At 47.6% G+C, this 57,671-nt stretch carries 52 protein-coding genes, 1 pseudogene and 1 riboswitch (2 of these 54 cut by a window edge); of the genes and pseudogenes, 14 read left to right on the top strand and 39 right to left on the bottom strand.

Going from position 1 to position 57,671, the window contains the following annotated elements:
* From ETP43_RS03350 to ETP43_RS18280, 4 genes are all read right to left on the bottom strand, one after another.
* A protein-coding gene (locus tag ETP43_RS03350; RefSeq protein WP_129257037.1) for an AAA family ATPase crosses the window boundary here: on the bottom strand, positions 1 to 1,584 show its 5' portion. The gene continues 3 nt to the left of window position 1, outside the view; the window shows 1,584 of its 1,587 coding nt (coding positions 1-1,584); its start codon is at positions 1,582 to 1,584; its stop codon lies off the left edge, out of view.
* A 44-nt stretch (positions 1,585 to 1,628) separates the two neighbouring features.
* Positions 1,629 to 3,221, bottom strand: coding sequence for an AAA family ATPase (locus ETP43_RS03345; protein ID WP_129257036.1), 1,593 nt, complete (start codon positions 3,219 to 3,221; stop codon positions 1,629 to 1,631).
* A gap of 376 nt (positions 3,222 to 3,597) precedes the next feature.
* Positions 3,598 to 3,891 (bottom strand): hypothetical protein, encoded by a 294-nt coding sequence (locus ETP43_RS03340; protein ID WP_207668910.1) that lies wholly within the window; start codon positions 3,889 to 3,891, stop codon positions 3,598 to 3,600.
* Positions 3,800 to 4,003, bottom strand: coding sequence for a DUF6783 domain-containing protein (locus ETP43_RS18280; RefSeq protein WP_334295504.1), 204 nt, complete (start codon positions 4,001 to 4,003; stop codon positions 3,800 to 3,802). The genes ETP43_RS03340 and ETP43_RS18280 overlap by 92 nt, the downstream gene beginning before the upstream one ends.
* On the opposite strand from ETP43_RS18280, the gene ETP43_RS18275 reads away from it, so the two are divergent.
* Entirely contained in the window at positions 3,923 to 4,195 is a 273-nt protein-coding gene (locus ETP43_RS18275; RefSeq protein WP_334295503.1) for a DUF6783 domain-containing protein, read from the top strand. The two genes, ETP43_RS18280 and ETP43_RS18275, sit on opposite strands and share 81 nt — an antisense overlap.
* On the opposite strand, the gene ETP43_RS03330 is transcribed toward ETP43_RS18275, so the two are convergent.
* A complete protein-coding gene (locus tag ETP43_RS03330) occupies positions 4,176 to 4,619 on the bottom strand; it encodes an N-acetyltransferase (protein WP_129257034.1) in 444 nt (147 codons plus the stop codon). The genes ETP43_RS18275 and ETP43_RS03330 overlap by 20 nt on opposite strands.
* A 65-nt stretch (positions 4,620 to 4,684) precedes the next feature.
* Positions 4,685 to 5,641, bottom strand: a complete 957-nt coding sequence (locus ETP43_RS03325) for a ketopantoate reductase family protein (RefSeq protein WP_129257033.1) — start codon at positions 5,639 to 5,641, stop codon at positions 4,685 to 4,687.
* Between the two features lie 367 nt (positions 5,642 to 6,008).
* On the opposite strand from ETP43_RS03325, the gene ETP43_RS03320 reads away from it, so the two are divergent.
* Positions 6,009 to 7,145 (top strand): ROK family transcriptional regulator, encoded by a 1,137-nt coding sequence (locus ETP43_RS03320; RefSeq protein WP_129257032.1) that lies wholly within the window; start codon positions 6,009 to 6,011, stop codon positions 7,143 to 7,145.
* Between the two features lie 206 nt (positions 7,146 to 7,351).
* A riboswitch (THF riboswitch) is annotated at positions 7,352 to 7,464 on the top strand.
* On the opposite strand, the gene ETP43_RS17885 is transcribed toward ETP43_RS03320, so the two are convergent.
* Complete coding sequence (locus tag ETP43_RS17885) at positions 7,437 to 7,562, bottom strand: hypothetical protein (protein ID WP_279222147.1); 126 nt, start codon at positions 7,560 to 7,562, stop codon at positions 7,437 to 7,439. (Overlaps the previous riboswitch by 28 nt.)
* 124 nt (positions 7,563 to 7,686) lie before the next feature.
* Between ETP43_RS17885 and folE the strand changes: the two genes are divergently transcribed.
* The 4 genes from folE to folK are packed head-to-tail and all read left to right on the top strand — an operon-like array spanning position 7,687 to position 10,435.
* Positions 7,687 to 8,244, top strand: coding sequence for a GTP cyclohydrolase I FolE (folE, locus tag ETP43_RS03315; RefSeq protein WP_022171856.1), 558 nt, complete (start codon positions 7,687 to 7,689; stop codon positions 8,242 to 8,244).
* 7 nt (positions 8,245 to 8,251) lie between these two features.
* Complete coding sequence (locus ETP43_RS03310; RefSeq protein WP_243114175.1) at positions 8,252 to 8,752, top strand: HD domain-containing protein; 501 nt, start codon at positions 8,252 to 8,254, stop codon at positions 8,750 to 8,752.
* Between the two features lie 38 nt (positions 8,753 to 8,790).
* Positions 8,791 to 9,597 (top strand): dihydropteroate synthase, encoded by an 807-nt coding sequence (gene folP / locus ETP43_RS03305; RefSeq protein WP_129257031.1) that lies wholly within the window; start codon positions 8,791 to 8,793, stop codon positions 9,595 to 9,597.
* A gap of 10 nt (positions 9,598 to 9,607) precedes the next feature.
* A complete protein-coding gene (gene folK, locus ETP43_RS03300) occupies positions 9,608 to 10,435 on the top strand; it encodes a 2-amino-4-hydroxy-6-hydroxymethyldihydropteridine diphosphokinase (RefSeq protein WP_106492856.1) in 828 nt (275 codons plus the stop codon).
* Positions 10,436 to 10,481: 46 nt separating this feature from the next.
* Here the strand turns inward: folK and ETP43_RS03295 are convergent, their stop codons facing one another.
* The 4 genes from ETP43_RS03295 to ETP43_RS18270 form a co-directional block, all read right to left on the bottom strand.
* Entirely contained in the window at positions 10,482 to 12,710 is a 2,229-nt protein-coding gene (locus ETP43_RS03295; RefSeq protein ID WP_129257030.1) for a carbohydrate-binding domain-containing protein, read from the bottom strand.
* A gap of 44 nt (positions 12,711 to 12,754) precedes the next feature.
* On the bottom strand, positions 12,755 to 13,369 hold the full coding sequence (locus ETP43_RS03290) for a DUF4956 domain-containing protein (protein ID WP_330546339.1): 615 nt from the start codon (positions 13,367 to 13,369) through the stop codon (positions 12,755 to 12,757).
* A gap of 174 nt (positions 13,370 to 13,543) precedes the next feature.
* Positions 13,544 to 14,260, bottom strand: coding sequence for a class I SAM-dependent methyltransferase (locus ETP43_RS03285; RefSeq protein WP_243114174.1), 717 nt, complete (start codon positions 14,258 to 14,260; stop codon positions 13,544 to 13,546).
* Positions 14,238 to 14,381 (bottom strand): DUF6783 domain-containing protein, encoded by a 144-nt coding sequence (locus ETP43_RS18270; RefSeq protein ID WP_334295502.1) that lies wholly within the window; start codon positions 14,379 to 14,381, stop codon positions 14,238 to 14,240. Before ETP43_RS18270 ends, ETP43_RS03285 begins: the two co-directional genes overlap by 23 nt.
* Between ETP43_RS18270 and ETP43_RS18265 the strand changes: the two genes are divergently transcribed.
* From ETP43_RS18265 to ETP43_RS03265, 4 genes are all read left to right on the top strand, one after another.
* The gene (locus ETP43_RS18265; protein ID WP_334295501.1) at positions 14,331 to 14,531 is read left to right on the top strand and encodes a DUF6783 domain-containing protein; all 201 of its coding nucleotides are present in this window, start codon (positions 14,331 to 14,333) and stop codon (positions 14,529 to 14,531) included. The two genes, ETP43_RS18270 and ETP43_RS18265, sit on opposite strands and share 51 nt — an antisense overlap.
* A 32-nt stretch (positions 14,532 to 14,563) precedes the next feature.
* A complete protein-coding gene (locus ETP43_RS03275; protein ID WP_129257027.1) occupies positions 14,564 to 17,101 on the top strand; it encodes a hybrid sensor histidine kinase/response regulator in 2,538 nt (845 codons plus the stop codon).
* A 133-nt stretch (positions 17,102 to 17,234) separates the two neighbouring features.
* Positions 17,235 to 18,086 carry an NAD(+) diphosphatase gene (nudC, locus tag ETP43_RS03270; protein WP_129257026.1) on the top strand — a complete coding sequence of 284 codons (852 nt, stop codon included), beginning with the start codon at positions 17,235 to 17,237 and terminating at the stop codon, positions 18,084 to 18,086.
* Positions 18,087 to 18,130: 44 nt separating this feature from the next.
* The gene (locus ETP43_RS03265; RefSeq protein WP_022400221.1) at positions 18,131 to 19,063 is read left to right on the top strand and encodes a 4Fe-4S dicluster domain-containing protein; all 933 of its coding nucleotides are present in this window, start codon (positions 18,131 to 18,133) and stop codon (positions 19,061 to 19,063) included.
* A gap of 176 nt (positions 19,064 to 19,239) precedes the next feature.
* Here the strand turns inward: ETP43_RS03265 and ETP43_RS03260 are convergent, their stop codons facing one another.
* Both ETP43_RS03260 and ilvD read right to left on the bottom strand, forming a co-directional pair.
* Positions 19,240 to 20,577: an MATE family efflux transporter gene (locus tag ETP43_RS03260; RefSeq protein WP_129259422.1), complete on the bottom strand. Its 1,338-nt coding sequence runs from the start codon at positions 20,575 to 20,577 to the stop codon at positions 19,240 to 19,242.
* A 69-nt stretch (positions 20,578 to 20,646) separates the two neighbouring features.
* Positions 20,647 to 22,389, bottom strand: coding sequence for a dihydroxy-acid dehydratase (gene ilvD / locus ETP43_RS03255; RefSeq protein ID WP_129257025.1), 1,743 nt, complete (start codon positions 22,387 to 22,389; stop codon positions 20,647 to 20,649).
* A gap of 221 nt (positions 22,390 to 22,610) precedes the next feature.
* Between ilvD and ETP43_RS03250 the strand changes: the two genes are divergently transcribed.
* Positions 22,611 to 24,194: a glucose-6-phosphate isomerase gene (locus tag ETP43_RS03250; protein ID WP_129257024.1), complete on the top strand. Its 1,584-nt coding sequence runs from the start codon at positions 22,611 to 22,613 to the stop codon at positions 24,192 to 24,194.
* A gap of 142 nt (positions 24,195 to 24,336) precedes the next feature.
* Here ETP43_RS03250 and ETP43_RS03245 read toward each other — a convergent pair whose 3' ends face one another.
* The 11 genes from ETP43_RS03245 to ETP43_RS03195 all read right to left on the bottom strand — a co-directional run bounded on the left by ETP43_RS03245 (position 24,337) and on the right by ETP43_RS03195 (position 36,257).
* Positions 24,337 to 25,689 carry an MATE family efflux transporter gene (locus ETP43_RS03245; protein WP_129257023.1) on the bottom strand — a complete coding sequence of 451 codons (1,353 nt, stop codon included), beginning with the start codon at positions 25,687 to 25,689 and terminating at the stop codon, positions 24,337 to 24,339.
* Complete coding sequence (locus ETP43_RS03240; protein WP_129257022.1) at positions 25,686 to 28,457, bottom strand: ATP-binding protein; 2,772 nt, start codon at positions 28,455 to 28,457, stop codon at positions 25,686 to 25,688. Before ETP43_RS03240 ends, ETP43_RS03245 begins: the two co-directional genes overlap by 4 nt.
* Positions 28,457 to 28,861, bottom strand: a complete 405-nt coding sequence (locus ETP43_RS03235) for a response regulator (protein ID WP_129257021.1) — start codon at positions 28,859 to 28,861, stop codon at positions 28,457 to 28,459. The genes ETP43_RS03240 and ETP43_RS03235 overlap by 1 nt, the downstream gene beginning before the upstream one ends.
* The gene (locus ETP43_RS03230; protein ID WP_129257020.1) at positions 28,809 to 29,108 is read right to left on the bottom strand and encodes a hypothetical protein; all 300 of its coding nucleotides are present in this window, start codon (positions 29,106 to 29,108) and stop codon (positions 28,809 to 28,811) included. Before ETP43_RS03230 ends, ETP43_RS03235 begins: the two co-directional genes overlap by 53 nt.
* Positions 29,109 to 29,197: 89 nt before the next feature.
* On the bottom strand, positions 29,198 to 29,833 hold the full coding sequence (locus ETP43_RS03225) for a Ger(x)C family spore germination protein (RefSeq protein ID WP_129257019.1): 636 nt from the start codon (positions 29,831 to 29,833) through the stop codon (positions 29,198 to 29,200).
* Positions 29,820 to 30,884: a hypothetical protein gene (locus ETP43_RS03220; protein ID WP_129257018.1), complete on the bottom strand. Its 1,065-nt coding sequence runs from the start codon at positions 30,882 to 30,884 to the stop codon at positions 29,820 to 29,822. The genes ETP43_RS03225 and ETP43_RS03220 overlap by 14 nt, the downstream gene beginning before the upstream one ends.
* Positions 30,871 to 32,394, bottom strand: coding sequence for a spore germination protein (locus ETP43_RS03215; protein WP_129257017.1), 1,524 nt, complete (start codon positions 32,392 to 32,394; stop codon positions 30,871 to 30,873). The genes ETP43_RS03220 and ETP43_RS03215 overlap by 14 nt, the downstream gene beginning before the upstream one ends.
* Positions 32,395 to 32,550: 156 nt before the next feature.
* Positions 32,551 to 33,243 (bottom strand): GntR family transcriptional regulator, encoded by a 693-nt coding sequence (locus tag ETP43_RS03210; RefSeq protein ID WP_022400231.1) that lies wholly within the window; start codon positions 33,241 to 33,243, stop codon positions 32,551 to 32,553.
* A complete protein-coding gene (gene ispE / locus ETP43_RS03205; protein ID WP_129257016.1) occupies positions 33,233 to 34,117 on the bottom strand; it encodes a 4-(cytidine 5'-diphospho)-2-C-methyl-D-erythritol kinase in 885 nt (294 codons plus the stop codon). Before ispE ends, ETP43_RS03210 begins: the two co-directional genes overlap by 11 nt.
* 156 nt (positions 34,118 to 34,273) lie before the next feature.
* Complete coding sequence (locus ETP43_RS03200; RefSeq protein ID WP_022400233.1) at positions 34,274 to 35,836, bottom strand: DUF3794 and LysM peptidoglycan-binding domain-containing protein; 1,563 nt, start codon at positions 35,834 to 35,836, stop codon at positions 34,274 to 34,276.
* Positions 35,837 to 35,846: 10 nt separating this feature from the next.
* The gene (locus ETP43_RS03195; RefSeq protein WP_129257015.1) at positions 35,847 to 36,257 is read right to left on the bottom strand and encodes a protease complex subunit PrcB family protein; all 411 of its coding nucleotides are present in this window, start codon (positions 36,255 to 36,257) and stop codon (positions 35,847 to 35,849) included.
* 85 nt (positions 36,258 to 36,342) lie between these two features.
* Here ETP43_RS03195 and ETP43_RS18260 point away from each other — a divergent pair.
* Both ETP43_RS18260 and ETP43_RS03190 read left to right on the top strand, forming a co-directional pair.
* A pseudogene (locus ETP43_RS18260) lies at positions 36,343 to 36,438 on the top strand (DUF6783 domain-containing protein); the annotation flags it as partial.
* A 151-nt stretch (positions 36,439 to 36,589) separates the two neighbouring features.
* Positions 36,590 to 37,330 carry a lysophospholipid acyltransferase family protein gene (locus tag ETP43_RS03190; protein WP_129257014.1) on the top strand — a complete coding sequence of 247 codons (741 nt, stop codon included), beginning with the start codon at positions 36,590 to 36,592 and terminating at the stop codon, positions 37,328 to 37,330.
* Positions 37,331 to 37,376: 46 nt separating this feature from the next.
* On the opposite strand, the gene ETP43_RS03185 is transcribed toward ETP43_RS03190, so the two are convergent.
* The 4 genes from ETP43_RS03185 to ETP43_RS03170 form a co-directional block, all read right to left on the bottom strand.
* Entirely contained in the window at positions 37,377 to 38,756 is a 1,380-nt protein-coding gene (locus ETP43_RS03185) for a UDP-N-acetylmuramoyl-tripeptide--D-alanyl-D-alanine ligase (protein ID WP_129259420.1), read from the bottom strand.
* A 38-nt stretch (positions 38,757 to 38,794) separates the two neighbouring features.
* Complete coding sequence (locus tag ETP43_RS03180) at positions 38,795 to 39,832, bottom strand: D-alanine--D-alanine ligase family protein (protein ID WP_129257013.1); 1,038 nt, start codon at positions 39,830 to 39,832, stop codon at positions 38,795 to 38,797.
* A 75-nt stretch (positions 39,833 to 39,907) separates the two neighbouring features.
* The gene (locus tag ETP43_RS03175) at positions 39,908 to 41,302 is read right to left on the bottom strand and encodes a L,D-transpeptidase family protein (RefSeq protein ID WP_129257012.1); all 1,395 of its coding nucleotides are present in this window, start codon (positions 41,300 to 41,302) and stop codon (positions 39,908 to 39,910) included.
* Positions 41,303 to 41,578: 276 nt separating this feature from the next.
* Entirely contained in the window at positions 41,579 to 42,862 is a 1,284-nt protein-coding gene (locus tag ETP43_RS03170) for a PLP-dependent aminotransferase family protein (RefSeq protein WP_129257011.1), read from the bottom strand.
* Between the two features lie 296 nt (positions 42,863 to 43,158).
* Here ETP43_RS03170 and ETP43_RS03165 point away from each other — a divergent pair, with 296 nt between their 5' ends.
* On the top strand, positions 43,159 to 44,016 hold the full coding sequence (locus tag ETP43_RS03165) for a class I SAM-dependent methyltransferase (protein WP_129257010.1): 858 nt from the start codon (positions 43,159 to 43,161) through the stop codon (positions 44,014 to 44,016).
* A 107-nt stretch (positions 44,017 to 44,123) separates the two neighbouring features.
* On the opposite strand, the gene ETP43_RS03160 is transcribed toward ETP43_RS03165, so the two are convergent.
* The 11 genes from ETP43_RS03160 to ETP43_RS03110 form a co-directional block, all read right to left on the bottom strand.
* Entirely contained in the window at positions 44,124 to 45,866 is a 1,743-nt protein-coding gene (locus ETP43_RS03160; RefSeq protein ID WP_129257009.1) for a gamma-glutamyl-gamma-aminobutyrate hydrolase family protein, read from the bottom strand.
* A 332-nt stretch (positions 45,867 to 46,198) separates the two neighbouring features.
* Positions 46,199 to 48,196, bottom strand: coding sequence for an Ig-like domain-containing protein (locus ETP43_RS03155; protein WP_181951932.1), 1,998 nt, complete (start codon positions 48,194 to 48,196; stop codon positions 46,199 to 46,201).
* Positions 48,197 to 48,578: 382 nt separating this feature from the next.
* Positions 48,579 to 50,390, bottom strand: coding sequence for an Ig-like domain-containing protein (locus ETP43_RS03150; RefSeq protein WP_129257007.1), 1,812 nt, complete (start codon positions 50,388 to 50,390; stop codon positions 48,579 to 48,581).
* 39 nt (positions 50,391 to 50,429) lie between these two features.
* Positions 50,430 to 52,667 carry an Ig-like domain-containing protein gene (locus tag ETP43_RS03145; RefSeq protein WP_129257006.1) on the bottom strand — a complete coding sequence of 746 codons (2,238 nt, stop codon included), beginning with the start codon at positions 52,665 to 52,667 and terminating at the stop codon, positions 50,430 to 50,432.
* A 24-nt stretch (positions 52,668 to 52,691) separates the two neighbouring features.
* On the bottom strand, positions 52,692 to 54,167 hold the full coding sequence (locus tag ETP43_RS03140; RefSeq protein WP_129257005.1) for an RNA polymerase sigma factor: 1,476 nt from the start codon (positions 54,165 to 54,167) through the stop codon (positions 52,692 to 52,694).
* A gap of 124 nt (positions 54,168 to 54,291) precedes the next feature.
* Positions 54,292 to 55,233 carry a DMT family transporter gene (locus ETP43_RS03135; protein ID WP_129257004.1) on the bottom strand — a complete coding sequence of 314 codons (942 nt, stop codon included), beginning with the start codon at positions 55,231 to 55,233 and terminating at the stop codon, positions 54,292 to 54,294.
* A 240-nt stretch (positions 55,234 to 55,473) separates the two neighbouring features.
* Positions 55,474 to 55,632, bottom strand: coding sequence for an aspartate dehydrogenase (locus tag ETP43_RS18255; RefSeq protein WP_243114325.1), 159 nt, complete (start codon positions 55,630 to 55,632; stop codon positions 55,474 to 55,476).
* 116 nt (positions 55,633 to 55,748) lie between these two features.
* Positions 55,749 to 55,949, bottom strand: coding sequence for a hypothetical protein (locus tag ETP43_RS03125; RefSeq protein ID WP_129257003.1), 201 nt, complete (start codon positions 55,947 to 55,949; stop codon positions 55,749 to 55,751).
* A 134-nt stretch (positions 55,950 to 56,083) separates the two neighbouring features.
* A complete protein-coding gene (locus ETP43_RS03120) occupies positions 56,084 to 56,422 on the bottom strand; it encodes a hypothetical protein (protein ID WP_022400248.1) in 339 nt (112 codons plus the stop codon).
* A 10-nt stretch (positions 56,423 to 56,432) separates the two neighbouring features.
* The gene (locus ETP43_RS03115) at positions 56,433 to 56,840 is read right to left on the bottom strand and encodes a helix-turn-helix domain-containing protein (RefSeq protein WP_129257002.1); all 408 of its coding nucleotides are present in this window, start codon (positions 56,838 to 56,840) and stop codon (positions 56,433 to 56,435) included.
* Positions 56,841 to 56,973: 133 nt separating this feature from the next.
* Positions 56,974 to 57,671: the 3' portion of a Wadjet anti-phage system protein JetD domain-containing protein gene (locus ETP43_RS03110; RefSeq protein WP_129257001.1), read on the bottom strand. It continues 520 nt past the right edge of the window; the window shows 698 of its 1,218 coding nt (coding positions 521-1,218); its start codon lies beyond the right edge, outside the window; the stop codon is at positions 56,974 to 56,976.

The raw sequence follows: 57,671 nt of genomic DNA, 5'->3' as shown, positions 1-57,671 counted from the left end.
TTTTTCATATTTTTCAATCCGACATTCATGTTCCTTGGTTTTTTCATTATAATTAATGCCAACCAGTAAAAGCTCTCCCGCATAACATGCAACAGAATCCGGATATTTTCTGTCTTTGATCTGATCCAGGGCGGTCTTAACATCTTTATTCCACTTCAATTCCACGACAAGTGCCGGATAAAATTTTTGAAACTCCGGTTTTGGAATAAATACAAAATCAGCAAATCCACGCCCTGCCGGGAATTCTCGAATTGGTTTGAAGTAATATTGCATTGCACTCAGATAGGCAATGGACAGCACACTGCTGAGTGAATTTTCATTATTATACTGAATCACCGAAACATATTCTCTGTGGATTTTCTCGATTTCTTTTGCTACCGCATCTCCATCCATCTGAAGGGTATCCCGCAAAAGCTGTTCGGATTCTTTCTGAAATGAAATCAGTTCATTCCATTTTTTCCTTTTAGTCGCCAGAATCAGTTCCTGACGGATTTCCTCATTTGGGATAAATGCAGTTTTAAATGTCCGGTCATACGCCAGATAGCCAAGGTGAATCAGATATGTCAATACATCATCTTTATTGGCAAAGCTTACCGTATCATTCTGAAAAGAAGTGACATCGACCGGAACATGATCACCCGATAACATTTCGATCACTGCGCCTCTCAGTCCATCAAAGTCCATATTGATCAGCGGAACAATTGCCTCATAAGATGCTGTTCCTGACCAGAAACTTTGGAATTCACCTTCCAGCATCAGGTTCACCACTGCATTTGGATTGTATACATGGTATGTTCCAATCTGGTAGCCGTCATACCATCGTTTGACCTCTTCAAATTCATGTCCATATTCTTCACACAGTTTCTGCACCTCTGCTTCTGTAAATCCAACATACGGCGCGATCGGACCGGCATGCAACATCGAATAATCTTTAAAATTGTTTAACGCAGACTGTGTTTTTTCTTTTTTTACAGGCAGAATACCTGTCAGATATGCCAGCTGAATATATTTCGTCGGCTCTGTCCCTTTAAACATAGCCCGCAGAAAATTGATATATTCTTCCTGTGTTCTGACATCCGATGCTTCATCACGAATCAGAACATCCCATTCATCAATAATCACTATAAATTTTGTTCCTGTTGCTGCATTGATCCGTGACAGAGACTCCGGCAGCGAACGGATTTTTTCCGGTAAAATATATGGATAGTATTCTTTCAACTCCGAAATCGTTTGTTCTGAAATATAAGAAATGATTTTTTCCGGACCACCTGCCGGTTCCATACACCATTGGATATCCCAGTGTAGCACATCGTACTGATTCAGATGTTTTTCAAAATTTTTATTCTTACTGATTTCCAGATTGGAAAACATTTTCCCCGAATTACATCCCCTGCTGTAATACGCTGTGAGCATATTGGCCGTGATCGATTTTCCAAACCGCCGCGGACGGCTGTTGCAGATATATCCCTGCAGAGTATTCATAACCTTATTCGTATAAGTAAGAAGCTCTGTTTTATCTACATAAATCTCCGAATTTAATGCAACCGCAAATGCTTCATTCCCCGGATTTACAAATACTCCCATCTTCTCACACCTTTCTTTTTCTGCACGCATTGTTATCTGTGATTTTATTTTTGCATGGTTTCAATCACGCATTCATGTTTTTTAGTCATCTTATTGTAATTAATTCCTACAAGCAACAACTTCCCCTGATATTCTTTCAATGCATCTCCATACCGTTTTTCTTTGATCTGCTCTATCGCTCCACCTGCGCTCTTATCCCATTTCAGTTCGATCACGACAGCCGGCTTGTCAGGATGCTTCTTTCTCGGAATCATACATACGTCGGCAAATCCCTTTCCCGCAGGTAATTCCCGAATTATGGTATAGTATTCCCGCGCAAAGTAAAAGGCAAGCTGAATGGTACAACTTAAAGAGTTTTCATCGTTATACTGAAGAATGGAAATTTCCTCATGTGCTTTCTCGATTCCCTCTGCAACCGCATCTGCATCCATGTTCCACAGTGCTTCCAGTAATTTGCGGGAGGATTCCACGGACTCTGCCACGCCATGCCAATTCATGGTGCTGATGGCATTTACATATTCCCGGGAAACCTCTTTATTTGGTATACTTACGGTTCCATCCACACTGTCATAGGTCAGATATCCCAGATGCACCAGCAGAGTCAGCACATCGTCTTTCGTTGCAAAGGTAGTCATATCGTTGCTGAATGTTCCGATATTAATGGGGACAGATTCTCCCGCAAGCATGCGAACCACGGAGTCCTTTAAGCCGTCCATATCCATCTGGATATAGATTTTTAGTGCTTCATATGTCTCCGTCTGGTTCCAGTAGGTTCCGAACTTATGACGCAGCATGGCTTCCACAACCGACTTGGGGCTGTACATGGAATAGCATTCATTTCCCGTCTGTCGATGGGCAATTAATCGATAGCCATCATACCATGTTTTTGCATCTTCAAAACTCATTCCATATTTTTCGCACAGAACCGCCACTTCCTGTTCGGTAAAGCCAAAATACTCTGCCAGCTCACCGGGATCCGTCATGGAATATTCTGTAAACATATTTAATGCCGAATGAGAACCATATTTTTTTATTGGTAAAATACCGGTCATGTAAGCCAGTGCAACATAATCTTTGTCCTTGAGCCACGCCCGCAGGAAATCCAGATATTTCTTCTGTGCCTCCTGATCCTGCTGATACTCCCGAAACAGACAATCCCACTCATCGATCAGAATAACAAAAGAATGTTTCGTCTTACTGTAAATATCCTTCATCACCTGAATCAGATTATTTTCATCACGGAAACGGACATTGTCAAAATGATCTGTCAGATCAAAGATCAGATACTTCTGCAGCATGGACAACATCTCATCCATACTGTGTGTCATACTGAGAAATTCCTGCATGTTTACTTTGATAATGTCATATTGATTCCGATTTTTTTCATAAGACTCAACCTTGCTGATTTTTAACGTTCCAAACAATTCAGCTGAATCTTCTCCACGTTCATAGTAAGCAGCCAGCATATCCGCAGCCATCGACTTTCCAAACCGTCGTGGGCGGCTGACGCACAGGAACTTCTGGCGGGTATCAAGAACCTCATTTGTTTTCTCAATCAGACCAGTCTTATCCACATATATTTCCGAATTCAGACTTTCCTGAAAGCCCTTATTTCCCGGATTCAAATAACTACCCATGCAAATTCCTCCCCGTCAAGATTTTATAAGATATATTATACTGGATTCCTCTGGTAATCACAACAGCAGGATTTCAGTTCCCAATCTGTTCCATATTTCTACTTATTTATTGATTCGTAACTGTTCAGTACCTTCACAGTTACGAGCCAAAATGCATTTAAACGATAAAAACACGCTTTGCGAGTTTTTATCGTTATCGCGGCACTCCTCAAGGTTCCGTGCAAGCACGGACTTTGACTCGTTGTTCGCGTAAATCACCTTCGGTGATGGCATTTTGGCTTGTATGTCTCGGGATTTTGACATATTCATGTCAAAACACCTCGCGGGACAGTGGCTACTGAATAGTTACATTGATTCTTATTTTTTCAGTAGCTTTTTAATACTCCCAATCAAATTCATCTATACTGTTCTTAATCTCCGAAGAAACCGACCTGTTATTTTTCAACTTTTTTATAAGTTCAGCAAACTTTTCACGTTTCGGATTTTCCGTATCATTATAGCAGCGATGCACCATCCAGATATTATGCGGTGTTGGATGGTTTCTTACTGAAGCAATCAGTAATTCTTCATATCCGTGTTTATAAAACTGCTCCACAAAATGAACCAGATCCCCTGGCATGCCAAAATCGACCTGTGGATTGGTAGCTATAATTTCTAATATTGGTTCCACTAGAGCGTGTTTGAAAAAGGCTTTTCGTGAGCTGCGAGTCCCAGTTTGTGGGAGATTTTATCCGAATGAAGGCGGCGTAGCGGGCTACGGCAACCGAATAAGGGTAAAATATACCGCAAAGTGGGGCTTGCAGATTGCGAAAATGATTTTTCAGACACGCTCTAGTTCAAAAGGTTCTGGATATTGGTTGATATCATCTATCAAATCATCCTCTATAAAATACTCCTCTTCCGGTTTTATTGTAACTTTCAATTCTATGATGATTTCTTCTTTTGTCATAGATTTCATCGTTCTTTCTCCCTGAAATTTCGCTGCCAGATCATCACATAATCTTTTTCACCGGTAAGTTTATCCAAACCTTCGCATTGGATTTGGAAGCCTTCTCTTCGATAAAAATTAATAGCCCGTACATTCTTTTGATATACGTTTAAAAGTAGTTTTGCTTTTTTACTCTTCACATAATCCAGCAGCATTTTTCCGATCCCCTGCGACTGCATCTCATCGGAGACAAAAACCCCTTCGATATATTCGTCGTTTAATCCAGTAAATCCCTGTATGTTCCGGTCATCCTCGTATACGTAGACTTCCGCCTGTGACAGCATTTCTTTCACTGCTTCAAAATTACTTTTCCAGTATTGTTCCGGAATAAAATAATGTGCTTTCAGATTGCTGTCTAACCATATCTCAGCAACTCTGTCTATATCCGCTTCCTGTAACACTCTAATCATAAACATTGTTCTCCTTAAAAAGCCCCATACCTGCTGTCTTTGTCACGCAGATATGCAATCACCTATTATCGCGAGCAGGTCACGCTTTCATCATCTTTCTGATAATCAAATTTCCCGTCATTTTTTTCTTCCAGGGCTTTTATGATGTGATATGTGTATTCGTTATATGGTGTCGGGATTCCCAGTTCTTTTCCCATACGGATCAGTGCACCTGAGAACATATCGATTTCTGTGTGGCGTCCTGCATCCAGATCCTGCAACGTGGAATATCTTGCAGATGGCGGAACGGCGCTTCCATGACTGGAGGAATCATCTGCCTTACGAATGTCGATTCCTTTTGCTGCTGCAATCGCTTCCAGTTCCTCCCGGAGTTTATTACTGATTTCTTTCATATGCATACTGTCCCGATAGCAGCCTACACCTGCGCCGAGAACCGCCTGTGGAAGGTTGTTACCGACCTTTAGACGGAATTTGCACCACATTTCTTCTCTGATATATTCTGTGGCGCGGTAATGCAGCCCGGTATCTGCAAAAAGATCCTCGATCGCCTGTACACGTTCGCTCTGATACGGTGCTGTCAGTTCACCGAAAATAATTCCGATCGTCGTTTCCGGGTTGAAACAGTAGCCGTGTCCTTCTTTATGAGAAGCCACCTTGATCAGCGCATGCAGAATATGAGCAGCCCCGATCTCTTTTGCAATAATCTCTTCACTGTCTACGCCGTTCATAAGACTCATAACAGTGGTATGTTCTCCGGTGATCGTGCGGATGCTCTCCAATGCACCCTGTAATGCCCCGTATTTTAAAGCCACAAGTAACAGATCTGTCCCTTTTGCTTCCTGCGGGGTCCATACTTCCGGATGATAGGTGATGCCGTTAATGATGCATCCTTTTTTCATTCTTTCTGCGCGTTCCCCTTCTGCGATCACGCCCAACCGGATATCTTTCCGGTTTGAGAGTCCCCATATTACATACGATCCAACTGCTCCTGCGCCAAGAACTGCAACTGTTTTTATCTTCATGCTCTTTCTCTCCTTCCACCAGAATAACTTATTGAACAGAATACTGTCTGCTGCATATTTGCTTTTGTTCTTTCAACGAGATAAAATACGCTTCACAAATTTGGCTCGTTGCCCGCATATCCAAAATTGATCCGGTGGATCAATTTTGATTCTCGCGGCAGTCACCAAGGTCTCATACAAGCATGAACTTTGGCTCGTTGCCCGCATAAATTACTGTAAATATATCATATTTGCCGAAAGATTGCCACTGCCCAGCCTGACAGTGTAAAATGCAACCCCCTCTCTGTCCCTTCCGTTGCTTTTTTCTTTTGGTTGTATTACAATCATAAGTAACAATTGTCAGATTATCAAAGGAGCAGCCGCCGTTATGGATAAAAAAAGTGTGACAACTCTCACGTTAAAACAAATCAACAAACATACCGTCTATCAGTACATCTACCGCCAGCGGGAAACTTCCAAATTTCAGATCGTACAGGATCTGAACATGGGACTTTCCACGGTCAGTCAGAATCTGACCACATTGGAAAAAGAAGGGCTGATCGAACGAAACGGGTATTTTGCCTCTACCGGAGGACGAAAAGCACAGATTATCCGGATCGTACCGGATCTCAGGATCGCCATCGGGATCGGAATTTTAAAGAACATGTTTCATCTCGTTGCGGTGGATCTGTACGGGGAGGCCGTCGCGAGGGAGACGATTCCACTTGCCTACGAGGACACGCCGGAATATTACGACACATTTGCCGGCGAGGTGCTTCATTTTATTGAAAAAAATGAGTACCCCACGGAAAAAATCTCAGGGATCTCCATTGCCACACAGGGGATCATTTCCCCGGATGGTTCGTCCGTGACTTACGGTGCTATTATGGGAAATACGCGGATGCAGCTTTCTGATTTTGCTTCCCGGCTTCCTTTTCCGTGTCATCTGGTTCACGACTCCAAGGCGGCCGCGGATCTGGAACTCTGGAATCATCCGAAACTGGACAGTGCTCTTGTTTTCTTATTAAATCGAAATCTCGGCGGTGCTGTAATCACCAATCACAGCGTTCATCAGGGTTTTTCTATGCACAGCGGTTCTCTGGAACACATCTGTGTGGAACCGGATGGTCCAGTCTGTTACTGCGGAAATCGCGGCTGCCTGGAAACCTTTTGTTCCGCCAATGCACTGGAACTGCGCAGCGGACTTTCAGTAAAAGAATTTTTCCTGAAATTGCGGGATCCGGATAGCTCAGGGGAACATTTACAGAACATCTGGCAGGACTATCTGCGGCATCTGGCTTTCGCCATCCGTAATCTCAACCTGCTGATCGACTGTCCGGTGATCCTGAGCGGATATCTTGCACCTTATTTTCTCCCGGAGGATCTGGATCGGCTGCTTGGTCTGATCAATGAGCATACACCGTTTCCTCTGGCGAAAGATTCGCTTCTTACCGGCACCCACGGACAGTATACACCGGCAATTGGGGCGGCGCTGTTTTACGTAAAAAATTTTCTGGATACATAGGCATAGCCATGGTACTTTCTCCTTGCGCTGTTTCGTTCTTATGTAAACTAACAGGGAGCTGATAATTCAATGTTACCGGCCACGGAATGAACAGCAACAATTTCATATATTTTCCGGTATTCTCTTGCACCCTCTTTCCATGAGTGCTATAATCCTTTCAAACAGCAGAGAAACCCTATGTGTCTGCTGTTTCGATTGAAATACTATGCAAAATAGGTTTCCATGCGTCAAGTGTTTTGTGGATGGGGAGTTGCCACAGAAACGAAAAGTCGGTTCGCCTGCGGACCGGACTTACGATATGGTTACCGCACCCGTTGCAACAACCAGATGATTAACATCCGATTGTGAAGGGATATACTCATAGTTATTTTTCAGTAGCTTTATTTTCTTCACATCAGGGTGTTTTTTTTCTTGCATATTATTCTGTACATCTATGCAGAACATCCTGATGCATATTTTTGTATGCTCAGAATCTTTCTATGTCCGATTTTACAGGAAGTTTCTCAGTATACAGCATTATTTACACAGGAGGTTTTGTACCATGATGGATCACGAAAAAATCAAAGAAGGCGTTCGTCTGATGCTGGAAGGTATCGGCGAAGACGTCAATCGAGAAGGTTTACTCGAAACACCCGACCGTATCGCCAGAATGTGCGAGCAGATCTACGGCGGGCTCTATGAAGATGCCGGTGTGCATCTGTCCAAACAATTTCACGCTACCAATAACAATATCGTTCTGGAAAAAGATATCACCTTTTATTCCACCTGCGAACATCATCTGCTGCCCTTCTACGGAAAAGCTCATGTGGCTTATATCCCGGATCAGCGCGTGGCAGGTTTAAGCAAACTGGCCCGCACGGTAGAAGTCTATGCAAGACGCCCGCAGATCCAGGAAAATATGACCGCACAGATTGCGGACGCTCTCGAAGAACATCTGCAGCCGAAGGGTGTGATGGTCATGATCGAGGCAGAACATATGTGTATGACCATGCGCGGTGTTCAGAAACCAGGCAGCAAAACTGTGACCACCATCGTGCGTGGAGCCTTTGCGGAAGATTTTTCCCTGCAGCAGACTTTTTTACAGATGGTAAAGGCTTAAATCTGTCATGGAACAGCGAATTATTATGAAACGCATCGATCAGATTTTATCCCACCCTGTCTTTCGAGAGCAGTTTGCACTGTTACAGGAAGCAGAAAAAGACCGGATCTTCTGCCGTCACACGATGGAGCATTTTCTGGATGTGGCGCGGCTGATGTATATTTATAATCTGGAAGATCAGGCTGGCTTTTCCAAGGAAATGATCTACGCCACCGGACTTCTTCACGATATCGGCCGTTATGAACAGATGGAAAAAGGTACTCCTCACCATCTGGCAGGGGCAAGACTGGCGGAACGCATCCTTACGGACTGTGATTTTTCTCTTACTGAGCAGAAATCGATTCTTGCTGCGATCCGAAGCCACCGGGTAAAAGATACTGCGGAAACTCCCTTATTTTCCCGCTATCTCTACCGTGCGGACAAACAGTCACGAAACTGTTTGTACTGTCCTGCAAGAAATGCATGCAACTGGCCGGAGGAGAAGATGAATCTGACGATTTGTTATTAATTTTGAACTTATGTAAACTTCAAGAGGAGAAAACATGTATGAGAATTGGTAATCATGAATTTGATACAAAGAATGAAACTTATATTATGGGAATCCTGAACGTGACTCCCGACTCTTTTTCCGACGGTGGAAAATTCAATCATATGGATGCTGCTCTCGCTCACGCCGAGCAGATGATCCGGGACGGCGCTGACATCATCGATATCGGCGGGGAATCCACCCGTCCGGGACATACCGTCATTTCCGATGAGGAAGAAATCGCAAGAGTTACTCCGGTCATAGAAGCCGTCAAGGCACGGTTTGACGTTCCGGTTTCCATCGATACTTACAAAGGAAATGTCGCAGAGGCTGCCCTTCAGGCCGGTGCCGACCTGGTCAATGATATCTGGGGATTCAAGTTCGACTATAAAACCGCCGAGGTGACCGCCCGTTACCACGCTGCCTGCTGCCTGATGCACAACCGAAACGAAGCCATATATCAGAATTTTCTGGAAGACATGGTCGCCGATATGAAAGAATGCGTTGCTATCGCACACAAAGCAGGTGTTCCGGACGATAAAATCATGCTGGATCCGGGTGTCGGCTTTGGAAAAACGTATGAGCAGAATCTGGAAGCCATCAATCATGTAGATGTCTTGCAGGAACTCGGACTCCCGATTCTTCTCGGCACTTCCAGAAAATCTGTCATCGGCAACACCCTGGATCTGCCGGTAGATCAGCGCGTGGAAGGAACACTTGCCACCACCGTGATCGGCATGCTCCGCGGATGCTCCTTTGTCCGGGTACACGATATCAAAGAAAACCACCGGATCATTCAGATGACGAAAGCGATCCTGTCCTGCTAGGAGGAAATTTATGGATAAAATAAGAATTGAGAATCTGGAAATCTTTGCAAAGCATGGAGTATTTCCGGAAGAGAATTTTTTAGGACAAAAGTTTGTACTCTCCGCCGTTTTGCATACCGACACCAGAAAAGCCGGGCTCACCGATGAGCTTTCTTATTCGGTACATTACGGTGAAGTCAGCCATCTAATCAAAAAAGTAGTCGAAGAAAATACCTGGAAACTGCTGGAGACGGTAGCGGAGGCGACCGCAAAAGCGATTCTGCTCTCCTACCCGATGGTCTCTCAGGTGGATCTTACCATCAAAAAACCGTGGGCGCCCATCGGTCTGCCTCTGGATACCGTATCGGTGGAGATCAGCCGCGGCTGGCATACCGCTTATATTGCGCTCGGCTCCAATATGGGGGACAAGGAAAAATACCTGAACGAGGCGGTTGAAAAACTACAGCAGACTTCGGACTGCCAGGTGCTGAAAGTGTCTGATTTTCTGGTGACCGCACCCTACGGCGGTGTGGAGCAGGATGACTTTTTAAACGGTGCACTGGCACTGAAAACACTGCTGACACCGCAGGAACTGCTCGAACGCCTCCATGAGATCGAACAGGAAGCGCACCGGGAGCGCCTGATCCACTGGGGACCGCGGACGCTGGATCTGGATATCTTACTGTATGACGATCTGGTACTGGACACCCCGGATCTGATCATTCCTCATGTGGAGATGCATCTGCGGGACTTCGTCCTGATCCCGCTGGCTCAGATTGCTCCGTGGAAACGCCACCCGGTACTGGGACTTACCGTTTCACAGATGCTGGCAGATCTGCAGGCGAAGCAGGAATCCTGATCTGCTATACGGATTCCTCATTCTGGTAATTATGTAAACCATTCTGCTATTTCTGACCGTCAGACTCCTCCTTCGTCTGCTCATTTGACGAATCCCCCGGATTGCCCTGCGGCGGATCTCCCAGCGGGCGTTCCCCGTTTTGCATATCCGGCGGATTTCCCTGTCCCTGCGGCGGGATCGGACGGTCGGAATTATCAGAATTGTCAGAATCGCCATTGTTATCTCCCATCGGACCTCCCTGCGGCATCTGTCCACCACCCTGTCCTGGCGCATTCGTCGCTTCTCCGTCGGTGTATACCAGACTTTCCATGGTTACTTCCTGGCTGTTCTCCCCGGTGTGTATCGTATAGGTACTTCCATCGCTTAATTCTGCGCAGCTGATAACTACGGAATTATATTCCCGTACCGGTGTATAACTTACCAGCGTATTGCCATCTCCATCTTCCAGTGTGATCTCCCCGCTCTGGTTATCTGTCAGGTTCACCAGCAGCGATCCCTGCGTGGAATCGGAACCAAAGTTCTGTGCCATGCCGCTCATACCGGTTGCTACCAGCGTTCCCCCGGTGATCGTTGCCGCTCCATTGTAATCCAGGGCACCATTTCCGTTATCACTCGGACCGGAAACAAAGATGGTTCCTCCACTGACAGTCAGATCCCCATTGCTGTCAATTCCGTCTCCGGTGGCATCGATCGTGACAGTTCCGCCGGAAATCGTGATCCAGGCATCCTCGTCTGCCGAGAACATATCCCCGCCAAATCCGCCCATGCCGCTCTGGTCGTTTCCACCGGCTGCATTCAGTCCGTCATCGCTGGCTGTGATATCGATGGTTCCACCGGAGATCTCCACATTCTGTCCTTCGATTCCTTCATAACACGTTTCGATCGTAATTTCTCCGCCGTATACACGATTTGCCTCATCCGCATGCATGCCGTCATCTCCGGTACTGAGTGTGTAAGTTCCGCCGCAGATGATCATATTGCCGTTGGTATGCAAACTGTCATCGCAGGAATCTATCGTAAAGGTTCCATCTTTTACCAGCAGATCGCCACCGGCCTTGACTCCCTTGGTGCTGGTATCTTCAGCACTGGTGTCTTCGGTATCGCTATTCTGTGTTTCACTTCCGGTAGCTGTATTTTCGGAAGCTGTGCTTCCAGTAGCTTCACTGTTAGCCTTTGCACTGCTTTCTTCCGTTCCGGTCTTTTTCACACTGGCAGTCTTACTGGTTTCCTCCGTACTGCTGTCCGTTCCACTGTTCTGCATATCGCCGCTTTCCTCATTTGCTGCTCCCGCATCCTGCGGTGGCTGCATATCCGCCATTCCCGGACCGCCCTGACCGAAATCTCCGCCAGGTCCCTGCATATCGTTCTTTTTCGTCGCTTTCGTGCTGCCGCCCCCGGCTGTGATCTCGTAAGTTCCGCCATCGATCTGCAACACACCGGAAGCCGAGATACCGTCTCCATCTGCCTTCAGTGTGTATGTTCCATCTGCCAGATAGACAAATCCTTTGCTCTCATCCCCGCTGTTTTCACTGTGGATCGCATCTTTTCCGGATTCGATTGTAAAAGTTCCATCTGCGATGCGGACACTGTCCTTTCCGGACACTCCCTGTTTTTCGGCAGTAATCTCATACGTTCCACCGGTGACCACAAGATCATCCTTCGACACGATTCCATGCCCCGCCGATGTTACTGTCATACTGCCGCTTCCATTGAGTGTCAGATCTTCTTTGGAAAAGATTGCCCCGTCCACGTTGCTGTCGGTATCGTCAGAAAATGATTCCGAATTCAGCGTATTCTCACTTTCATCCGCCAGTGTGACAAATACTTTATCTGCCTGTGTCACCTGAATCGCCGCGCCTTCTTTGCTGGTGATCGACACGCCATCCAGAACCACCTGGATTTTCTCACTGTCATCCACATCCACCACGAGACTTCCATCTGACAGGCTGCCGCTTACCAGATACGTTCCCTCGCCGGTGATCGTTACCGTCTGACCATCGATGCTTACATTTTTATCCTCACATGTCGAATCCTCATCATCCAGTGTGATCTTTGTGCACTCCTTTTCATCATAACTGCCCTCCAGATCACGGTCGGAAAACATATCGTCTGTATCCACCAGATCTTCCACTGTCTCCGTACTTTTATTTTCCGTGCTGTCTGCTGTCGTGTCTGTCGTTGTCGCTGTACCTGTATCCGTTGTTGCCGCCGTGCTGCATCCGGTCATACCAAGTGCCGCTGCCAGTAACACCGCCATCATTTGTCGTCGTTTCATATTGATTCCCCCTGTCTCTTCTTCCGAAGATTTCTGTATTGTAATCACAGATTCTCTGTCACATTTTCCTGATTACTGATCACGATCTCCAGATTACCGTTTCTGCACCGGAGACCGTCGATCATTTCTTTTTCCTTGCTGTTGTCCTTTAAGGTCAGCTGATAAGCCAGCTTGAAAAGGCTTCCCATATTGGTTGTCTTTACTTTGGAAAGTTCCCATTTATCTGTATATGTATCAAACAGATCATCAAACACACTCGTATAATCTAGATCTTCCGGAATCGTGATCGTCAGTGTCTTCTCCCGTGTATCTTTTTTCTCCCACAGGTTCAGATGTACATACCCAGCCATGATCAGTGCAAGGATCACGGTATATAACACGGCGTATCCGAGATATCCCATCCCGCTTACCAGACCTGCGCCCATCGCGATAAAGATTGCCCCGATATCCTTCGCACTTCCCGGAACGCTTCGGAAACGTACCAGTGAAAATGCGCCGGCAACGGCAACGCCCGTTCCTACATTTCCATTGACCATCATGATCACCACGCAGACCACTGCCGGAAGGATCGCAAGTGTCCGGACAAATCCCGGATTATAGCGGGTTTTATAGGCGTAGGCTGCTGCCAGGATCACACCGCTCACCAGCGAGACTCCCACACACAGTTGTCTGATTTACCATCTCGGTTCCTCCTTATGGATGTGATTGTATCGGAGAAACCTTAAATGAAGTTTAAAGAAACTTAAAAAACACAGAATCTACACATTTATTCATCAAAAAACGGAACTTGCATAAAAATATTACGCAAAGTTCCGCTCTTTCTATCATTTTTATCACTTTTTCCCTTCCACACAGATCCAGTCCGTGCCCTCTTTTATATGGATCTGAATGTCCTCGAACCCTGCTTTTTCAAACAGTTCCTGAAATTCTTCACGGGTTGGAGTGAAGAGGTGGAAGCGGTAAATGTTTTCCAGTGTCTTTGGATCCAGACCTTCTTTATTATAGGTATCTGCCACCAGCACGAAGGTTCCGCCCGGTTTCAGTACCCGGCGCACTTCTTTCAGATTTTCTTGTGGAGCCGGCCAGAAATAAAAGCTCTCTACCGTAGTAATCTTGTCAAAGGTATCGTCTGCAAAAGACAGTGATTCCACGGAGCCTTCCAGAACTTTCATCTTGCCACTCTCCACATCCTGCCGGTTCGTCTCCAGTGATGTCTCCACTGATACCGGGGAATAATCCACGCCGGTCAGATGACCTGTCGTTACCTTTTCACTCATTCTTTTTAACGTAGCACCGCCGCCACAGCCGATGTCCAGGATCTCATCATCCGGGGCGATCTGCCAGTGTTCCAGTGCCCAGCAGGTCACTGCGGAATGACTCTCATTCATTCGTTTTAACATCATCTCCCCGTCTTCCCCCTGCGGTTTTGCCGGATTGCCGGAGATGGTGATTTCTTCCTGTGTCCGTTCGGTTGTATTTTCCATATCAGCATTACATCTGTCGCATGTTTCCATTACATCTGCCTCCTCATTTTCTTCTCTCTGAATCATCACTGGTTCTAGAGCGTGTTTGAAAAAGGCTTTCTGCAAGATGTGCGTCACAGTTTGTGGGAGATTTTGCCTGAATGAGGGCGGCGTAGCGGGCTACGTCAACCGAATGAAGGTAAAATATGCCGCAAAGTGGGGCGTGCAGATTGCAGGAATGATTTTTCAAACACGCTCTAGTATACCCTACACCACAAATCGCCGCAAGTTCGCGTTGTATTTTCCTGATAAGTCATGTATACTCATTTTAAAGAGCAGAATTCGAAACTACTTATGATTACGAAAATACCCATACAGTGAGGATACGATATGAGAACTCTGGAACAGGAAAATCAGATATTAAAAACTGAACTGGCTGCGGAGCGTTTTATGATCGATCAGATCACGAAGCTGAACAGTTCCGAGATCATCACCGACGGGATTCAGGAGATGCTCGGTGCTCTTGGAGCGTATGTTCATGCAGACCGTTCTTACGTCTTTGAAATTACCGATAATTATATCACCACCAACACCTACGAATGGTGCGCTCCCGGTGTCATTCCGCAGATTGATAATCTGAAGGGAATCACTTTTGATGAGATGCCTCACTGGATTGAAATTTTTCTGAAAGGTGAGACGATCCTGATCGACCATCTGGAAGATGTCCGGATAAGCATGCCACAGGAATATGAACTCCTGAAAATGCAGAATATCCGGACGCTGATCGCTTTCCCGATCTCCCTTCATGACCATCTGATCGGTTTTGTGGGACTGGACAATCCGGAAATGAGCCGTTCCCGTCTGATCGAGCGGATGCTTTATCTGTTGGGACAGCACGTGGGAATAGCTATCGATGACTATAAAAAAGAACGGATCCGTCTGGAAATGGCTGCCGCAAAGTCGCGTCAGGAGTACAAACGTGACATGGAAAATATCCTTGGCGGCGCACAGATCGGAATCTGGTCCATCGAGATGGAACACGGCAAAGCACCGCGGATGTATGCAGACCGTACCATGTGTGAGCTGCTCGGTGTGCATCCGTCCATCTCACCGGAGGACTGTTACGATGTCTGGTTTGCCGGTATTTCCCCGAACTATGTGGCTGCGGTCCTCGATAATGTGGATATCGTTCGCCGGGACGGATATTCTGAGATCACCTATACCTGGAACCATCCTGCCCGTGGCCTGATCTGGGTACGCTGCGGCGGTGTATTTTTTCATAACTATCCGGATGGCGGATTTCTGATCCGCGGGTATCATCAGGATGTTACCGCCTCGATCCGAAGTGAACTGCGTTATCAGAGCCTGACAGCTGCAACCAGCCAGATTTACTATGCGATCTATACAATCGACCTGAAGCGGGATTATATGGAGCAGCTTTCCACAGCAAACGCACTTTTCCCGCTCAGCGATGACAAAGGTGTGGCTTCTGAAAAAATCGGCAGAATCTGTAAAAAATACGTCCGGGAGGATTATCAACCGAAACTTCAGGATTTCTTCGACTTATCCACATTGCAGGAGCGACTTACACACAATCGCTTTGTCAGCCGGGAATACCCGGACAAGGACGGTCTGTGGAAGCGCGCTACCTTCATTGTCCCGGAATATGAGGACGGCACCGATTTTTCTCAGATCCTGTATGTGACACAGGTTATTGACGAATATAAGCAGAAAGAACTGGCATGGCAGCAGGAACTTGTACAGGCGGCTGACGAAGCCCGCCGGGCAAATATAGCCAAATCGGATTTCCTGAGCCGCATGTCGCACGATATCCGTACACCGATCAATGGCATCATGGGACTTCTCGATATCGAAGAACTGAATCCGGACAGCCCGGAAAGACTGCGGGAGTGCCACACCAAGATACGTGTATGTGCCTCCCATCTGCTGGGACTGATCAACGATGTACTCGATATGAACAAGCTGGAAAGCGGCGAGCTGATCCTGGAGGAAACACCTTTTGATCTGCGTATATTATTGAAGGATTGCTGGACGATCCTGGAATTTCAAGCGGCAAAAATGGAACTGACCTTTAAACCGATCGCCGCCGACAGTATCACCCGCCCCTATGTGATCGGCAGTCCACTCCATGTACGCCAGATTTTTACGAATATTCTGAGCAATGCGATCAAATACAACAAACGTGGAGGAAAGATTTCCGTATCTGCCCGTGCAGCTGCATCCACTGAAGATTCGGTATCCTATGAATTTACAATCGCCGATACCGGGATCGGTATGTCTCAGGAATATCTGGAACATATTTTTGAGCCGTTTTCTCAGGAAGACCCGGGAGCGCGCACGACCTACCACGGAACCGGTCTCGGTATGTCTATCGTCCACCGGCTGGTCAATTCCCTGGGCGGAACGATCCGTGTGGAAAGTGAGAAAAATGTGGGAAGCCGCTTTATTTTCACGCTTCCCTTCCAGCTGGATCCTTCTCCAAAATCACAGAATCCGGCAGAAAATGAACCGCCGGCTGCTGATATTTCCGGCATGCATATACTGATTGTCGAAGATAATGAGTTAAATCGGGAGATTGCACAGTATCTGCTGGAGGATGCAGGGGCAACCGTTACAGCGGTGTGCAACGGACTGGAAGGTTATCAGAAATTTGTCTCCTCACCGCCGGAAACATTTGATCTGATTCTCATGGACATTATGATGCCTGTGATGGACGGGTTGGAAGCTGCCACAAAGATCCGCTCCTGCGATCATCCGGATGCGCTGATCATTCCGATTGTCGCCATGAGTGCCAATGCTTTCTCCGATGATGTCCTCGCCTCGAAAAAAGCCGGGATGAACGAACATCTGGCAAAACCGCTGGAGTTAAATAAACTGATGCAGGTGCTTGCACGGTTCCGTATGTAACCCCTTTTAAGCCCCAAAAACGGTTGTTTTGAAATTTCTTTTCAGAATAGCCGTTTCTTCTCTCTTGCAGGATATTTACCTCCATGATAAAGTAGTAAGGTATGTTGTTATCAGATTCAGAAAGGATTTTTTTATGATTCAGGACATTACTCCACATCATCTTTATAATGAATTTACTCCACAATCTCCGCAGTCCGGGGATCTGATTTTTGCTTTTTGTGAGCGGAAACTTCTGGCAGACCTCTCGGGAAATGACTGTCGTTTTCCGCTGTGGGAAGATGTTTTTTCTCAGGTTTCTGACACAGCTTCGCTGATCTGGCTGTTTTCTCTGGATCAGATCTCCTGTTTTCTTCTGATGGATACAGAGCTGACTCTTCCGGGAAATTATGATTTTCACTCGCTTCGCGAAATCCGTGGACGGGAACCGAAGCACCAGATTTTTGCTGCGATGACGGCTTTTCATCTGTATGACTGGTATCGGAACAACCGGTTCTGTGGTCGCTGCGGAACACCTGTCGTTCCGGATCCTTCTCGGAAAGAGCGGATGCTCTCCTGCCCGCACTGCGGGAATCACATTTACCCGAAGATCTGCCCGGCTATTATCGTCGGTGTCATTGACGGGGAACGGATCCTTCTGACCAAATACGCCGGACGGAACAACCCGAACTATGCGCTGGTCGCAGGTTTTACCGAAATCGGGGAGACAGCCGAGGAAACGGTGATGCGGGAGGTCATGGAAGAGGTCGGCGTGAAGGTGAAAAATCTTCATTATTATAAAACCCAGCCCTGGGGAATGGCTTCGGATCTTCTGATCGGGTATTATGCGGAGTTGGACGGCGATGGTTCGATTACGCTTGACCGTGAGGAACTTTCTACCGGGCTCTGGATGGATCGGAAAGATATCACGCTTGAGGACGAGGATTTCAGCCTGACACGGGAAATGATCGTACGGTTTGCGAAGGTCGGACGGGATGTGCTGAGGTAATGCTTATTTTATTTACATTATTTTTATAAAGGAGAACGTAACTTATGTCATCATTGACGCTTTCGAAAGAGGAAGAAAAGAGACTGAAGGGTCTTGGTTTTTTAAATAACAAGGGGACGGATAATTTTTCCGCCCGGATTTTAACGGTAAATGGAAAGGTTACTGCTGCTCAGCACAGGGCAATGGCGGATGCTGCGGAGAAGTTTGGTAACGGAGTTTTGACATTTACTACACGGCAGACGGTTGAGGTACAAGGAATTCCTTATGAGAAGCTGGAGGAGTTTCAGAAGTTTGTAGAGGATGCCGGTATGTCGATTGGCGGCACAGGCGCGAAGGTTCGTCCGGTGGTTTCCTGCAAGGGGACGACCTGTCAGTACGGACTGCTGGATTCGTTCGCGATTTCGGAGGAGATTCACAAGCGGTTTTATGAGGGGTATCATGATGTGAAGTTACCGCACAAGTTTAAGATTGCGGTTGGCGGATGTCCGAATAACTGTGTGAAGCCGAATCTGAATGATCTGGGAATTATCGGGCAGCGGATTCCTCATTTTGAGGCAGATCTTTGTAAGGGGTGCAAGAAATGTAGTGTCGAGGCAGTTTGTCCGATGGGGGCTGCAAAGGTATCCGATAAGAAACTGCATATTGATGAGAATGTTTGTATTCACTGTGGGCGATGTGTGGGGAACTGCCGGTTTGATTCGATTAAAGACGGGGCGTATGGATTTAAGATTTTTATTGGCGGGCGCTGGGGGAAGAAGGTTTCTCATGGACGGGCGCTGAGTAAGGTGTTTGTCTCTAAGGATGAGGCAATGGATGTGATCGAGAAGGCGATTTTGCTGTTCCGGGAGAGAGGAATCGCGGGGGAGAGATTTGCGGTTATGATTGAGAGGATTGGGTTTGAAGAGGTGGAAAGGCTGCTTTTGGGGGATGATTCGTTGTTGGAGAGGAAGGAAGAAATCTTGGCGAGGGAATTTTAGTTGCTTCACGGGCGAAGCGATTGTCGCTGCTCGGGTGTTTACTTTCACGGACGAAACGGAGCCGCTGCCCGGGAGGAACAGACAACCGCTGGCAACGCAACGATGAGCTAAATACGCCAGCAAAAGGCTGTCTGTCCCTCCCGGGCAGTGGCTCCGTTTTTGGTGGTTGGATCTTCCTACACCGCCTTGGTGGCTGCTTTGGCGTAGGTCTTTTTTCTTACGAAGTAGTAGCAGATCACCTGCATGATGATGGTGATGATCCAGGAGCCAGGGTAAGAAATAAAGAGGACGTAGAGGGTTCTGTGATCCGGGAAAATTCCGAAGATCCACAGGATTCTGGTGCCTACGGTTCCGATTACGGAGAGGATCATGGGGACGGTGGAGGAGCCCATGCCTCGCAGGGCGCCGGGGAAGAGATCCATGATTCCGCAGAGGAAGTAGGGGACGGTTGTGATGGACAGGATCTCGAGGCCGGCTTTGATAACTTCGGGGTCTTCGGTGTAGATGGAGAGGATCGGGGAGCCGCAGAAGTAAGCTCCGCAGCCGAGGACGCCTCCAACGATCACCGAGAGGATCAGGCAGTCGATCAGGACTTTGTCCATTCGTTTGTATTTTCCCACGCCGTAGTTCTGGCTGGTGAAGCTCATGCATGCCTGGGTTACGGCGTTGATGGATACGTAGAGGAAGCCGAGGATGTTGTTGGCTGCCGTGTATCCTGCCATGGCTACGGAACCGAAGGAGTTTACCGAGGACTGCAGCAGAGCATTTGAGAAGTTAATGACTGTGCTCTGGATACCTGCAGGGACGCCTACCTGGAAGATCTGCATCAGGTAGGCTTTTTTCATGGTCAGTTTGGAGAATCGCAGCTGGTAACTTCCCTCTGACCGGTACAGGCACCGAAGTACCAGGACGCACGAGATCAGCTGGGAGATGACCGTCGCGATAGCGACACCTTCCACTGCCATGTGAAATACGATGACAAGGATCATATTCAGGATGGCGTTGATCACACCTGAGATGATCAGGTAGAACAACGGGCGTTTGGTATCTCCTACGGCTCGCAGGATGGCGGCTCCGTAGTTATACAGCATGAAAAATGGCATGCCCAGAAAATAAATTTTCATGTATAAGGTTGCCTGTGCGATCACATCGTCCGGGGTTCCCATGATTTCCAGGGACCAGCGGGAAAAGAGCAGGCCGATCACTGCCATCGCCACACCGGTGATCAGTGCCAGCGTGATGGATGTATGGACGGTTTCTGACATTTCTTTTGATTTTCCTGCTCCGTAGAATCTGGCTGCCAGGACGTTGGTTCCCAGCGAGATTCCGATAAACAGGTTGGTAAATACATTGATGAGTGCCGTCGTGGAGCCGACAGCTGCCAGTGCCTGACTGCCGCTGAATCTTCCCACCACTACGATATCCACCGCATTGAACATCAGCTGTAAGATGCCCGAGAGCATCAATGGTAATGCAAAGGATATCAGTTTGTCCATGATCGACCCGTTGCACATGTCGATCTCATATTTGTTATTTTTCAAAGTTTTCTCTCCTGTCACATAAATTTTAGTCTGATTTTCCCGTTATTCGAGATATGCCCCTTTCATCGGGCTTGCGGCATGCTGGCTGAACAGTTTCAGGACGCCTTTTTTGTATTTCGGTTCCCGTGGCTTCCAGGCGGCCTTTCGTTCTGTTAAAATCGCATCGATTTCTTCCGGTGTCTTTCGCTCACCTGCCACACCAATGATATTTAACTTTCGCTCAAACACATCGATCTCGATCAGATCTCCCTCTTCCACCAGGGCAATCGGACCGCCGTCTACCGCTTCCGGACTGCAATGTCCGATGACCGGTCCGGTGGATGCGCCGGAAAATCTTCCGTCAGTGATCAGTGCAATGCTTTTTCCCAGTTCTTTGTCGCTGCTAATCGCCTCAGAAGTATAGAACATCTCCGGCATGCCGCTGCCCTTCGGTCCTTCGTAGCGGATAAATACCGCATCGCCTTTCCGGACTTTATGCTTCAGCACCGCATCCAGACATTCCTCCTCGCTGTCAAACGGACGCGCCCACAGCACAGACCGGAACATTTCTTTTGGGCAGGCGGTGTGTTTGATCACCGCGCCCTCCGGTGCCAGATTGCCTTTTAAGATGGCGATGCTTCCGTCCGTTCCGATCGCATCCGCGTATGGGCGGATGATATCTTCTTTTTTCAGGTTGATCTGGTAACGCTGATTGAATTCCTGCAGCCAGCGGTCGCATTTTTCATAAAAACCATTGTGTTTCAATTCGTCCAGATTTTCTCCCATTGTCTTTCCTGTGACGGTCATCACATCCAGATGCAGATGTTCCCGGATCTCTTCCATGATCGCCGGCACGCCTCCCGCATAGTAGAAACATTCTGCCGGCCACCTGCCTGCCGGACGGACATCCAGAAGATACCGGGCGTTCCGGTGTAGCCGGTCAAAGGTCTCACCGGTGATCTCGATGCCCAGTTCATGGGCGATCGCCGGAAGATGCAGCAGACAGTTCGTGCTTCCGGAGATTGCCGCGTGGACAAGAATCGCATTTTCAAAGCTTTTGATTGTTACGATATCCGATGGTTTCATATTCTCCATCTTTGCCAGACGTACCGCCTGTCTGCCGGCTTCTCGGGCAAATGCCAGAAGATCCGGGCTGGTGGACGGCATCAGGGCACTTCCCGGAAGTGCCAGTCCCAGTGCTTCCGCCATGATCTGCATCGTGGATGCGGTTCCGATAAAGGAGCAGGCGCCGCAGCTCGGACAGGCGTTGCATTTTGCCCAGTCCAGCATTGCTTCATCGATCTCCCCGCGCTCATATCGGGCACTGTACATGCCGAGCTGTTCGAGCGTCAGCATATCCGGTCCTGCGTTCATCGTTCCACCCGGAACAAAGACAGACGGGATATCCACCCGCATCATACCGATCAGATTTCCCGGAACACCTTTATCACAGCTTGACAGATACACCCCAGCATCGAATGGAGTTGCATTGGCATGGATCTCGATCATATTTGCGATCATTTCCCGGCTTGCCAGGCTGTAATTGATTCCGTCCGTTCCCTGGCTCTCTCCGTCACAGATATCCGTGCAGAAATACCGCGCGCCATAACCTCCTTCTTCTGCGATTCCTTTTCTTACCTCTTCCACCAGCAGATTCAGGTGTCCGCTTCCCGGATGACTGTCTCCGTAGGTGCTCTCCACCATAACCTGTACTTTGTCCAAATCTTCTTTTTTCCAGCCGGTTCCGATCCGCAGCGGATCCAGTTCCGGCGCTAATTTTCTCATTTTCTGACTGATCAGTTCCATTCTTTTCCTCCCATATTTTCCCATAAGATTCGTCATACTTTCCTCTATTTTGAACTACTTTTCACATAAAATCAATATACCCTGTGCAAAATACATAACGACTTTTTGCAAATTCGACATTTTTACCGATAAATCCATCAATCCATTGAAATCGACGTTTTTTTTCAGTATAATGACTAATGGCGATGGTGATTATACACCTATAAAAGGAGGAATATATTATGGCAACATGGAAAAATCTGGACACCCTTTCATCTTATAAAAAACTTTCCGGATTGAAAAATCATGTGGATATTGCCGCTGCAATGTCCGGAGAACAGGGTGGCGAACGTGTAAAGAACTACAGCACTCCAATGGCTGCAGGTTTACAGTACAATTACGCAGCAAAAGAAGTGGATGAAACTGTTCTCGCAGCTCTGGCTGAACTGGCAGGCGAAGCACAGTTAATTGATAAATTCAAAGAACTGTACAATGGTGCTGTGATCAACACCGGTGAAAACCGTATGGTTCTGCATCACCTGGCTCGTACACAGCTGGGTAATCCTGTCGTTGTTGACGGCGTGGACAAACGTGAATTCTATGTGGCACAGCAGAAAAAAGCTGCTGATTTTGCAAACAAAGTACATGCCGGTGAAATCGTAAACGAAGCCGGTGAAAAATTCACAACCGTTGTACAGATCGGTATCGGCGGAAGTGACCTGGGTCCTCGTGCTTTATATATCGCACTGGAAAACTGGGCAAAAGCCAACAACACCTTCAAAATGGAAGCAAAATTCATCAGCAACGTAGATCCGGATGATGCAGCTGCTGTTTTGGCATCTGTAGATCTGGCACACGCTCTGTTTATCGTTGTATCCAAATCCGGTACGACTCTGGAAACTCTGACCAACGAAGCATTTGTTAAAGATGCTCTGACAAAAGCAGGTCTGAATCCTTCCAAACATATGCTGGCAGTTACCAGTGAGACTTCTCCGCTGGCTAAGAGCGATGAATACCTGACCGCAATCTTCATGGATGATTACATCGGCGGACGTTACTCTTCCGTATCCGGTGTAGGTGGCGCGATCCTTTCTCTGGCTTTCGGACCGGAAGTTTTCGCAGAACTTCTCGACGGTGCCGCAGCAGAAGACAAACTGGCTACCAACCGTGATCTGTTAAAGAACCCGGATATGCTGGATGCTCTGATCGGCGTATACGAAAGAAATGTACAGGGATATCCTTCCACAGCAGTTCTGCCATACTCTCAGGCACTGAGCCGTTTCCCGGCACATCTGCAGCAGTGTGATATGGAATCCAACGGAAAATCTGTCAACCGTTTCGGTGAACCGGTAGATTATGTAACCGGACCGGTGATCTTCGGAGAACCAGGAACCAACGGACAGCACTCTTTCTATCAGTTACTGCATCAGGGAACTGATATCGTTCCGCTGCAGTTCATCGGATTCAAAAACAGCCAGCTGGGCGTAGATGTTGATATCGAAAACAGCACCAGCCAGCAGAAACTGTGTGCAAACGTAGCTGCACAGATCGTAGCATTTGCCTGCGGTAAAGAAGACGAAAACCTGAACAAGAACTTCAAAGGAAAACGTCCTTCCAGCATCATCGTTGGAGACAAACTGACACCTGCATCTCTGGGTGCTCTGTTAGCTCACTTTGAAAACAAGATCATGTTCCAGGGCTTCGTATGGAACCTGAACAGCTTCGACCAGGAAGGCGTACAGCTTGGTAAGATCCTTGCAAAACGCGTTCTGGCTCATGATACTGACGGCGCTCTGAAAGTTTTCAGTGATATGCTGAATATCTAATCTAATGGATGCAAAAAGCCATATCGTTCTTTTTACCTAGAACGATATGGCTTTTGTTGCATTGCATATCAATAATTGATCCAGTGGACCAATTTTGATTTTTTAACATTCTCGAATTTTACCACAATTTCTGCAACCGTGTTTACGCATTTTCTGCAACCGTTTCCTTTTTATACAGATTATAATACTTCGACGTCCTCTGTCTGTATAACATCAGACAGCCTCTCACACAGAGTTCCACTGCCATCGCGATCCACATGCCGTGAAGTCCCAGCCGTCTTACCAGAATCATTGCAAGTCCCAGACGCACGATCCAGATGCTTCCCAGATTCATGAGACTCGGAACGAAAGTATCTCCGGCTCCACGGAGTGCTCCTGCTGCCACGATCGATGCTCCAAACAGCGGCTCCGCCAGAAGTTCGATGCGAAGCACCTGCGCCGCCAATGACCGTACCGACGAATCCGGTGTCAGCATCCGAAAAACCAGCGGGCAGATCAGCATCATGACCGCTCCGGTCGCCGCCATAAAGCATACCCCCATCGCCGTACAGATATTTCCATACCGTTTTGCCTGTTTCGCCTCACCGGCACCCACACTTCTTCCAACCAGCGTTGTCGCCGCCGATCCGATCCCATATCCCGGCATATAACACAGACTCTCCGCGGTCACTGCGAACGAATTGGCTGCGATCGAGACGGCTCCCAACGGTGCAATGATCATCGTTGCCGCCACCATCGCACTGTTCATCGCGATCTCCTGCACTGCCACCGGTGTTCCGATGCGGAATGCCTTCTTTAAAATCTCCGGATCAAAGTGAACCCCTTCCGCTCTTCGCAGATGCAGTTTTTCATTGTGGATACAGCACCGCGCTGTCATCGTCAGGCTGATGCAGGCACAGGCAAGTGCCGTTCCCATACCAGCTCCCATAACACCGAACCGCGGGATCAAAAGTGCATTGAAAATCACATCCAGCACGCACATGACCGCATTCAGGATACTCGGTGTCACCATGTCCCCGCTGCATTGCAGGAACGAAGAATTCAATGAATTGATCTGTGAAAACGGCACCATCAGCGCGTACACCATAAAATACGCCGACGCGTCTTTCCGAATCTCCGGATTGCCTCCCAGCCACACCGGAAGCTTTCCGCTGATGGAAAGTCCGATCAGGCACAAAAGCCCCGACACCAGCAGGGCAACCAACAATCCGTGACAGACGACCTGTCTTGCCTCTCTCTCTTTTTTTCCTCCGATATGATGTGCGACCTGCACGGAAAATCCCGCAGAGATCGCATAAGTAATTCCTCCAAAAAGCCAGGTCGTTGACGCCACCAGACCGATCGCTGCGGATGCATTTGCCCCCAGCGTGCCTACCATCGCAGAGTCAATATACTGCATGGCGATCGTTGTGATCTGCGTAAGGATCGCCGGCAGACTCAGTCTCCATACCTGCCCGATCTCCCCGCGCAATTCCCAGCCACGTTGTTCTCTCATTTTTCTTCCTCTTGTCTTCCCGTTTTTTTCTGGTTGTCTTTTTTCAGACGGTACAAAGCCTCCAAAAGCAATTCCATATTGACAGGCTTTGCCAGATGCAGATTCATTCCCGCATCCATACATTTTTCTATATCATCCCGAAATGCATTTGCCGTCATCGCGATGATCGGAATCCGGTGTGCCTGTGGATGATTTAACCTGCGGATCGCCGCCGTTGCCTGTAAGCCGTCCATCACCGGCATCTGCATATCCATCAGGATTGCGTCATACGCGTTTTCCTTCGATGCACAGAATTTTTCCACACAGACCGAACCGTCATCCGCCCGGTCACAGGTGATCTCATACATGTCCAAAAGTTCCGATACGACCTCATAATTCAGCTCGTTATCCTCTGCCACCAGAAGATGCATTCCTTTGCAGTAACCTGCATAATCTTCCTTTCTCTCTTCCACGGAAGTCTCTTCTTTTTGATTGACATAATCCAGGTCAATCCAAATCTCGAATAACGTCCCCTCTCCAAGTTTACTTCGTACCTGAATCTCGCCGCCCATCAGATCGACCAGTTCTTTCACGATGGAAAGCCCCAGTCCATGCCCCTGCACTTTGTTGATTCTTGTATCTGTGGCACGGGTAAATTTGGAATACATCTCTTCCATGTATTCTTCCGACATTCCGATTCCATTATCCCGGATCTTCGCGATCAGCCGGATTTTCTTTTCCTCTTCCGGGTTTTCCTCAAAAATCTCCACATCCACGTTTCCGCCATCCGGTGTGTATTTGACTGCGTTGGACAGAATATTGGTATAAATTTGTTTCAGGCGCAGTGCATCCACGATCACCCGATCCTGTATCATATCGTGCTGCGCGTAAGAAATGTCCAGCTTTCTTCCCATCTTCACATGCTCGATGGCAACCTGAAATTCACTCAGGATCTTTGCCAGGCTGACTTCTTCCGGTACGAGCCGCATCCGTCCATTTTCAATCCTCGTGATATCGAGCACTTCGTCCACAAGTTCCTGCAAAAACTTTCCTGCGGTCCGGATTTTTTCCAGTCCATAGACAACTTTCTCCGGCTCTTCCGGATGCTGCCCGATAATCTCGGTAAATCCCATGACCGCATTCATCGGTGTCCGAATGTCATGCGCGATCTGCGAGATAAATTCTGTCTTCGCAGCATTTGCTTTGTTGGCTTCCTCCGCTATGGCGATCCAGTTTTTCTCTCTTCGCTTCTCATCACTGATCAGCCTTGCCACATATAACGCATGGGTCACTTTTCCCTCGTTATTCCACCGCTTGGCAATAAAACGCGCCGTATGCCAGTTTCCGTCCACAGCCAGATATTCCGCCGCCACAGTTTCGTCTTTTTCCAGCCGCTCTGCCAGGGTATGCAGGTCAAAGAACTCCCTCATCCGCTCCCGGTATTCCGGTACACCGAACGTCTCATGCAGATATCTCACATCCGCAGATGCACAGCCGGTTCTTTTTTCTTCCGGATAAATCTGCCGTTCCGTATAGATTTGCTCATATGTATCCGCTTCCAGATCGATCCGCAGAATCTCGTAATAGATTTTACTGATCGCCAGCAGTACTTCATTACTTGCTTCTGTGCGCTCCAGTGCCTGCTGCAGTTCATACTGCTTTCTCTCTTCCTCTGCAATGATATCATCAATATGATGAAATCCGATCAGTACCCGGTTATCAAACTGTACTTCGTTGATCCGCACCACCTGCACCTCAAAATACTGCTCTCCTCGCATATTCGGGATGCTCCGGTAACGGAAATTGATACGCTCTTTTTCTGCGAGTTCCTGCTTCAGATTTTCCAGATCCATGATTTTCAGAAACTTCTCCAGATCTTCTTCTCCCACATAATTTTTCGCATATCCCTTCATCGTGCTGACATAATCCAGACTTTTTCTTCTTTGCATGGAAATCATCCGTGACGCATTCGCAGTATTTTCCAGTTTTAACATTGCCGCAGATCCCTGTTCCAGATCCACGATATACACCGATGTGTAATCTCTGCACAAAACATCCAGAAACTGCCGTTCTTTTTCCAGTTCGAACCGGTTCTTGCTCAGCAGGTATTCATGCCGGTTCAGCACATTCCGCATCTGACTGCCGTCATTCATACTGCCAAGATACGCTCCCATCATCGGAAGCACCGAAAGCAGCTGTTTCGACTGTTCCAGCTCCGGATTATCGATCCGGATATAGCCCCACAGTTTTCCCCGGTACATCAGCGGAAAAGCAATCAGCATCTCCACACCTTCCACATGAAAACGGTGGTAAATAACCGCATCCTCATGCCGGAGTTCTTCCATATCACGGATCACCACCGTGCGTCCCTCACAAAATGCTTGATGGTACTCCGGGATCCAGTGGATCGATACCATCCGCTTATCCGTTCCCGGAAAGGAGAGGTCTTTCCTCCAGTATTCAAAGCTTCTCTCATAGGTATCCCCGTTGATGATCGGAAATACCAGTACCCGGTCCGCATCTGTACAGTCTGCCATCAGTTTCAGAAATTCCTGAAACGATTCTGCCCAGTCCCGGTCTCCGTTTTCTTTCTTTTTTCCGAGCACAACCGCCTGCTCCATCAAACAGGTAAATGCATCCTGATTTTCTCTTCTTTCGCTGTCCATTTTTCTACCTTCCTCGTATTGCTTATCTATCTGTTCTTTCGGGTCATCTCCGCAATCGTATGTATCATCTTTTCCAGTTCCATCGGTTTTGCCAGATGCGCGTCCATACCCGCTCTGGTGCATTACTCCATATCCTCACGAAATGCATTTGCCGTCAGGGCAATGATCGGAATCTTTCTTCCCTCTTCTCTCTGTGAAGCACGGATCTTTCGCGTGGCTTCCAGTCCATCCGTTACCGGCATCATCACATCCATCAGGATCACATCGTATGTCCCCTCCGGACTCTCTTCAAACATCCGGACTGCCTCCTGACCATCCGCTGCCGTGGAAACCACCGCTCCGCGCTCTTCCAGGAGTTCTCTTGCTACCTCCACATTCAGCTCATTGTCCTCCGCGAGTAGCAGATGAATCCCTTTCAGTGATTCTTTTTTCTCTTCCTCCGAATCACCCTTTCCTTCTTTTTCCGAGGCTATCTCAAACGGTATCGTCACCGCAAACGTAGATCCTTCTCCCTGCCTCGTTTGCATCACAATCCGTCAGAAGATTTTTCAGCAGATACGAGGCTGCTTCCAGATGATCCTGTTCGTTTTGCATCTCATTGACGATCATCTGTCCCATCCGTTCCCTGGAATCATCCAGAATATTAAAACACTGACCGGTCGCAATTTTCTGAACAAATGCCGTATAAATCCCCAGTATCCCCACGATCAGCAGGATCAGGACAGCAGTAAGTTTAATATACAGATTCTTTTTATTTAACAACATTTTTTTCATGGCTGTCCTCCCTTCGGGTGTACTGGGATTTTCTCTATATTTTCTGTTATTTTTTCTCTGTTTTTGTTACACTTTCACAATTCATTATACTATGTCCCGGAGACTTTCACAATGGATTTATCAATTTCTATTGCCGGGATCTCCGGTAATACCATATTTTTATGAAAGGCGCGATAAAGGTCTGCAAGTTTCACCGGCGACTGTGCAGATACATCCGTGCGGTTTTCATAGAGCCCGGTCAGAAAATCTCCCAGGGAAAGTTCCTGCTCTTCCACCGTCTCTGCCAGTTCCCCGAGACTCTCCGTCGTAAAAATACAGGGACTGTTCCCAAGACTGCTCTCTGCCTCCATGCCGTTCAGCACTTTTTTGAATGTTTCCCCATTCTCCTGTAGACTCGCCCCAAAAACCACCGCCTTTACATGCCCGATATCCAGATATTGCTCTCTGGTTGCCTCGTAAGCGGCACGGATCTCCTGTGCATCCGAACCCGTAAAATACAGTTCCTTCCCCGGCTGCGTCTCGCCGCTTTGTTTGCTCTGTCCGGTATCTTCCGTCAGCGAAGCCATATGCAGCCAGACGATATAATTTTCCTCTTCCTCCTGCCAGTCAATCCCGATCACCTGCGGATACGCCCGTTTTTCCGGTTCCACGACCTGACAGGAAGTAAGCAGCGCAAGCCCCAGGACAGCCATACCAAAAAGAAGTTTTCTTTTATCTTTCTCCATACGATCGCCTCCTCGCCCATCCGGCGCACACTGTGATCACCAAAAACAACGGCAGATAGATTTTCCATAACAGTTCCGGATAATACCTGCTCCACGCCCACTGCGTCTCCCCGACAGTTCCAAAAATCAGGCAGAGAATCGCTGCCGGGATCCGGCTGATCGTAACAGAAACGCGCTCCGCCACATAACTGCTATAAAAAAAGATACTTCCCAGTAAAAATGTGAGTGAAAACAGCAAAATACTTAAAAAGATCAGATCCACCCTCCGTAAAAATCCACCTGGGATCTCCACGCCTGCCATCACTTCCAGAATGGGACAGGTATCCATATTTGGGGCGTCGGTTCCGAAGTTTGCTGTGAGAAGCAGCGCTCCCGCGAGAAACCAGAGAGACAGCTGACCGACCGCCAGCGCCAGCCCTTCCTTTTTCTTTTCCTCTTTTCCGGTACGGACCTGTACCATCAGCCAGGCTATCAGACCGATCCCGGATCCATATGCCACGTATTTTCCTGCATTTTTCACACTGAGCATCCAGTCAAAAGCTGCCGGTTCCGGCTGCTGACCACCCGTCACCGTCCCCAATGGCTTTCCTGCCAGCAACAGTAAGATTCCTCCCAGCCACGCCACGATCGCCCAGGAAGTCTGCGCCAGCCGTCCCCGTGCCTGTACATGATGGGAACCACCCAGTGCCGCAAACACGAACGCAAGGGAAAGCATCGTCTCCGGCACCCCGGAGACCAGATATTCCCCTGCCAGGTGTCCGACTTTTGCCACCAGCCATCCGCCGGTAAGTACCAGATAACTCTCCCAGATCCCTGCCAGCAGCCATGCACAGGTTTTTCCAAAGTACCGGATCGGATCCCGGAATACCGTCATCTGTCTTCGAAGGATCCCGCTCCAGCAGGCGAGGAGTGCTCCTCCGATCAGGATACCAACCGCTCCTTCTCTTCCGGTAAATCCGGGAATTCCCCATAACAGTCCCACGCCCAGTGCCGCGAGTAAAAACTGACAGCGCATCTGCAGCCAGGAAATTCGGTTATTATCTGCAAACATGTTTTCTGTCACCCCTTACCTTTTGATTTTCCCGTAACCGGATTCTCTGGGATCTTACTGCATAAATCGGGCGGTATCGCATCCGCCGCATCGGTGCCCGCACCAGAAGATCCCGCTCATCCCGATACCCGGCAACCCCTTTTCCGGTAAATGGCATCAGATACGGGATCTGAAAACTTGTCAGCCGTGCCAGATGTCCGAAAAGGAGATACAATCCCAGTACGATCCCATACATACCAAGCAGTCCGCCAAGCAGGATAAATCCGTATTTGATCAGCCGGAATGCCGAGGTACATTCCTCATTCGGTATGGCAAAGGAACTGAGTGCGCTCAGTGCCACAACCACCACCGCCATCGGGCTCACCAGATTAGCACTGACCGCCGCATCTCCGATGATCAGTCCGCCTACGATACCGATGGTTCCGCTGAGCGCCCCCGGCATCCGGATCCCCGCCTCGCGGATCAGTTCAAACGCCAGTTCCATAAACAGCACTTCCAGGAGGCTCGGAAACGGCACGCCCTGCCTGGACTCCGCAAAGGACAGGATCAGATTCGTCGGAAGGATCATCGTGTGAAATCCGATCACTGCCAGATACGTTCCGGACAGCAAAAAGGAAAATACCATCGCCGCATAGCGGATCAGCCGCTCAAAAGAGGCAATCTCGAATCGGTTATAGCGATCCTCCGTCACATTCATAAAATCCTGAAAGGCACTCGGAAGCAGTAATGCTACCGGGGAATTGTCAGACAGTAACACCACTCTCCCGTCCAGCACTTCCATCGCCGCCAGATCCGGCCGCTCGGTCGTCTGAAACTGCGGAAACGGTGATACCCAGTCCTCTTCCGTCAGCTGCTCGATGATCCCGCTGTCTAACACACCGTCGATCACAAACCGGTCAATGCCCTGCCGGATCTGCTCGAGCACTTCCTGGTATACCAGTTCTTTCATATACACAAGTACCAGTCTCGTATTCGACCGGACACCGGCGGTCAGCTCTTCCACTTTCAGATCCGTGCTCCGGATCCTTTTCCGGATCAGAGCGGTATTGGTCTTTACCGACTCGGTAAATCCCTCGTTCGATCCCCGCAGCACCTTTTCTGTGTCCGTGGTATCTACCGAGCGGGAGGGATATCCCTTGCTCCCGATCTTCAGTCCCTTATTGTACCCGTCCACCAGAAGCAGCAGATTTCCCGCCAGCATCGCATCCATCGCCTCTTCCCTTGTGGGCAGCGGCTCCGCCTCCGAAAGTCCGAGGCTGTTCGCTTCCACTGCCTGATACACTTCCCCTGGAGTTTTATCCGTCATCTCGATAAACATCCGCCCAAGCACCGACTCTTCGAGGATCAGATTCGGCACGGTATTTTCCACATAAATCGCCAGCACATGGACGCTGCCCCCTTTTCCAAGCAGCATGGGCTGGAGTTTGATATCCGCACAGCCTTCGCAGCGGCTTCGAAACCAGACCTCATTTTCTTCCAGATTCTTTGTCACCGGTGTTCCCTCTGCCATATTTCTGCCTCCTTTTCTTTCTATGTACGCTCGGAATCCTGTTCACCTCCTTTATCTTCTCCGGTTCTTTTTCGTTTTATGCGCGCAAAAAAACAGAATCCTGTGTCAAAGTTCCTAATCCTTCCACACAGAGTTCTGTCTTTCCTGTTCGATCTTTTATTTTGGCTGTTCCTCTTTGTTCATCTGCTCCAGACTGCGCAGAATCGCGTCCTGCTGGTTCACGATATGGATACAGATATCTTTCACCGCCTGCTGCTGATTTCTCGCTTTGAGTGCCCGGTATACGGCGTAGTGCTCTTCTACCAGCGTTTTCCGGCTCTCCACATCCTTCAGATATTCCACACGGTAGCGATACATCTGCTCCCGGATGTTACTGATGATCTGCACCAGACGCTTGTTGTGGGTGCTTCCGTAGATCACTTCATGCACCTTGACATCTGCCGCCGCAAGTGCTCCCAGATCATCTCTTTTCATCGCTTCCTCGAACTCTTTCACCGCCTGTTCCAGCTCTTCGAGTTCTTCCTCTGTGATCCGCTGACACGCAATCCGCACTGCCAGTTCTTCCAGTCCCAGCCGGACTTCCAGCACATCTTTCAGGTCTTTCTCGGAAATCTCCGCAACCTGCGCGCCTTTTCTCGGGATCATGATCACCAGACCTTCCTGTTCCAGCATCCGGATCGCCTCCCGGACAGGAGTACGGCTTACGCCAAGCCGCTGGGAAAGTGCGATCTCCATCAACCGCTCTCCGGGTTTTAACTCCCCGCGCAGAATCGCCTGACGAAGTGTATTGAAAACCACATCCCGCAGTGGCAGATATTCATTCATTTCCAGGTGTAAATCATTTGTCATCCGCTGTCCTTCCTCCATAGTTGTTAAACGGCACTGTCAGAAATACCTGCTGACATAATCCGCTCTCCCGCAGCTTCTGGCACGCCTCCTGTGCTTTTTCTTCGTTGTCAAAGATTCCGAAAACCGTAGGGCCGCTTCCGCTCATCATCGCGTTGACCGCTCCCCAGGCTTTCATCCGTTCCTTGATCGTCTCCACCTCCGGGTAAGCCGGGATCGTCACATCCTGTAAGACATTTCCCATCCGATCAGTGATACCGTACAGATCACCGTCTTCCAGTGCTTTCCGCATCCCGTCGATGTCCGGGTGTACCGTATCGGTGTTCAGATCAAGTGTTGTATATACATATTTGGTAGATACGCTGATGCCCGGTTTTCCGATCAGGATCCAGCAGTCCGGCATCGGTGGAAGTACCGTCAGTTTCTCTCCGATTCCCTCTGCCAGTGCCGTTCCGCGAAGCACGCAGTATGGAACATCCGCACCGATCTGTACGCCGAGTTCCATCAGTCTGTTTTTGGAAAGCCCGCACCGGAACAGCCGGTTCATACCTACCAGTGTCGCAGCTGCATCGGAACTTCCTCCCGCCATGCCTGCTGCCACCGGGATCACCTTATGCAGATGGATGCTCACACCTTCTGTGATCCCACAGGTATCCATCATCAGTTTCGCCGCCCGGTATACGAGGTTACTTTCATCGACCGGGATATAATTTTTATTTGTCGTCAGATGAATCCCCGGCTCCTCACTCTTTTTCATATCCAGCTGGTCATACATCCGGATCGTCTGCATGATCATGCGGACTTCGTGATATCCATCTTCCCGTTTTCCTAACACATCCAACCCAAGGTTGATCTTCGCAAAAGCCTGTAAACGCATCCTTTCTGCCCCTTTTCTTTGCAATGTACTTTGTATACAATATTCATATAAGCATATATTACTATGTTTTTTCCGAAAATACAAGCAACTCTTTTCATATATTTTTATCACTAACTAAAGTTGCCTGCGTCTTACTCTTTTTTACAGAAACGTTGCTCACCCTTCACTGTTTTTCACCACCAGAAGTGTCTGACGCGGTTTGACTTCCCCCTCTCCGAGATCGTTCAGTTTCCGGATATCATCCATCGTGGTATAGAACATTTTTGCAATATCCCACAGCGTATCCTGTGGCTGTACCACATAACACACGATGCCCGGCATTTCCTCCAGTTTCTTTTGATCGGGTTCCTTCGTCTGGATCTCCTGTATGATGTTCTCCTCCCACTGGGTCACCAGCAGTGTGTTCAGATTCAGCACCACTTTCACCTCGATCTCACTGCTGTCAAGCATCACCATCGACAGCTGCTCCAGATCTGCCTGAAGCTGATAGCCGCACTGCCCGTTGACCTGTTCGCCCTCGATCATCTGCGAGAACGGGATCATCGTCTCCATGGAATAAAACGGCATCTCATCGTCACTGATGCTGTAGAGGATCCTTACCTGCACAACACCTTCCACCTGGATCCCGTGCTCTACCGGCTGCACGCTGTCCACCTTCACACTGCCCTCTCCGTGACAGATCTGCAGAATCTTTCCCTGCGCCTCGGCAACGGAGATCCGGTCACTGACACGGCATTTTGCCGCATTTTTTACCACCAGCTGTTCCAGCATCTGCGGCTCCCTCTGCGGGATACATTCCAGTTTTGGCGTATAGACATCCAGAAGAATGGTCTCCGTCTCCTCCTGATACAGTTTCATATCCAGTTCCAGCACCACATCCACCAGAAGCACCCGTTCTTCCCCGTCTGCATCCGGTTTGATCTCCAGATTGGACTGCAGCATCGTCGTGTCGATATACGGGATCATATCCATCGTACATCCCGTGCAGGAAAGTTCCCCGGAAAATGGTATCGTCTGTTCCAGCCACTGCAACGGATTTGCCTCATCATCGGACACATACAGCACAAATACCGACAGTTCGCCCCGCGCGGTCACCTTTCCCTCCTGTGCCCGCATCTCCAGTCCCCGTACCTGAATATCCTTCCACAGAATCTGATGAATATTCGGTTTATTCGAGGCAAGTGTGATCTCTTCTTTTTTCCGCAGGATATCTTTTTTATGTACACCAAGCGTCAGCACCCGAATCGTCTTTTTCTTTGTGGAAATCTGGTCAGCGCCCTTTAATTCCACGGGTACTGCCACCTGCGTATTCTCATCCACGACAGCAAAAAATTCCACGATCGCCTTGATATTCAGTTTCCGGGAATTGATCAGGTGGATCGTCAGATCCTCAATCTCCCATTTCAGGCAGACTTTATCCCCGCTTCGCACCTCGTCCAGATGCAACGTCTCCTCGATCGGAAGTTTCCCCTCCAGACTCGAAACCGTCCGTCCCGGACTGTCTGCCACATATAAAAGCCGAAAGACCAGCTGCCCCTGGATCACTGCTTTTCCTTCGCTCACCTGTACCTGGTCGATCTCCACCTCGCCTTTCTTCTGGATCATCTGCCCGATATCCGCTTTGTGATCCGGCACATTAAAATCCTCATCAAAGGTGATCTGATTCTGAGCCTCGCTTTTCTTTCGCAGCATATGCAGTTCTTTTTTTCGCAGTTCCATAAACTCCCTCCTAATCAAACACTACTTTTTTATGGCGGTTTTCCACCTTGATCACGAGATACGGGCAGGATATCCCCTCCGTCTCCCCACTTTTCCCCTCCGGACCGATCAGTTTCGTCTTTACATGGAGTTCCGTATCATTTTCACTGACTTTTTCCACCCGGATGCTGTAACCGCCGCTGCTCTGGATGCCATATCCCTGCAGCAGATACAACATATCCTCCTCCTGATAGGTCATCTGAAATTCTTCCTGCTTTTTCACATCCACCACTTTCCGGATCTCGTCGGGTATCTGATCTTCTCCCAGTACCGTATATTCCACCGCATGTTCCTTCCCTTTTTTCTGCTGCATCATGCCGCACCCCCAGATACTCCCCGCCAGCACGGCGATCAGAAGCAGCAATACCACACTCCTGTTCATCGTTATTCCCCCACGATTGATCCCTATTATTTTATGTGGATTTTTTTCATAAATTCCTATATAATATTATGATACTAGAGCGTGTCTGAAAAAGGCTTTTCGTGAGCTGCGAGTCTCAGTTTGTGGGAGATTTTATCCGAATGAGAGCGGCGTAGCGGGCTACGGCAACCGAATGAGGGTAAAATATACCGCAAAGTTGGGCTTGCAGATTGCGGAAATGATTTTTCAGACACGCTCTAGGGACTAAATTCGGAAACCTGACGCAAGCTTGCTTACGGGAAGGTTTCTAAACTTGAATCTCTAACATCATACAATTAATAACGGAGGCACATATGATAAGATTTCTCTTAGTATGTATTACTGTCATCGGTTTTCTGATCCTCTCCATTCCCATTCTGATCGTCGAATGGATCATCGGTAAATTCAAACCTTATACCAAGGATATCAGCTCCCTGCGTCTGATCCAGGCAGTGTTCCGCTTTATCCTGTGGCTGACCGGTGTGGAAGTTACAGTGATCGGTGAAGAACTGGTTCCGAAGGACGAAGCTGTCCTGTATATCGGCAACCACCGCAGCTTTTTTGACATCCTGCTTACCTACACCCGCTGCCCGCGGCTGACCGGTTATATCGCAAAAACAGAGATGGAGAAAATACCGCTGCTTTCAAACTGGATGCGCTATCTCCATTGTCTCTTCCTTGACCGGAAAGACATCAAAAAAGGTCTGAAGACCATCCTGACAGGTATCGACCTGATCAAATCCGGTATCTCGGTATGTATCTTCCCGGAAGGAACCAGAAACCGGAACGAGAGCGACCTGGATCTGCTGGACTTTCATGAGGGAAGTTTCCGTCTGGCAACCAAAACCGACTGTTTGATCGTACCGATCGCAATGAACAACACCGTATCCATCTTCGAAAAACAGTTCCCGAAGATTCGGAAAACTCACGTGGTACTCGAATACGGCAAACCGTTCCGTCCGTCTGAACTCTCCAAGGAGGACAAAAAACATATCGGTGAATACACAAGAGCACAGATTCTTGAAACATTAAAAAAGAACGAGCCACTGGTTTAATACCGGTGACCCGTTCTTTTTTATTATTCAATATATTTCGTTTTCTTTATTTCTGTAATGCCTCCACTACTTTTCCAAAATTCATAAAATGAGAAGCCTTTACAAGAATCGTATCGCCCTGTTTTACCTGCTCTCCAAGATGAGCCAGCAGATCTTCCAGTGTGGCAAAATGAACAATCCCCAGCGCTTTTCCTTCCGCTTTGCTGCTCATCTTTGCCGCCTCTGCAATCTCTTTTGCCAGAGTACCCACACAGATCAGAAGATCAATCCCGCAGGTTCCCGCGAAAGTTCCGACTTCTCTATGCAACTCTTTCTCATTCGCACCGAGTTCTCCCATATCGCCAAGTACGGCAACCTTTCTTCCCATCGCATCTTTCAGGATACCGAGAGACGCTTTCATGGACATCGGATTAGCGTTGTAGCAATCATCCACGATTGTATAATTTTCATTTTCAATAATATGGAACCGGCCGCTTAACGACTGTAAACTTTCGATTCCTTTCTGGATCTCGGAAAGTTCCATGCCGTACGCCAGACCAACGGCTGTTCCTGCCAGCGCATTGTAAACCATATGGCGTCCCGGGATCGGCACAACCACGGAGAATGCTCCTTTTGGCGTATGGATCTTACAGGCGATTCCCTTCAGACCTTTGCTCTCAATCTCATCGGCATATAACGGGAAGTCCGGGTTCATTCCGAAGTGTATCGGAGCTTTTCCCTGCACTTCTTTTACCGTGATCAGTTTGTCATCGTCCCCGTTTAAGATCACGGTTGCATCCGGTTTCAGATGGTCAAAAACCTCTGTTTTGGCTTTCAGCACACCGTCACGGTCACCCAAATTTTCCAGATGGCAGGTTCCGATGTTGGTGATCACACAGGTATTCGGCTGTGCGATCGAAGCCAGACGGTGCATCTCTCCAAAATCACTGATTCCCATCTCCAGAACTGCGATCTCATCCTCTTCACAGAGACGAAATACCGTCAACGGAAGTCCCAGTTCGTTGTTAAAGTTTCCAAGTGTTTTTAATACCCGGAACTTCTGTTCCAGAACTGCTGCGATCATCTCTTTCGTGCTGGTCTTTCCCACACTTCCAGTGATGCCGACAACCGGAATCTGTAACTGTTCCAGATAATATTTTGCAAGATCTTTCACCGCTTGGAGAGAAGATTCCACCTGAATATAAGGGAACTCCACATCTCCTAACGGGCGTTCACTTAAGGTAGCCAGCGCTCCCTGCTCCATGACCTGATCGATAAATTTGTGACCGTCTGCTCTTGCACCAACAATCGGCACAAACAGGCAGTTTTTTTCTATTTTCCGGCTGTCCGTTGTCACTGCTTCGATGCACTGACTTTTTTTCTCCTCCGGTCCGTAATACGTTCCGTGGCAGGCAGCCGCGATATGTTCCAGTGTAAGATTCTTCATCATTACAATTTCCTCTTTTTTCTTTTTATAATAGATTCTTATTTCTGATATTTTCTCATGGAAATCTCAATCAGATTTTCACACAGCTGTGCATAATCGATGCCCAGTGCTGCCGCCTCCTGTGGAAGCAGACTGGTTGGTGTCATACCCGGCAGCGTATTGGCTTCGAGGCAGTACATGGAGCCGTCCTCTTTCATCAGGAAATCCAGTCTTGCATAGCCCTCGACTGCCAGTGCCTTGCATCCGGCCTCTGCATATGCCTGCATCTGTCTGGTCTGTCCTTCGGTCAGAACCGCCGGACAGGTGTCGATCGTCGCACCTGCGGAATATTTATTTTTATAATCGTAGAAGCCTTCTACCGGGGCGATCTCGATGATCGGATATGCCTTTCCGTCTACCACACCAACGGAAAATTCTCTTCCCTCGATATATTCCTCTACTACCACTTCATCCTCGTAGGAGAATGCACCTTGCAGTGCCTCTTCGTATTCTTCCGGTGTCTTTGTGATATACACACCGACACTGGAACCTCCACAACAGGTCTTAACCACAACCGGAAGTTCCATGTTATGATCAGCAAGATTTGTGCTGTCTTTTCCCTTCTTCAGCTCCACGCCACGCGGTGTCGGAACGCCGGATGTCAGGAAGATTTTTTTCGTGATTCCTTTGTCCATCGCCATCGCACTGCTCAGATAGCCGGTTCCGGTATACGGGATGCCGCACAAATCGAAGTACGCCTGTACTCTTCCGTCTTCGCCATTGGCTCCGTGAAGTGCCATGAAGACCACATCCGCTGCCTTACACAGCTCGATCACACCCGGACCGAAGAATTCTCTTCCGCTTGCTACCGCATCCTTTACCTGATCGTTAAAGCTGCTGATATACGCTGCCTCCGCATCTACATCATAATCTCCATCAAAAGCAGTGGCAGAATCTGCACCTTCCTTACCGAAAAATACATCCACAAGAATCGCCTGATGTCCCTTAGAACGAAGTGCCTTACACACATTTGTTCCCGATACAATAGAAACCTCACGTTCTGTGCTGGTTCCAGCTGCCAATACTACAATCTTCATCTTTTTTCTCCTACTCTTTCTTTCCAAACTTATTTTTCACAGTCACCGTTTCCGGTCACTGACTGATTCCTTTTCCTAATATACGATAACCGGAGTTCCGATCTCTACGGTGTTAAAGATCTTTTCCGCATTTGCGGTCGGTGTGTTGACGCATCCGTGAGAACCGCTCGTTTTATAGATCTCGCCGCCATACTGTGACCGCCAGGTATCCGCATCGTGGATTCCCACATTGCCGTTAAATGGCATCCAGTAGGTCACCGGCTGTGTATAGCCTTCTCCTTTCAGAACTGCATCATGCTTTTTCGCATCGATCGCCCAGACACTGCCTGCCGGGGTATCGTATCCTTTGGATACATTTCCGGTTACCACAGGGGTATCCACCACAACCACACCGTCTTTGTAGCACCACATTTCCTGATCCTGAATACTGATCTCCACATAAGTGCCGCCGATGTCGTTGGTGTCACGGCTCTTGCCCTCATACAGATATACCGGTTCCACGGTTCCGGTCTTTCCTTCTTTTATGTATTCCACAAGGGCTGCAGTTGTCTCACTCTTTTTTATGACCCAGCCGTAATCGCCGCCCTTTAAGGTAATCTTATTCCCTGCATGTGTAGTAAATTCATGTGTCAGACCGAATGTATCGTACTTATAAGCCAGCTGCTGCACATAGGCAGCTGCCTTGCTCTCATCCACCGTCCAGTTTCCGTCACTGTCCTGAATCAGCCAGTCTTTGACCACAGAACCGTCTACCGTCTCACTCCGGTCACCGAAATCATAGGTGATGTCCACTTTTAACAGCTGATTTTTTGCATCTCTCTCCGCGATCAGACCCGCATCATCCTGTAAAACAGACGGTTTCTCATAACATCCCAGCTCTTCCAGATTGATCTCTGTCTTTCCGTTTTCGATCGCATCTTTGACTGCACTCTCCAATTTGGTGCGATCCAGTGTATTTCCTTCCACCTCCGGAACGATCACATATTCACCGTCCTGTTCCTTCAGATAAGCGTCCTCCGGTGCCACGATATTTTCCTGCTGAAAACAGCTCATATCATCCAGCACACCGGTCAGTTTTTTCTCATCATAAGTAGTCGTAACTGCCAGTTCATATGTCTTTTTCGCTGAAAATGCAGTGATCCATTTCCAGCGATCCTGCGAACTTAACAGTTCATCAATCTTTCCGTCATCCACATAGGTCAGATCGATCGCAGATCCCTGGATCGTCTCCGTCTTTCCGTCGATCTCCGTGATCCGCAGTTTGTATTGACCAAGCTGTTTCTGGATCTTCTTTTTCACCTGATCCGCTGTCTTATTGCTGGAATCCATCCCGCTGATGGTGGTTCCTTTCAGAAAATGGCTGGAAAAATAATAGGAAACGCCCATATATCCCAGAGCCATGATCGCCACATACGCAATCAGTACGCCAAGAACCAGTTTCTTCGCATTCTTCTTTTTCTTTTTTGCCATAGATAATCCCTTACTTTCTTTTGATCCTGCGGTTTTTCCGGCATGATCCGCTTCTTTCTTCCCTGTGTCAAAGCTGCCAAAACTTCCGCATTATCCCTTCATTTACTTTCACAGACTTTCGCATATCCCCCTCGCGTTCAGCCTGTTCCACATTATTCTAACACCGAACCTATGACGGGTAAACCCATTTTCTGAAAAAAGCCGGAAAATCAATGCTCGAAAAAGGCTGCTTACCGGAAGATTTTTTTCCGGTAAACAGCCTCGTTTGTCTTATCTTTATGCTTCCAGAAGTTTGTCGATACTTACCAGTTTCACACTCAGAACGAAGATCTCAACAGCAACTTCCAGTTCTTCTACGGTCGGGAAAGACGGAGCGATACGGATATTGCTGTCTTTCGGGTCTTTTCCGTATGGATAGGTTGCACCTGCTCCGGTCAGTACCAGACCGGCTTCTTTTGCTTTCGCTACGATGGCTTTCGCGCATCCTTCCATAGAGTCAAAGGAAATGAAATATCCACCTACCGGTTTTGTCCAGGTACCGATCTCCAGACCAGCCAGTTCTCTGTCCAGGACTTCCCATACTTTTTCAAACTTCGGACGCAGGATGTCGGCATGTTTTCTCATGTGTGCGTACATTCCCTGCATATCTTTGAAGAATCTTACGTGACGCAGCTGGTTCAGTTTATCATGACCGATGGTCTGCACACGCATGTATTTTTTCGCATCTTCCAGGTTGGCTTCGGATGCTGCCAGGGCTGCGATACCGGATCCCGGGAAGGATACTTTTGAGGTAGAGATGAACTTCAGGACCATATCCGGGTTGCCTGCTTTGACACATTCATTTAACAGTTCCAGAATGACATCTCTCTTGTCATCATACAGATGATGGATAGAATATGCATTATCCCAGAAGATACGGAAGTCTTCTGCTGCCGGTTTCAGATGAGCGAATCTTCTTACTGTCTCATCGGAATAAGAAATACCGGTCGGGTTTGCGTATTTCGGTACACACCAGATACCCTTGATTGCCGGATCTTCTGCTACCAGTTTTTCCACCATATCCATATCCGGACCGGTCGGCAGTAACGGCACATTGATCATCTCGATTCCAAAGAATTCGGTGATACCAAAGTGACGGTCATATCCGGGTACCGGACAGAGGAATTTTACTTTATCTAATTTGCACCATGGAGTGCTTCCCAGAAATCCGTGTGTCATGGCACGAGCAACGGTATCAAACATAACGTTCAGGCTGGAATTGCCATAGATCAGGATATTTCTCTCCGGCACTTCGCTCATATCGGCCAGCAGCTTTCTTGCATCGCTGATACCATCCAGAATACCATAGTTTCTGCAGTCTACTCCATCTGAACTTACCAGATCTACCTGGCTGTTCAGAATATCCATCATGCCGTTACTCAGATCCAGCTGAGCTTTTGACGGTTTACCACGGGACATATCCAGTTTCAGGCCCTTGCCTTTCACATCCTCAAACTGCTTCTCCAGTTCTTCTTTCAGAGCGGTTAATTCTTCTTTGCTTAACTGACTATACGGTTTCATAGGTCTCCTCCTGTGCTTTTGTTTACAACATGATTCATCATGCAGCGTTTCACTTTCACGCTACACAACGCTACTAGAAAATATTGTATCGGGAAAGTGACCATATGTCAAGAAACACTTGCATTTTCGGCAAATTATACGGATGTATTTTATTTTTTAAGGTGGTTTATGAAACTTTTCTTTATAAAACTTGCATTTTCAAATAGCTGTTGTATTGCCTTTCCGGTTTATGGTATGCTATAGGAAGATATAAGAAAAAAAGAACCATTTATATAGAAAGAAAGGATATTTTTATCATGTGGATTGCAGATCAATGGAAAGATTATCAGGTGCTTGACACCTCCAAGGGAGAAAAACTGGAACGCTGGGGCGATTATCTGCTGGTTCGTCCAGACCCGCAGGTCATCTGGGATACCCCGAAGAAGAATCCTGGCTGGAGAAAGATGAACGGTCATTATCACCGCAGCAAAAAAGGCGGCGGCGAGTGGGAATTCTTCAATCTTCCGGAACAGTGGACCATTCAGTACAAAGACCTGACCTTCAACTTAAAGCCTTTCAGCTTCAAACACACCGGTCTTTTCCCGGAACAGGCAACTAACTGGGACTGGTTCGGTGACAAGATCCGTAAAGCCGGACGCCCGATCAAAGTGCTGAACCTCTTCGCCTACACCGGTGGCGCTACCCTTGCCGCTGCTGCAGCAGGAGCAAGCGTTACACATGTAGACGCTTCTAAGGGTATGGTTACCTGGGCAAAGGAAAATGCGGTTTCCTCTGGTCTCAAGGACGCTCCGATCCGCTGGATCGTGGACGACTGTGTCAAATTCGTAGAGCGTGAGATCCGCCGCGGCAACCATTATGACGCGATCATCATGGATCCGCCGTCCTACGGCCGCGGACCAAAAGGGGAGATCTGGAAGATCGAGGAAGCGATCCATCCGCTGATCAAACTGTGTGCAAAACTGCTCAGTGATGATCCGTTATTCTTCCTGGTAAATTCCTACACGACCGGACTGGCTCCGGCGGTACTGACTTATATGATCGCTACCGAGCTGAAATCATTTCACGGTCACGTGGACTCTCAGGAGATTGGACTTCCGGTTCGCGATACCGGACTGGTGCTTCCTTGTGGGGCTTCGGGACGCTGGGAGCAGTAAAATTTCTTATAAAACTCTCAGGATACAAAGAGGCAGAAGAAATCCATCTGATGGAATTTCTTCTGCCTCTTTCTTCTTTTTATGGATATAATATCTTTTCCGTTGCTTTAATTTGTACAGGTAACGACAAACTGTCTGATGCAGCGGTTTCCTGTCTCATTATTCATCTGTTCCGGATGGAACTGCACACCATAGATGTGTTTCGCATTGTTGGAGATTGCCTCTATGGTTCCGTCTCCTGCACGCATATCTACCTGGAAACCAGGTGCCAAATCACGGATGGACTGATGATGGTAGCTGAGAACGCTGACCGAACCGGAACAAATTCCGGAGAACCATCCGCTTGCAACAACACTGGCAGAATGCCATACGCCCATATGACCGCCGATATTCTGGTTCAGTGTTCCGCCGAAAGCCACATTGATCAGCTGCACACCCTTGCAGATACCAAATACCGGTTTTCCTGCCTGTGCACATTTCTTCACTGCATCGATCTGTCTGTCATCCAGTGCATTATCAATATTTTTACTTGCTGTATTTGCCTGTCCATATCTGGACGGATCCAGGTCACCGCCTCCCGGAATGACGATGCCGTCATACTGGGACGGATCAAAACTTCCGGTTACAACGGTTGCATCCACACCCATTTCTATAAATTTTACTGCGGTAGTGATCGCTCCCGCCTCGTTGTTTCCGATTACACCGATCCGGATGTTTTTCCACACACCGTCCGGGTTCAGATAATAGTTTCTTCCTCTGTCGCTGATCCATCCGGTCTTCATGGCTCCGTCATTGCTGCCGCCAAGATAATACCAGGATCCGTTGATATTGTTCCAACCGGTCTGCATCTCACCGTTTACGTTAAAATAGTACCACGCAGATCCGACTACATTCCATCCTCTGAGCATCGCTCCGCTTCGGTTAAAGTAATACCAGGTGGAACCCACCTGCATCCAGCCGGTATGCATCGCTCCGCTTCCGGTCAGGTAAAACCAGTTGTTTCCAATATGCTGCCAGCCGGTTTTCATCACGCCATTACCCGGTGTCAGATAATACCAGGTTCCTTTGACACTGGTCCAGCCCTGTGCCATGGCTCCGCTGCCAGTCAGATAATACCAGTTGCTTCCATGGTGTAACCAGCCCGTCTGCATGGCTCCGCTTCCGGTCAGATAATACCAGTTGTCTTTGTCCTGCATCCAGCCGGTTACCATATCGCCATTGACCGGATCAAAATAGTACCAGAAGCCCTTGACTACGCCCCAGCCTTTCTGCATTGTTCCGTCTGCATTCAGCCAGAACCAGCTGCCACCTTTATGTAACCAGCCCGTCTGCATCTCCCCGCTGCCATTTGCAAAATACCAGGTATCCCCTTCCTGGATCCAGCCGATCTGCATGCGTCCATCGCTGTTCAGGTAATACCGTTTTCCATTGACGGTTATCCAACCGGTCTGCATAATCCCCTCTTCATCAAACCAGTACCAGGAATCATCCAGAAGTTTCCAGCCGGTCACCCGTTTCAAATCATTATCCAGATAAAATTTCTGACCATCCACTTCTTTCCATCCCGGAGTTTTGTCATCTCCCGGCGTTACCTCCGGTTCTTCCGATGACTCCTCGAATGTTGCTACCGAACCTGCCGGATTCTGTTTCTCCTGTACCGCAGGCTCTGCCGTATCCAAAGATTCCTCTGCTTCCGACAGCTGTACATCATCTGTAACCTCCGAAGTCGTTTCTACCCCTTCTGTTACCACCTTTTCATCCATTTCAGCTCCGTAAACCGTCGGAACTGACGAAAACAGAAGCGTTCCTGCAAGAAGCGCCGCCACCATTTTCCCTGTGAATTTTCTCATAACTCTTTCATCTCCCTTTCGTAATTATTATACCACAATTTTTTTATATTACAAAAATTGTTTTCCACTCTTTCCATCCATGTTCTGTAATGGATGAGATCTTTTCGCAGATTTTGTCGATTTTTCTGCTCCATTATATAGATACTTCAGATGGGATTTCGGTTTTAATTTTTGTTTGATTTTTTCTTTTTATGACCGGATAACAGAGAAAAAGTCCTGCCGCCCCGGAAACTTTTCGGATCGGCAGGACTTCTTTTTTATTGTTCTGTTTTTTCAGGTATCATGTGAAATTGGTTTTGGTTACTTCACTACTTATGAATTATGGTTCACCCTTAATTATAACTGCCATCATTAAAATACAACCAAAATTGTATCGGTTCGCATCCTTCCAGAGATGCTTCTATTGCTACCCATCCCTGCGAGGTTCCTATAATTTCTCCATCTTCAATCTTTGCACTTCCTTCTCCTGGACCCTGCCCTATTACTGTCAGCTTAATATCTTTTGCCATATACTGACACGTTACCGGATATACCACAATGTTTGGTTTTACTCTTTCTCCCACTGGAATACCATGATCATTCTCAGGTTCATACCGAATCAGCTCTGGGACAGTATCGTCAGAAGAGCCTTCTACTTTCAGTGTATACGATGCATTTATTCCTACTGCACCAGGACCTCCACCATAATTAACCGTTATGACTGTAGTGCCTTCTTTTTTTGTTCTTACTACGCCACTTCCCGACTCTATCCATGCTACATCCGGATCACTGGAGGTAAAATAATACTCGTAACTTCTGAGATATGCATTCGTCGGATATGGATCCGGAAGTAAAATGAATTTCTCACCGACTTTTTTCGTGTATGTCTCCTGCGGAAAGCTTAACGATTCCAGTTTTGCAACTTTTTTGGTTGTGATCTCCATAGAAGTGCTCTTTCCTTTAAACGTTGCCGTAAGCGTTGTTGTTCCTTCTTTCAAACCTCTGACATTTACCGCTTTACCGTCCAGTATGACCTCTGTAATTTCTGCTATCGACTCATCCGCTATACTCCACTCTGTCCCTACTAATTCATCGATAAATTCACCGTTCTCCGGGAAAAACATTACCGCACCATTTTCTCCTATTTCATCTGTACCAAAAGGCAAATATCCCCGTTCTTCATAGTCGCTACACACAATCCGAAGTTCCGGTGTTACCTCCACCTTACAGGTCGCCTTTCTCCCTGCAACCTTTGCCGTGATGGTCGCTGTTCCTTTTCCAACGCCGGTTACTTTTCCATCCACAACCGTTGCAACATTTTCATCCGAACTGCTCCATGTCACGCTTTTGTCTGTAGTGGTATCTGCCGGATTGTAAATAACCGTAAGCGTCATGTCCTCTCCGATCCACAGCGCTGCATTTTTCTGATCCAGCTGGATAGACTCCAGTTCGCCTTCCTCTTTTACCTTATTCGGAACCCATTTCCCGCTGGCATCTACATAATAGTTGCCGATCCAGGTATCGGTTGCCATCACACCGTCTTCATCCAGATAATAATTTCCAACCCATGCACCTGTCACCATTGCACCGGAAGCATCAAAATAATACCAGTCCTCACCCAGCTGTTTCCAACCGATAATCATCCAGCCTTCTGCATCAAAATAATAGGTTTTTCCACCGATTGTCTCAAAGTCGTTACTCGTATAGCTGCCGTCCTCGTGTCTGTACCACCAGCGTTTTCCCGACTGGATCCACTGCGCCGGCTGCCTCGTCTTCGTCCATGCTCCGGAATCGTCCACATACCGGTTGCCGATCCAGGTATCCACTGCCATCTTTCCATCCGTATTCAGATAATACCAGGTTCCACCGACCTGCTGCCAGCCGACTTTCATGGCTCCGTCATTGGCGCCTCCAAGGTAATACCAGGCATCGTTGTCTTTCAGCCAGCCCGTATGCATCGCTCCGGATGGATCCAGATAGTACCAGCCTGTGTTCGTTCCCTGCCATCCTGTCTTCATCACACCGGAAGCATCCAGATAATACCAGCTTCCATTCACTTTTTGCCAGCCGGTTTTCATGGCTCCATCATTGGCACTTCCAAGATAGTACCAGTTTTCTTTCTCCTTCAGCCATCCGGTCTTCATATAGCCGTTCTGGTCAAAATAATACCAGTTCCCCCGGATACTTTTCCATGTGCTGACCGGATAACTTCCGTTATCCTCCTGCCACCACCAGCCGGTTTTGTTCTGTTTCCAGGCAGCCGCCTGTACATTGGCTGGAACCAGTGAGGATGCAAGCAAAACCGCTGACATCCCGATAACCAATCCCTTTTTCATTGTTTTGTTCCTCATGTTCTTCCTCCTTTGCATCATAATGTACTCTCGGAATCTTTCTGTGCCTGATTTTGTGAGATGATTTTTTGTCAGTTGTGCCCAAATTTCTGAGGCGTACGCGGTGCGTACGTTGATGAAATTTGGGTGCGGCTGACGGAAAATCAGCCACAAAAGCAAGTGCAGAAAGACTCCGAGAGTACATCAAATTCGATCACCAAGCTTTTTGGTTGCTTTACTATATAGACGCACAGAACGTGTTTATGGTTTTCATTTTCAGATAATTTTCTTTGTTTTCTCCCACGCAAAAACGCCCCCCGAGCCGAAAATTTCGACTCGTGAGAGGCGTTTTTCTGTTTCTTTTCTATTTTCAGAGACTTCGTGCCTTCCGGTACAGCTTTTGTCAGTTCCCGAAAGTAAGGTTAAACCGAATCGGGTCGCATCCGTCCAGTGATGCTTCTACTTCTACGGTTCCCTTCGAAGTTCCTACAATATATCCGTCTTTGATTCTCGCAGTTCCCTCATACATAGACATATTCTGCTTAGTGATCGTAAACTTGATATCACTTTCCTCATGTGGATAGGTGACCGGATATACAACAACATTCAGTTTGGTTCTTACTCCCAGACGGATCGGATTGTTATTAATCGCTCCATTTTCCGGTTCATACTGGATCATTTCCAGTTCCTGGTTGTCTGCGTATCCCTCTACCTTGAGTGTGCATGAAGCACTGAGTTCTCCCATGCGTCCATAAGTAGCAGTGATCGTGGTATATCCTTCTTTTTTCGTTCTTATTGTACCACTTCCGTCCACCGTTGCAACCTTGGGATTGCTTGATGTGAAATCAAGTGTGCCTGTGGTTACATAGGCATTTTCCGGATAGGTATCAGGAAATAACTGGAATTTTTCTCCCACTTTTCTTGTGTATGTTTCCTGTGAATAATTGATTGATTCCAGTTGCGCAACCTTTTTGGTGACAATGTCCATCGAAACGCTTTTCCCTTTGTAGGATGCTGTGAGTGTCGTTTTTCCTTCTTTGAGACCTTTGAGCACCACATAATCACCGTAGTCTTCTTTGTACGTTTCTACCTCTACCAGTGACTCATCCGACAGCTTCCACTCGACTCCTGTTATCCCCTCCGTGTCCTCTGTTATCACAGAAAATAATTCTCCACTATTATCTACAGCATCTATGCCAAAATTGATGGTGGTATATCCCTTTTCTTCATCATATGACAGATTTTCAATCTTAAACTTAGGTACTACCACAATCTTACAGCTTGCCTTCTTCCCTCCGACTTTTGCTGTAATCGTCGCTGTTCCTTCTCCGACACCGGTTATTTTTCCATCTGTAACCTTCGCAACTTTCTCATCGGAACTGCTCCAGGTCGCACTTTTATCTGCGGTGGTATCAGCGGGCTGATAGATCACTTCCAGTGTCATCTCTTCTCCGATCCACAATGCCGCACTCTTCTGATCCATCTGGATAGATTCCAGTTCGCCGTCTTCTTTTCCTTTGTTCGGAACCCATTTTCCGCTGGCATCCACATAATACTTACCGATCCAGGTGTCCGTCAGCATCACACCATCTTCCCCAAGATAGTAATCTCCAACCCACACATTTGTTACCATCGCACCGGACGCATTAAAGTAGTACCAGTCCTCACCGACCTGTTTCCAACCCGTAACCATCCAGCCTGCAGCATCAAAATAATAGGTTTTTCCATTGATCATCTCGAAGCCATTCCTTGTATAGCCGCCATCTTCATGACGATACCACCAGCGGTTTCCGGACTGGATCCACTGCGCCGGCTGTCTTGTTTTTGTCCACGCTCCGGAACTGTTCACATACCAGTCTCCGATCCAGGTATCTGCCGCCATCGTTCCATTATCATTCAGATAATACCAGGTTCCGCCAACCTGCTGCCAGCCGGTTTTCCTGACTCCATCATTCGCCCCACCAAGATAGTACCAGTCCACACCCAGTTTCAGCCATCCGGTCTTCATATACCCGTTCTGATCAAAATAATAGTAGTTTCCCCCGATGAGCTGCCATCTGCTGATCGGATAACTTCCATCGTCTTCCTGCCACCACCAGCCGGTTGTGTTCTGTTTCCAGCCTGCCGCCTGTACCGTGGTTGGAACACCGGTCGCTGCAAACAGCAATGCTGACATCCCAAGCGCAAAGGCCTTTTTGATTGCCTTATTTTTCATTCGCTTCCTCCTTTAAAACTCCTCCGGGCTGCTCACTCGCTAAAACAGATAATTGTCTGCATCCTCCGGTAAAATTCCCATCCAGTTTGCCCAGTATTCTTTTCTTTCCTGCTGTGTATATTGTCCCAGTTCACTTTCTGACGGTCCGATCGTAAACACCAGTGTACGGTTTTCCACTCTTCCATCCACTGTTTTCACGACAACGGCACAGCCTGCGGTCAGTGGCTCATCCGTCTGTTTCATAAGCTGCATCAAACAGGAGGAATCCTGCATCATTGCATCCAGAAGATAATCTTCCACGTAATCCAGACCGGTTCTGCAATCAATCTGCACATCCTGCGTACTTTCATTTTCCAGGCAGCGTGTTTCTATATTGTCGTAAATGGGGTCTCCGTTTTTCTCATAGATGCCCGCGCGGACTTTCGAAGCATAAAGCGCATCTTCTTCCTTCCATACAAAAGGCTCTACCCCATTCGCTACCCTCAGTCTGTTCACTTCGTCAAAAATAGTTTGGGCATACTCTGTATCGTAGGAATATTCAACCGCATCTTCTTCTCCGGTTACGACCACTTCACATTCTGCCCGTTTTCCCATAATCTCCGCATAGATCGTCGCTCTTCCCGGTTTCTTTGCAAGAAGTCCATAGACAGGATCCCACGTTACCACATTTTCATCTGTACTTCCCCATTTTACAGCCTGACTGTTTGCATACACTGCCGGTTTTGATATCAGCCGGATACTTCCCGTCTGATTTTTTTCCAGATATAAGATTTTCTTATCGAAAGAAAGTTCCTGCAGATTGCCATCTTCCGATACTACTTTTACCGGACTGCTCACTTCCAGATCTTCATAGGCTGCCCGTACTGTTGTTTCTCCGATACCGACGGACCACAGCATTCCCACTCCATTGTTTGTTTTGAGAATATTTTCATCATCCACGGATATCGTTGCATAGCTGGTAATATCAAAGTTTCCCGGCTGTAAGAACACAGAAACCTGTGCGTACTCTCCAAATTTTACGCAGGAAGCATCGGAAGTATAATACGCGATTTTCATCGTTAATTCTGATGGATTCGTCGGCACTACCAGATATTCAATCTTTTCCGATTTCTCGCCAACTGTTACGGTTATCGTTGCATATCCCGCTTTATGTCCGGTTACGATGCCGTCTTCAACCGTTGCAACCGATTCATCGGAAGATTTCCATGTAGCGGTCCGATCATCTGTCGTATTTTCCGGAAAAAAATACAGGTCGATCCCGGATGTCTTCCCCGGTTTCAGCAATGTTCCTGTGGTTGAAACTTTAATCCCCTCCAGCGGAACCGGTACCGGTTTTGTTCTGTCCCATTTTCCGTCAGCATCCAGATACCGGTTATCGATCCATGTATTTCTCACTTTCTTACCGTTCTCGCCGACATAGTAATCGCCAACCCACTGGTTTTTCTCGTATTTTCCGTCAGGACCGACATAGTAATCACCAACCCACTGATTCTTTACATAAGTTCCATCTTCACCGACATAATAATCGCCAACCCACTGGCTGCTTACTTTTTTTCCGTCGGCGCCAACATAAGAATCGCCGACCCACTGATTCTTTGCAATTTTACCGGATACACCTACATAGTAATCGTCCACCCAGCAGGAAGTCAGCATCTTGCCGTCAGCACCCAGATAACATTCTTCCACCCACTGGCTGCTTCTCATCGCTCCACCACCTGCTGGTCCCAGATAATACCAGATTCCATCGATCTTCTGCCAGCCGGTCTGCATCCAGCCATTTTTGTCAAAATGATACTTCTTATTATTAATGGTTTCCCAGTTATTTGCTGTATAACTTCCGTCCGGATGGCGATACCACCACCGGTTTCCAGACTGGATCCACTGGCTTTTGACTGCATTCTGGATCCACACACCGGAACCGTTGACATAACAGGAACCAATCCAGGTATTTGCCGCCATTCTTCCGTCCTTGTACATGTAGTACCAGTTTCCATTCACAACCTGCCATCCGGTTTTCATTGCTCCGTCAGACTTTCCGCCCAGATAGTACCAGTTTGTTCCATCCCAGTACCATCCATAACGGATATATCCATCCGCATCAAACAAATACCAGTTTCCGTTGATACTTTTCCATTCATTCGAAGGCCAGCTTCCATCCGCTTCCTGCCACCACCAGCCGATATAATTCTGTCTCCACGTTCCCGCCTGTGCCATGACCGGAACCAGTAACAGCATCATTGCCAGTGCCAGAATAACTGCTCCTTTTCTCTTCCTCATCTGTATTTCTCCTCCCTGTTTCTTTTACTCTCCTGCTCCGCAGACAGAGCAAACATATCCTCTTGTTACCACTTCATCGTATGCCGGTTCCTCCACCCAGACCTCCTGCGTCACCGCATCGTGATGAATGCTTCCCGTCTGGATCTTCTTACTCGTAAATCCGTTGTCATGGATCGCTTTGTGTTCCAGCGCACTGGTATTGACATCTGCCCCGCAGGTATCGCAGAACACATGGTATTCATAGACCGGTTCCTCATAGGCCTCCTGCACAATCTCCGTCTCATAATGCCCGGAAGCTTCATGGTGCACCGTCTCTGTCTGCTGTACCCACTGATGGGTATGCTGATCCGCTTCCGAAGTTGTCGTTGTCTGCTGACTTTCTGTACTGTTTGCATTTTCCTGTGCCGCAGATGTCGGTGCTGCCTGCCCATTATTTTCTGCTGATTTCACCGCTGTTGCAGATGCAGCCTGTGGTTTTTCTGCTGCTTCCGGCGTTACGGTAGGCTGTGGTGTCGCTTCCGGTGTCACTTCCGGATCATCCTTTTCTTCCTCAACGCCCTCAGCCCCTGAAGCCTGCGCCTCATCCGTTTTCTGATCGTCGGTTTCCGACAACAGTTCCTGTATCTCCTGTACCTGCTGGTGCATATCCTGGCTTCTCATCACTCCGGTACCGATTCCCACACAGACAACCGCTGCTGCAACCCCGGCAAAAACTGTTTTTCCTATCCCCGCTTTTATCAGAAATTTTGCTTTCGGTACCTTTTCCTGAATTCCACGAAGTTTCTGAAACAGATACATGAGCAACGGAATCGGCGCCGCCGTATACAGAAGCACTCCCTTTTTCTCCAGCTCGGAAATCTCTTTTCCAATCTTTTTTCTTGCGTAATTCAGACGGCTCTTCACCGTGTTGACGCTGCAGGATAAGGTTTCCGCGATTTCGTTTACCGACATCTGTTCATAATAGAACATCCCTACGACTATCCGCTGTCGATCATCCAGGTCTTCCAGGATCCTGTCGATCAGTTCTTTCGTCTCCGCCTGATCCACAACGATTTCCGGCAGATGTTCCAGCCGCTCATCCTGCAGCTCAGCAATGCTTTTTCCTCCTTCCCCGTCTGCCTCTGAAAATAACACCCAGTCTACTTTCCGCAGATGTGCCTTCGCCGTGTTAACCGCGATCTTTTTTATCCACACCGAAAATTTCTCCGGTTCTTTTAACTGCCGGATCTTTCTCAGGCATTTAAAATACGTCTCCTGCACAATATCCTGTACGGTATCTTCATTATGTATAAATACTTTTACGATATGGTACACTTCCGAATATGTGAGTGTATATAACTGTGTAAAAGCTTCTTTATCACCTTCGGCGGCTTTTTGAACAAGTTCTATACGTTCCAATTTATCTTCATTTTTATCGTCATCTGTAATCTGATTGTCTTCCATATTATGCTTTTCCTCTGTCCACTCATTGTATTTTCGCTCTTTTTTTTGAATAAGCATACCCCGGATCTGCCAGAAGCGTGTCCGGTTTTCTCTGTTGTATAGAATGTTTCTATATAATCTACATTATATAGATGCACAAAATGGCTTTTGGGTTTTATTTTTCTTGATTTTTTCCAAAAAATTATTCCTTTTTATTCGTTCCTCTGCAATTGACAATATAAATCCCCGCACACACCAGAAGCAGTGCTGCCAAACTGCCGGTATTAAATGCCTGTTTCACCTCTCCCAGGATCAATGCCGACAGAATCACACTGCACAGCGGATTGACAAATCCGAAAATTGCCACCTTCGAGACATCGTTCCATGCAAGTAGTACCGACCACAGCGTGTAGGCAACCGCTGAAACCATTGCGAGATAGAAAATGATCACGACACCCACCGCGGTAACATTTCCAAGGTGTCCGCCCATTCCGACACCGATCAGTGTCAGAACGATTCCTCCCATCGTAAACTGTGTTCCGCTGAGCACGACCGGGGATACTTTTTTCGAATAGATATTGATCAGAATCGTTGAGATTCCGTAAGCGACCTGAGAGATCAGGATAAATCCCTCGCCGGTAAGCGTAAATCCCATATCCAGCGATTTTCCCATCAGGTTGATCACAACCACACCTGCAAATCCAAGCACACATCCTGCCATTTTTCTCCCGGTCATCCGTTCGTTGCGAACGATCAGACAGGACATCAGGATTGCAATAAAGTTGCCAAGTCCGGTAATAATGCCGCCCTTTACTCCGGAAGTGTGCGCAACACCGATGTAAAAAAAGAAATACTGTCCAACCGTCTGCGCCAGACACACCGGAACCGCGTATTTCAGAATCGTCCGATCCGGAATCAGAACTTTTTTCTCTCGGATCGAAGCAAAGATCAGAACCAGAAGCCCCGCCAGCGTAAACCGAACCCCGGCAAATACAATCTGACTCGCCGTATCCGCCGCATCCACCTCCATCAACCGATACCCCGTCTTAATCACCGGAATTGCACTTCCCCATAAGATACAGCATACACACGCCAGAAGCGCTACGATTCCTGTTTTTGTTAATGTGTTTTTCTTTTGTACCATTTTCTTTCTCTCTTTCCTCTATTTCATCTGTATTTTCTTATACCTCTATCATATAGCAAAAACTGACAAATTCATAGCGACTTTTATGCAATTTTATGCATTTTCAGACAAGAAAAGTCCTGAACATTGGACATCTGATGCTTCATGTTCAGGACTTTTCTGATTTGTTTCTGTTGTAATCTTATTTTGGCTACGCCTCTTCCAACACAGCTTCCAGCCACGCTGTTTTTGATTCATACATCAATATTCTTTTTCAATCTCTCCCGTTATCCCATACATCTTTCTGAACTTTTCCAGATCTTCCGGGCACTGGAGCAGCATGATTTCTTCTATTTTTCCGTTCTGCAAATCTTTAAAACCTACAACCTGTTCTCCAGTACAGATGCTTGCACGGATGATTGGTTTTTGATGCTTTTGATTCTATGATTTTGCTATTTCTTTCTTCTTAAATAAACTCATAGTTCTCTTTCCTCATGAAACGGTATTATTTTTACATCCGATATTCCGAGGATGACTCAGATTACAAACGGCAATTCCGGTAATTTGTTCTCCTTGAGCATCTTCTCCAACATCCCTGCAAATCCTTTCGGGTCACGGATCTGGCACTGCATGTGGTTACATCCGTCAAAAACCGGGAAGTGGAGTTTGCGTGTTTTATCCCGGATAAATGCTTTCGTGTCATGCCTCTCCAGATAAATTCTCCTTGTAGCACGCATACAATTCCCACCTTTGCAATTATTTTTAACACATTGTAGCATAAAGAAAGTGGTCTTACGACCAACTTTCTTTAACAGTTTCGGGGTGATTTTGTTAAAAATCATTGCATTTTATTTTGCTGCCTTGCCCTTGTCTATAAACCAACTCTCGCCAGGCACACAACCAGCCCGATCGCACCAACCGCCAAAAATACCAGACCGATTCCCGCAGCTTTTTTCTTTTTATCCATAAGCTGTAACTGTTTGATGTCAATTGCATTCCGTGGATATTTTCTTCGTCCGATCAGATACAAAAGCAAACCGCTGGAATTATTTCCATTCGCTGCAAGCATTCCCCATAGTTTCGGATGTTTCAGCCCACGGGCGGCTGCATCGATCACCGTCACCTGATAAATCTGATAAATTGTTTCCATTGCTCCGACAATTGCAACTGCAGCAAAAATTGCAGCTAAAGTAATTCTCCATTCCATCATAAAATCCTCCTTAGATACGTTTGATCATCTGATAAAGCAACACGGACGAACTGGCAATTGCCAGACAGAATACCACAAGTAAATAGTAACTTCTGTCAGGCAAAAACATGCTCAGCGTGACCAGCAGAATCACCGTAATAATGTTCAGCAGGATCGCGCCGATCAGTTTCCGCGTGCTCTTGACAACATTTGTGCTTTCTTCCAGATGTTCCATCATTTTCTCGTCTCCCTTCAGTAATTCGTCAAGACTTATGGAATAAAGGTTACTCAACTCGATCACGCTGATAATATCCGGATATGATTTTTCATTCTCCCAGTTAGAAATCGTCTGTCTGGACACATTGACTTTTTCAGCAACGCTCTCCTGAGTAAATCCGGATCTCATCCGGGCGTCCTTCAGTTTTTTCCCAATTTCCATATTTTGTTTTCTCCTTTCGGGAACATCTTTGCACATTCCACGTTTTGTGTCTATCAAATGGCTTTTACATGGAGGATTTTTCGTGTCAAAATTGTTTTACATTGCCTGTTTTTCTCATACATAGCCGAAAACATCACAGGATACTTTCCTGCTCCAGCTTTTTCCCATGTTCTTTCATGTACCTCAAAATCGGCCATACGTTCTCATACGCCTCACTGTTCAGCAAACTGTCCATTCTTTTCCTGTCATTCTCCGTCAGTTCTCTCGTATATTGTTCATATTGCTCCAGCTCTGAGATTCCCATCTTATAAGTAGTAAAAGGTATTCCCGTACGTCGGCAAAGATCTTCGTAAATTTCAAATCCACCTACATCGATATCTCCAAAATGAAAATACTCTGCCTCCGGAAATACCTGATACAATTTTTGTAAGAATTTTCTTCTTACTGCATTATGATAACCGCCAAGATAAATCAAAACACTGTCCGGTTCTTCCCAGCGAAAAAATGTCGTCAGATTTTCTATCGTGATAATCCTTTTTACTGAAACATCCACCTTCCATTCCAGACCGTCCAGATCTTCCCCTGACAATCCGATTCCCTGACGAAGACTTCTGAGATCTATGTCGTATGCCTCCGGTGTTCCAATCCGCAACCTTCCACTTCCCTTTACATACACGTAATTGGGGGTACGATAAATACCATATTCTGCCAGAATAACATCATTATCCATATCTTCCATATCATCGGAAAATCTGCGGAAAATTTTTCCGATCAGACCGGATTTCTTTTCCAGTTCCTTACTGTCCCCAAAACATTGTACTGAAAATTCAC

Source organism: Blautia faecicola, from assembly GCF_004123145.1.
Lineage (GTDB): Bacteria > Bacillota > Clostridia > Lachnospirales > Lachnospiraceae > Oliverpabstia > Oliverpabstia faecicola.
Note: the sequence above shows the minus strand (reverse complement) of the source record. Positions and strands in the feature narration are given on the sequence as shown.

Coding starts and splice junctions, on each gene's coding strand:
- ETP43_RS03345 (WP_129257036.1), bottom strand. CDS start 3,221: ATGGGTAGTTATTTGAATCCGGGAAATAAGGGCTTTCAGGAAAGTCTG.
- ETP43_RS03330 (WP_129257034.1), bottom strand. CDS start 4,619: ATGATTAGAGTGTTACAGGAAGCGGATATAGACAGAGTTGCTGAGATA.
- ETP43_RS03325 (WP_129257033.1), bottom strand. CDS start 5,641: ATGAAGATAAAAACAGTTGCAGTTCTTGGCGCAGGAGCAGTTGGATCG.
- ETP43_RS03320 (WP_129257032.1), top strand. CDS start 6,009: ATGGATAAAAAAAGTGTGACAACTCTCACGTTAAAACAAATCAACAAA.
- ETP43_RS17885 (WP_279222147.1), bottom strand. CDS start 7,562: ATGCAAGAAAAAAAACACCCTGATGTGAAGAAAATAAAGCTACTGAAA.
- folE (WP_022171856.1), top strand. CDS start 7,687: ATGATGGATCACGAAAAAATCAAAGAAGGCGTTCGTCTGATGCTGGAA.
- ETP43_RS03310 (WP_243114175.1), top strand. CDS start 8,252: ATGGAACAGCGAATTATTATGAAACGCATCGATCAGATTTTATCCCAC.
- folP (WP_129257031.1), top strand. CDS start 8,791: ATGAGAATTGGTAATCATGAATTTGATACAAAGAATGAAACTTATATT.
- folK (WP_106492856.1), top strand. CDS start 9,608: ATGGATAAAATAAGAATTGAGAATCTGGAAATCTTTGCAAAGCATGGA.
- ETP43_RS03295 (WP_129257030.1), bottom strand. CDS start 12,710: ATGAAACGACGACAAATGATGGCGGTGTTACTGGCAGCGGCACTTGGT.
- ETP43_RS03285 (WP_243114174.1), bottom strand. CDS start 14,260: ATGATTCAGAGAGAAGAAAATGAGGAGGCAGATGTAATGGAAACATGC.
- ETP43_RS03275 (WP_129257027.1), top strand. CDS start 14,564: ATGAGAACTCTGGAACAGGAAAATCAGATATTAAAAACTGAACTGGCT.
- nudC (WP_129257026.1), top strand. CDS start 17,235: ATGATTCAGGACATTACTCCACATCATCTTTATAATGAATTTACTCCA.
- ETP43_RS03265 (WP_022400221.1), top strand. CDS start 18,131: ATGTCATCATTGACGCTTTCGAAAGAGGAAGAAAAGAGACTGAAGGGT.
- ETP43_RS03260 (WP_129259422.1), bottom strand. CDS start 20,577: ATGTGCAACGGGTCGATCATGGACAAACTGATATCCTTTGCATTACCA.
- ilvD (WP_129257025.1), bottom strand. CDS start 22,389: ATGGAACTGATCAGTCAGAAAATGAGAAAATTAGCGCCGGAACTGGAT.
- ETP43_RS03250 (WP_129257024.1), top strand. CDS start 22,611: ATGGCAACATGGAAAAATCTGGACACCCTTTCATCTTATAAAAAACTT.
- ETP43_RS03245 (WP_129257023.1), bottom strand. CDS start 25,689: ATGAGAGAACAACGTGGCTGGGAATTGCGCGGGGAGATCGGGCAGGTA.
- ETP43_RS03240 (WP_129257022.1), bottom strand. CDS start 28,457: ATGCACCAGAGCGGGTATGGACGCGCATCTGGCAAAACCGATGGAACT.
- ETP43_RS03235 (WP_129257021.1), bottom strand. CDS start 28,861: ATGCAAACGAGGCAGGGAGAAGGATCTACGTTTGCGGTGACGATACCG.
- ETP43_RS03230 (WP_129257020.1), bottom strand. CDS start 29,108: ATGAAAAAAATGTTGTTAAATAAAAAGAATCTGTATATTAAACTTACT.
- ETP43_RS03225 (WP_129257019.1), bottom strand. CDS start 29,833: ATGGAGAAAGATAAAAGAAAACTTCTTTTTGGTATGGCTGTCCTGGGG.
- ETP43_RS03220 (WP_129257018.1), bottom strand. CDS start 30,884: ATGTTTGCAGATAATAACCGAATTTCCTGGCTGCAGATGCGCTGTCAG.
- ETP43_RS03215 (WP_129257017.1), bottom strand. CDS start 32,394: ATGGCAGAGGGAACACCGGTGACAAAGAATCTGGAAGAAAATGAGGTC.
- ETP43_RS03210 (WP_022400231.1), bottom strand. CDS start 33,243: ATGACAAATGATTTACACCTGGAAATGAATGAATATCTGCCACTGCGG.
- ispE (WP_129257016.1), bottom strand. CDS start 34,117: ATGCGTTTACAGGCTTTTGCGAAGATCAACCTTGGGTTGGATGTGTTA.
- ETP43_RS03200 (WP_022400233.1), bottom strand. CDS start 35,836: ATGGAACTGCGAAAAAAAGAACTGCATATGCTGCGAAAGAAAAGCGAG.
- ETP43_RS03195 (WP_129257015.1), bottom strand. CDS start 36,257: ATGAACAGGAGTGTGGTATTGCTGCTTCTGATCGCCGTGCTGGCGGGG.
- ETP43_RS03190 (WP_129257014.1), top strand. CDS start 36,590: ATGATAAGATTTCTCTTAGTATGTATTACTGTCATCGGTTTTCTGATC.
- ETP43_RS03185 (WP_129259420.1), bottom strand. CDS start 38,756: ATGAAGAATCTTACACTGGAACATATCGCGGCTGCCTGCCACGGAACG.
- ETP43_RS03180 (WP_129257013.1), bottom strand. CDS start 39,832: ATGAAGATTGTAGTATTGGCAGCTGGAACCAGCACAGAACGTGAGGTT.
- ETP43_RS03175 (WP_129257012.1), bottom strand. CDS start 41,302: ATGGCAAAAAAGAAAAAGAAGAATGCGAAGAAACTGGTTCTTGGCGTA.
- ETP43_RS03170 (WP_129257011.1), bottom strand. CDS start 42,862: ATGAAACCGTATAGTCAGTTAAGCAAAGAAGAATTAACCGCTCTGAAA.
- ETP43_RS03165 (WP_129257010.1), top strand. CDS start 43,159: ATGTGGATTGCAGATCAATGGAAAGATTATCAGGTGCTTGACACCTCC.
- ETP43_RS03160 (WP_129257009.1), bottom strand. CDS start 45,866: ATGAGAAAATTCACAGGGAAAATGGTGGCGGCGCTTCTTGCAGGAACG.
- ETP43_RS03155 (WP_181951932.1), bottom strand. CDS start 48,196: ATGAGGAACAAAACAATGAAAAAGGGATTGGTTATCGGGATGTCAGCG.
- ETP43_RS03150 (WP_129257007.1), bottom strand. CDS start 50,390: ATGAAAAATAAGGCAATCAAAAAGGCCTTTGCGCTTGGGATGTCAGCA.
- ETP43_RS03145 (WP_129257006.1), bottom strand. CDS start 52,667: ATGAGGAAGAGAAAAGGAGCAGTTATTCTGGCACTGGCAATGATGCTG.
- ETP43_RS03140 (WP_129257005.1), bottom strand. CDS start 54,167: ATGCTTATTCAAAAAAAAGAGCGAAAATACAATGAGTGGACAGAGGAA.
- ETP43_RS03135 (WP_129257004.1), bottom strand. CDS start 55,233: ATGGTACAAAAGAAAAACACATTAACAAAAACAGGAATCGTAGCGCTT.
- ETP43_RS03125 (WP_129257003.1), bottom strand. CDS start 55,949: ATGCGTGCTACAAGGAGAATTTATCTGGAGAGGCATGACACGAAAGCA.
- ETP43_RS03120 (WP_022400248.1), bottom strand. CDS start 56,422: ATGATGGAATGGAGAATTACTTTAGCTGCAATTTTTGCTGCAGTTGCA.
- ETP43_RS03115 (WP_129257002.1), bottom strand. CDS start 56,840: ATGGAAATTGGGAAAAAACTGAAGGACGCCCGGATGAGATCCGGATTT.